This is a genomic window from Pseudomonas sp. FFPRI_1 (assembly GCF_055384485.1).
Map to the genome: position 1 here is coordinate 4,576,292 of NZ_AP029168.1, position 57,671 is coordinate 4,633,962.

Consider the following 57,671-nt stretch of genomic DNA (forward strand, 5'->3'; position numbering starts at 1 on the left):
GAGATCTGATGTGGCCCTCACTGAGCCATTTATTGCTGACTGGGTTGAAACAGATGCTTTTCCCTGGCCGGCGATCTTCAACCGTCAAGCCATGCTGAGCCGCGATCTCAAACACGCGCTGCACAAATTCATCTTCTGTCATCGCTCTCTCCCTGCCGACTCCGTGTCGGACCTAGGATCAGTAGCCTAATTCTACGAATCACGCCAGCCAGGCCACGACCATCGACTGCCCGGAGAAACCTCATGAGCACATTCGCAGTCTTCGGTATGACAGCCGGCGTAGCGCTGACTGAGGCCAGGAAGATCACCAAGACCACCAGACCAAGCGGAAAGGCTGTTGCCCCTCCTGAAGCTGACGCTCTCTAAATGGAATGAGACCGTGGAAAAACAGGCCGCGGCCATCTTCGAAAGCCAGAAGGTAAAGCAGCTCAGTCAGCTGTTTGATGCGCTGCAGTACGCTCAGCAGTTCGTAGAGCCGGCCAGGAAAGCCGGCCTGTGCCGAGATCTGCAGATCAGGGCAAAGGCCGTGCTTACGGCTGCCGAGGGTAAGCCAGTGATCAATCCCAAGACCAAGGCGCCAGTAGTTGGTTGGAGAGAGTATGCGTCCTGCTAGGAAAGCGCCTCAATATTACGCTTGAGTTCGTAGAGTCGAGAGTATTCTTCTAACGCTTCTATCACCTCAGTTCTAGCAGAACTGACACTCAACCCCGCATGACGTCTTAAAGTGGTTCCCTCTATGCCCGCAGCGTCTAAGGCGATGTGAGTCAGCTCAACGGGGCTAATTATCTCTCCCGGCGCAATCTTCTGATTTCTAAGGTGTATGACGTGAGTCTGGGCAGCCAACAACGTATCTAGACCTGTCAATATTTCGGGCTTGAGTTCAATTAAGCATTCATACTCCCTCGCCAGCTCGACAAGCCTACAAAATTCAGAGTTTCTTGGATCTATTGGGTGCTCGTTGGCAAAAGCTCCGGATACATTTAAGGCTAACTTAAGCAATGCACGATGGTTCTCAACTCTGGAGCGCTTGAGGCTTTCTATAGTTCTAATCGCCTCCGCTTTCACTTCCTTCAGCTTGACCACATTACCAGCAATGGATACCTCTTGAATCTCGGGAGCGAATCCAACTGCGACACATAAAACTGCGAAAGCGAACACAAAAGCGACGAACTCTGCGCCCGAAAGTTTTGAGTCATACAAAAGATACAACGCGAGCCCCACTGCTATGACAAACCCGGCGGTTGCTCCTGCAATTGAAAAACTTCGCTTTCCTGCGTTTTTCACTCTACCTGACTCCTATTCCATCCCGGAACTATAGCTTCGAGGTATCCCCATTCCCACAGAAACCCAACACCTGGAGCAGCAATTAGCTGCCCTTCAGTCAGATCTGAACAAAGCCGACCAGCGCGCCGACAACCTGACCTTCCAGCTCAAGGTGAGGGCTCAAGGCGCGACTGGTTCGAGCTGGCCCAGGTCGCAGAGAGGCGGGTCGATGTGCTGGAAGGGCTGCAACTTGACGTGTTGAATGGCAAGCACACCACACCAGGCTGGAATCAGCGCATAAAGTCCGCCCTATCCGCCGACGCTAAAGGGTGAGTGCTCGACAATGACGAAGCTGGTCATTACCGGCGTGCCAAACCTCGATCCGCTGCGCCCTGCCCAAGCAACTACAACTCTCAAGACAGGAGTAACGCCCTCAGTTGATCAGGAACCTCAATAACTTCTCTGGTAACCGGCGAGACGCAAACGTGCGTAAGACTAGAGGTAAATGCTATGACACCTGGTGCTACCTGCCCCTCGACTTCAAATGTGAACGAGTGAAGCCCAACACTGGAAACACTTACTTTCATCGAAAGCTCATCATCCCAAGTGACTGGACGAAGAAACTCGAGCGAAAAAGCCCTTGCTGGGGGCAGTAGATTAAAACCTAGCAGGGTTCTTAATCCGGGACCGGAAAGCCACACTGTAAGTGCATCATGAACAGCCTCAACAACGAAGTACGAGAACCTAGGTGTATAGACTATCCCCTCCGGATCACAGTCGCCGAACAATACCTTTCTCTTAATAATTACAGAGCTCGGCACTAGATTAATCCTTAATATTGAGTGATAGAGATCGCAAGACCACATCGCTGCTCCTGCGTGTTCGGGTCAGACGATACCTCCCTCCCTCTTCAAAGTCAGCCGCTATAGCGGCCGTTCTACGGCACAAAGTCACCCAGGCTTTTGCGGGCAGTTGGGACAGCGTACTCAAGCAGCTCTAAAGGAACATCCTGTTCGAACAGGGTCACTTCAAAGCGCAGCGTTTCGTCATTCCTGAATATCTCAAAGACCATATCTTCGCCGCGCCAGCACTCAAGCCCCAAGCCGTCATGCCCCTTTGTCACGTGCGAGGCGGTAAAAAATTTGTATTCAACTCCGTGTACGACCACATCGCACCTCCCTATCTGAAGTTGCAACAATACCTATCCCTTCTATGGGTTTGATAGCCGACCGAAGGCGGCATCTGAAATTCTCGATCTAGACGATGTAAGCCGGCTTCTCGGACACTCAAAACAGGAGACTGCGAAGAAGATTTACGTTCTCGTCGGCGCCATCGCGAACCCGACGAAATAGGAAAGTTTTGGTACTCAAGCACTTCAACGCAGGCAATAAAAAACCCCGTAGACGTTAATCTACGGGGTTTTCAAGGGTGGAGGCCGAGGTCGGAATCGAACCGGCGTAGGTGGATTTTTAATCCAGGTGAAATTTCATGATTTTCAGTTAGTTAGCGATAAATCCGTTCCGCAAGCGACATAACCTAGAGAGGCTGTAACCCACGGCCTACGCGGGTCGTTAATTTGATTGCGGAACTGATTTTGTAGACCTACCCCACTATTCAGAATCCAAAAACTGCTGCCCTCCACCGTCGCTAGGCTTGTGCGCTGATGGCTCAAAATCGGATTCAGCCCATAGCTGCCCTTGGCGAAGGGCAGCTAACGGCCATAAGCAGACATTCGTAAATGTCCGTTTTCGACCCATAGCTTCCGCTGGAAACAGAGGTTGAAATCGGCCGAAGCCGTCATTCAAGCACTACTAGAAAACTAGCTAAGCAAGTTAGCTATATGTTAGTTTGGCTTTCCTAAGCATGATCAGCCCTTGATTCTGGAAAGCTCCTACTCATGAAGTCGCCTTCGCCTCAACTATTTCCAGCCGAAGATCTGCGCAGCTTGAAAATTGCTGGCGATACCGTCGGACAGCAGTTGCAACAAATCGCCATCCTGACGCGCAGAGCTGCCAGCAATCTAGGTACGGCTCTGGGCATTAATCAGACCGACATGGCGGCGCTGGAGCACCTGATCACTGACGGGCCATTGCCACCGACCGAGCTTGCAGTGCGTCTTTCAGTGACGACTGCAGGTATTACACAAGTCATCGATCGCTTGGAGCGCGCCGGACATGTGGTACGTGAACGCCAGCTCAATGACAAGCGCCGGGTGTTGGTATCCCCTCAACCTGAATCAGTGGCGCAGGCTTATCGCCATATCGCACCGATGCTCCATGGTTTGAACACTGTGCTTGGTGCACTCGAAGGCCAGAATCGTTCCGTGGTCGAGGCGTTTCTTGGGCAGGTGATCGAGGTCTACAGAAGCACTTTGCCGGGCAGCACTGCCCCCACCCCTGAAAATCAGGACGCCTGATGAAAACACAAAAAGTGCTTGTGACTGGAGCAAGCATCGCCGGGCCAGCACTGGCTTATTGGCTGTCCCGGTTTGGCATGGAGGTCACCGTGGTCGAGAGGGCGCCTGCGTTTCGAGATGGCGGGCAGACGATTGACGTACGTGGCGCCGGTCGCGTTGTCGTTCAGCGTATGGGATTAGAGGATCGGGTTCGGGCCAACACCACCCATGAGCAGGGCATTGCCTTTGTTGACCAAGTCAACTGCACTAAGGCGTTTATTGCTGTTAACGCGTTCGACGGTGAAGGGCCGATCGCTGAGCTGGAAATTTTGCGTGGCGAACTGGCCAAGCTGTTGATCCAGCACAGCCAGGATAGGGTCAACTACAGATTCGGCGACAGCATTGAAACCATCGAGGACACTGGTGAGCAGGTGCATGTGCGCTTCGAGCGGGGTGATGAGCAGGTTTACGATCTCGTCATCGTGGCCGAGGGGATTGGTTCGACGACACGCAATCTGGTATTCGGCAACGAAGTCCAGCGTCGTCCTCTTGATCTATACACCGCCTATTTCACCGTACCTCGACAGCCAAGCGATGGCCAGATCATGCGCTGGCACAACATCCCCGGCGGCCGTTGTGTCTGTCTGCGCCCGGATAACCTCGGCACCACACGGGCCTTTTTGTCGTTTCAGCAAGCACCGAGCGGTTACGAGAAGCTCACACAAGCTGAGCAGAAATCGCTGCTCAAGCAGATGTTTGCCGACGCCGGCTGGGAGACACCACGCGTGCTAGCTGCTCTGGACGAGGCGACCGACCTTTATCTTGACGCGGTAGGTCAGGTCAAAATGCCTCGCTGGCACAAGGGCCGCATCGTGCTAGTGGGTGACGCGGCCTATTGCGCATCGCCTATCAGCGGCATGGGCACAAGTCTGGGGCTGTGCGGCGCTTATGTGTTGGCTGGCGAACTGAGCCGCCACGCCGACCACGTCCGCGCGTTTGCGGCCTACGAAAAACTGATGCGTCCCTACGTTGCTCAGGCGCAAAGCGTGCCCAAGTTCGCGCCTAGACTGGCATCGCCGCATTCGCGATTTGGTATCGCGCTCGGTCATGCAGTCATGCAGTGTTGAGGTTGGCCACCGCACCGGGATTAAAGACCTTATTCGGAAAAATCCTTTCTCCGAAGGCTGAAGCGATCGAGTTGCCGAATTACGAAGACCCGCAGGGGAAGTAGACACGAATGTCCACTTCTGGCCGAAAGCAGTCGTGTGAATCGCCCCGGATTTTGTAGACACCTCCATGCCTTAAACTGAGGCCAATCAGGAGGTGCCATGAGCAACCCACGTTATCCCGAAGAATTCAAAATCCAAGCAGTCAATCACGTGACCGAAAAGAAGCTACCCGTTGCTGAGGTAGCGGCCCGTCTCGGCGTGTCGACGCATAGCCTCTATGCCTGGATAAAGCGCTACAGCAAACCTCAAGAAGAACGGCAGCAGGACGATGATCAGCACGCTGAACTGCGTCGTCTGCGAGCAGAACTCAAGCGGGTCACTGAAGAGCGAGACATCTTAAAAAAGGCCGCCGCGTACTTTGCCAAGGAGTGCGGTTGAAGTACGCCTTCATCAAGCAGCGAGCCGGCGACTATTCCATTCGACGGCTATGCCTGACGCTGAAAATCCATCCCAGCGGTTATTACGCCTGGTTGTCTGAGCCGCAATCTGCACGCGCTAAAGACGACCAGCGACTGCTGGGTTTGATCAAGCATGCATGGTTGGAGAGCGGCGGCGTTTATGGCTATCGCAAAATCCATGACGATCTGCGCGAGGTCGGTGAAGATTGTGGTCGTCATCGTGTGGCAAGGCTGATGCGTCTTGAAGGGCTGCGCTCTCAGACAGGGTATCGACGCCGCCCTGGAAAGTATGGCGGCAAGCCAGCGGTCGCCTCACCTAATTTGCTGAAGCGCCAGTTCGATGTCGTGGAGCCCAACAAGGTTTGGGTCACCGACATCACCTACATTCGTACGTATGAAGGCTGGTTGTATTTGGCGGTGGTGCTGGATCTGTTTTCTCGTCAGGTCGTTGGCTGGTCAATGAAGTCGCAGATGACCAGTGATCTGGCTATTGATGCGTTGTTGATGGCGATTTGGAGGCGTAAGCCGAAGCAAGAGGTGATGGTTCATTCCGACCAAGGTAGCCAGTACAGCAGCTCCGATTGGCGCAGCTTTTTGAAGGCAAATAATTTGATTGCCAGCATGAGTCGCCGAGGCAACTGTCATGACAACGCCGTGGCCGAGAGCTTTTTCCAGCTTCTGAAACGGGAACGGATCAAGCGGAAAATCTACACCTCGCGGCAAGATGCTCGTAGTGATGTATTTGATTACATCGAGATGTTCTACAACGCGAAACGCCGCCATGGTTTCAACAATCAGCTGTCGCCGGTAGAGTTTGAAAAGCGTTACGCAATGAGCTTGCAAGGTGTCTAGAGAATCCGGGGCGATTCATCCCCCACGATTCTCTTTGAGCAGAAACACTTCAGGTGAAAGCATTTTCACTGCGGCAAGCAGCCCATCCAACTCTTCATGTCCTAACCTCATGAACAGAGACGAAGATGTCGAAATAATGATTGCTTGCAACCGACCTCGAAACGCTTCGAGCGACGATAGATCCTCAAGATCATAGGCAACATCGAACGAGAGCCGTGCATCTTTGGAGAATGCCTGAGCAAGTAAATCAATACTAAACCTGCCCGGAAAGACAACAACCTTTTGGTAAGCTTCTAACGAGGGTAAAGGATCTCGGAGTTTTATGCTTTTCGTCTCACGCATAAGGTCCTCGTAACCTTGATGCGCAACCTCCGTCACATCGCCAATGACAATGACATTAGGAGCTCCTACCACATCCCCAAGCCAAATGAACTCGTAGCACTCGAGCTGCGCAAGATAATCCGCGGCTTCGTCGACGAGATATTGAGGACAAAAAACAGCAACGGAGTATTCAACCCCAGCAGCCCAAAGCCCTCTTGCGGCATGCGCTACTCCCCCCAAACGAAGCTTACACATTGAACCCTGCTGGCCCAGCGTATAATCGACAACAAGCTCCCCGACTACCAAGACTCTATCTATAATATCCATAGTTATTGCGGCACAAAGTCAGCTTCGACGGTAGGAACGGGTGATGCAGCGGACGAAGTCACAACACCTACGTAACTAGCCCCCTCTTGCATGCATGCAACAAGATAATTATGTAACGTAGGAAGTGCACCAACCTTCAAACCATTTGCATCAATCGCAAAAACGCGCTGCCCGTCGAAAATTATTGCCAACTGAGTATTCGGAGACGGGACGGTCCGGGATTGTGAGTAAAACTGGCCATTTCCAACATCCTCCAACAGTACGTGAAAGGCCTGCCTGCACCTATCAACTCCGCTCGTACCGCCAGCAACCCCTTCACCGTCACCTGCTACTTCCTTGGCTTTCGTACCAGGATAATCTGAAAAACGCCCAGACCCAGAGCTCCCCATAACACCCTCCTTGTGATATCGATTTGCCTCAATAGAAGGCGTTTGTATCCTCTTCCATGGGGTAATGCAATCCAACCATCGGAAATTAACGAACCGAGATGAACCTTTTTGTTTGCAAAAAAAGCGGCAAAAGGCTGGCACAGTACTGGAGCCTGCGGACGCGATGAACTGCACTGAGATTCGCACCGACTAAGGCCCTCGTTAGCTCGTAAAAAAGGCGACTTGCGAAAGCGATCCAAAAATTTGCGGAAGTGATTACCCAAATCCCAGGCAATAAAAAACCCCGTAGACGTTAATCTACGGGGTTTTCAAGGGTGGAGGCCGAGGTCGGAATCGAACCGGCGTAGGCGGATTTGCAATCCGCTGCATAACCATTTTGCTACTCGGCCCCAAATGTCCAATGCCTGAACAACAACACTGCACACGTACAAACTGGAACGGCTAACGAGATCAACTTCACCTCGTAACTCTTTGATTTTTAAAGAGTTTTTCCGTTTCCTCGCTGAGGAATGGTCGCAATTATGGACGTGTTTTCCATTCCTGGCAACTCCTATTCGAGATTTTTTCTGTCGGGCTGTTTCTACAGGTTGCCAAAGCGACAGATTCGCCTCGAAGTCATCAGCGGGGGCTGGATGATTGCACAAACCACGGCCGATAGCTCCCCCTCGCCTCGCTTCACCCACCTACCCGATCGGGTTATGGCGTGTGTCCGGTCGCTCGCGGACAGTAACGCCAACGGCCCGACCGGGCTCCTCCCTCACGTTCAAGGTGGAATTGAAGTATGCGTACAGCGTTCCCAGCAGTGTTTGGCGTGGTTCTGGCGGCAGCAACGATGCTGGTGCAGGCCGGGGAGTCTGCGGACAAGACCCTGCGCTTGTACAACTGGTCGGACTATATCGGCGAGCACACCCTCGCCGGCTTCGAGCAGGCCACCGGCATCAAGGTGATCTACGACACCTTCGACTCCTACGAAACCGTGCAGGGCAAGTTGCTCCCCGGACGTTCCGGCTATGACCTGGTGGTGCTCAATGCGGCGCTGGTGCCGCCGCTGATCAAGGCGCGGGTGTTCCAGCCCCTGGACAAGCAACAGCTGCCCAGTTGGCACAACCTCGATCCCCAGGTGCTCAACAGCCTGGAGAGTTACGACCCGGGTGTGCAGTACTCGGCGCCCTATACCTGGGGCAGCAATGGCGTGACCTATAACGTCGAGAAGATCAGGGAGCGGATGCCAGACGCGCCCATCGGCTCCCTGGCCATGCTGTTCGATCCCAAGGTGGTGTCGCGCTTCGCCGATTGCGGAGTGACCCTGCAGGATTCGCCGACCGATATTCTGCCGCTGGTGCTGGCCTACCTCGGACGCAATCCCAACAGCGCCGCGCCCGAGGACCTCAAGGCCGCCCAGGACGCGCTGATGGCGATCCGCCCGTACATCCGCAAGTTCGACTCCACCAGCTACCTCAATGGGCTGGCCAACGGCGATCTGTGCCTGAGTGCCACCTGGTCCGGCGACTACGCCACGGCCCAGGCCCGGGCCAATGAAGCCGGGGCGCCGGTCAAGCTCGACTACTTCATTCCCAAGGAGGGGTCGCTGATCTGGTTCGATGATCTCTACATCCCCGCCGATGCGCCGAACCCGGCCAATGCCCATGCCTTTATCGAGTACCTGTTGCAGCCACAGGTCATGGCCGAGATCAGCGACTACATCCGCTACGCCAACGCCAACCTCAAGGCCACGGCGCTGCTCAGCCCCGAGGTGCGTGACAACCCGGCGATCTACCCCGATGCCCGGACCCGCGCGCGGCTGTTCACCCAGAAGATCCAGTCGCCTGCCGACACCCGGCTGATCACCCGCACCTGGAACATGGTGAAGATCGGCAAGTGATCCGCCAATCCGAACTCCACAGACTTACCACGCAGTGGTTCTACCCGAGGTCAAGCCCATGGCTATCCAACCCCCAGCCTTCTTCCAGCAGTTCGATGACCTGCAACTGGTGGCCGCCGACAAGGCGCATTACATGCACGGTTTCCACATGTTCGACGAGCACCGCGAACAGGGCTCGCTGAACATCGCCGCCGGTGACGGCGCCTACATCTATGACACCGCCGGCAATCGCTACCTGGATGCGGTCGGTGGCATGTGGTGCACCAACATCGGCCTGGGTCGCGAGGAAATGGCCGAGGCCATCGCCAATCAGGTGCGGCAACTGGCCTACTCCAATCCGTTTTGCGACATGGCCAACGTCAGCGCCATTCAACTTTGCGAGAAGCTCGCCAGCCTGGCCCCCGGCGACCTGAATCATGTGTTCCTCACCACCGGCGGTTCCACTGCGGTGGACACCGCCTACCGGCTGGTGCAGTTCTATCAAAACAGTCGCGGCAAGCATCAGAAAAAGCACGTGATCTCACGGCTCAATGCCTACCACGGCTCGACCTTCCTGACCATGTCCATCGGCAACAAGGCCGCCGACCGAGCGCCCGAGTTCGACTTCATGGGTGATCTGTTTCACCACATCTCCTGCCCCAACTACTACCGCGCCCCGGCCGGCATGAGCGAGCCCGAGTTCCTCGAGTTCCTGCTGGCGGAGTTCGAAGACAAGATCCTCACCCTCGGCCCGGACAAGGTGGCGGCCTTCTTCGCCGAACCCATCATGGGCTCCGGCGGGGTGATCATTCCGCCTGAGGGCTATCATCGGCGCATGTGGGAAATCTGCCAGCGCCACGATGTGCTGTATGTGGCCGACGAGGTAGTGACCTCGTTCGGGCGCCTGGGCAGCTTCTTCGCCTCGCAAGAGGTGTTCGACATGCAGCCGGACATCATCACCACCGCCAAGGGCCTGACCTCCGGCTACCTGCCCCTGGGCGCCTGCATCTTCTCCGAGCGCATCTGGCAGGTTATCGGTGAACCGGGCAAGGGCCGTTGCTTCACCCACGGTTTTACCTACAGCGGCCACCCGGTGAGTTGCGTCGCGGCGCTGAAGAACATCGAGATCATCGAGCGCGAGAACCTGCTGGCCCACGTCGAGGAGGTCGGTGTCTACCTGGAGCAGCGTCTGCAGACCCTGGCCGACCTGCCGCTGGTGGGCAACGTGCGCTGCAAACGATTGATGGCCTGTGTCGAGTTCGTCGCCGACAAGCACAGCAAGGCACTGCTGCCGGACGCCCTGAACATCGCCGAGCGCATCCACCTGCGGGCCCAGGCCAAGGGGTTGCTGGTGCGCCCCATCGGCCACTTGAATGTGATGTCGCCACCGCTGATCATCACCCGCCAGCAGATCGACGAGATCGTCGACACCCTGCGCGAGTGCATCCTCGAGGCGGCCGCCGAACTGCGTCGTGACGGGCAGTACCGGGACTGATGAACCTGTTTCAGGCGTCGCCCAGCGGGGTCTTACCTGGCCTGCGCCCGGCAGTTACACTGCCGGGCATGAGCCCACCGTCCACGCCCCTCACTCCCTCCCTCTCCCTCCAGGGCCTGCAGGCCTGGCATGCCGGCCTGTCCCAGGCGTTCAACAAGGTCGACGACGGCACGTTCCTCGGGCACCTGGCGGCCGCGCTGTCCGCCCTGACCCCCATCGAGTCGATGATGATCAGCCTGGAACGCAAGGGGTTGCCGCCACAGCTGCTGTTTGAGCAGGGCATCGTCGGCGCGTACCGCGACGAGATCATCAACCGCTACTTCTCCCGCGGCTACCTGCTCGATCCGTTCTGCCTGGCGGTGGAAAACGGCCTGGCCGAGGGTTTCTATCACCTCTCGGAAATCGCCCCGGACGACTTCTTCAGCAGCGAGTACTACAAGACCTATTACCTGAAGACCGGTGGCGCCGAAGACAGCTACTACATTGTCGACCTCGACCCGCAGAGCAAGATTTCCCTGTGCATGTTCCAGGGCCTGAGCGGCGAACGCTTCTCCCGTGAGCCGCTGGCGCTGCTGCGGGCCGTGGAGCCCCTGGTACGTGAACTGCTCCGGCGCTTCGGCACCGCCGGGGGCATGCAGCAACGGCTCCGGCAAGCCCCCGGAGACTCCTTGCCCGCCTTCGCTCCCGCCAACCTCAACCAGCAGATCGAGGCGGCTTTCATGAGTTTCGGCAATCCGCTGCTGACGGTCCGCGAGCGTGAGATCGCCCACCTGATCCTGCGCGGCCACTCGGTAAAATCCACCGCCAAGGTGCTGGAGATTTCCCCGGAAACCGTGCGCATGCACCGCAAGAATCTCTACACCAAGCTGACCATCAACTCCCAGGCCGAGCTGTTTTCCCTGTTCATCGACTGGCTGACCCACAGCCATCACCGCGCCGCTCCCTGAGCCGCCCCGCTTCAACTCGCGCCTGCTCCCCTCGGCACGCCAGCTCCTGTGCTCGACCTTCAGCGCCTGGCTGCGCCAGGGGATTGCGATGGGCAGCAGCGCGTCGAGGTGCAAGCAGCGAGCCGCCCGTGAATGCCGAGCACAAGAGAGGGGGCCGCAGCCCCCCCTTTCAACTGCCCTGCCACCCCTCCTTCAGCGGGCCGCCCAGGCATTGAAGCGCTGCTCCAGCTCCTCGCCATGATCGACCCAGAACGCGGCATCCACTGCCCGAGCGCCCTGCAAGTTGGCCTCGTAGGTCGGCAACTGCTGCTGCACGGCCGCCGGCAGCAGCGGCAATGCCTGGCGGTGCACCGGCCCGTAGGGAATGTTCTCTGAGAACACTTTCTGCGCCTGGGGCTGGCTGGCGAACAGGATGAAGTCCTCGGCCAGGGCCTTGTTCGGCGAGCCCTTGACCACCGCCCAGTACTCCGGGTCGTACAGGCTCTGGGGCCAAAGAATACTCAACTGCATGCCCTCCTTCTGGGCCATGGCGATGCGCCCGTTGTACGCCGCGCTCATCACCACATCCCCAGCCACCAGCCATTGCGCAGGCTGGGCCCCGGCCTCCCACCACTGGATGTAGGGTTTGATCTGGTCCAGCTTGGCGAAGGCCCGGCTCACGCCCTCGGGCGTACCCAGCACCTGATACAGCTGGGCCGGCGCGACACCATCCGCCAGCAAGGCGATTTCCAGGGTGTACTTGGCACTCTTGCGCAGGCCGCGCTTGCCCGGATAGTCCTTGAGGTTCCAGAAATCCGCCCAGGAACCCGGAGCCCTGGCCAGCTTCTGCGGGGCAAAGGCCATGACCATCGACCAGACATAAGTGGCCACCCCGCATTCGCTCAGCGTGCCTGGAACGAACTGCGCGGGGTCGCCAAAACGCGCCAGGTCCAGGGGTTCGAACAGGCCTTCCTCGCAACCACGCAACAGCTCCGGGCTCTCTACTTCGACCACGTCCCAGCTGGTCTTGCCGACATCGACCATGGCCTTGATCTTGGACAGTTCACCGTTGTACTCCCCAGCCACCACCCGGGCAGCCCCGCTTTGATTGAACGGCTGGAAGTAGGCTCTTTCCTGGGCCTGCTTGGTGGCTCCACCAAAGGAGATGACGGTCAGGTTCTGCGGTTGGGCCAGGGCCCCGGTGCACAGAAAGACCCACGACAACGCAACGCCGCAACGCAAGGTGTTGGACATGAAACCCATCCTCAAGAAAGCCGGCTCGCCCGCACGAACCTGCACAGCAAGAGCCTGGACGCGACCGTATCCACGGGCGGCACAGCATCAGGCACTACGAGTTCTGGTCAGCGGTACGCAAGGGCGTGGGGCACAGGCCGACAAGCCGGGGCGTGACCGTGGCGGGCTCTGCGGCCCCGTTCGTCTGGAGTGTTTGCGACCCGTCCGGGGTGATCCGGCAAGGCCATGCTCGAATGGCGGTTCATCGCTTGCTCCCTGTTGTTTTTGTAGGAAGAACAAATCGATCGGCAGTGCATCGCAAAAGCGCTCGTGGCAGACGGGCAGGCGAATGCAGGCGGTCATTGTTTCCATAACCCGGGGCATTGCGAAACGAGGATTTTGTGAGGTAAAGGCAAGGGAAAAGCTGCTTTGCCGACGGCCCGTCCAGGGGCGTGGCGAGCAATTCAGCCCTGTTGCCCGGGGCTCGGAAAAACCCCGCGCAGTGATCCTGTATGCCCGCGATTGAACAACGCTAGAATCAACCCACCTTCCCCACGCGACTCGACGAGACCCACTCATGAGCTTCGATTTCGATACCCTGCACCCGCGCCAAGGCACCGGCAGCACCAAATGGAGCCGCTACCCCGAAGATGTGCTGCCGATGTGGGTGGCAGACATGGATTTTGCCGTGGCCGACGACATCCTCCAGGCCCTGCACCAGCGCCTGGAGCATCCCTTGCTGGGCTATAGCGTGGCCCGGGATGAACTGCGCAACGCGGTGGTCGACGACCTCTGGGCCAAGTACACCTGGCGCGTGCAGCCTGACGAGCTGATCTTCCTGCCCGGGGTGGAGCCGGGGTTCAACATGGCCCTGCACGCCTTCGTCGAGCCGCAGCAGTCGGTGGTGGTGCAGACCCCCAACTATCGTCCGCTGCGCCTGGCCCCGGACAACTGGCGCCTGAAAAAGACCGAAGTGCCGTTCCAGCTCACCGAGCACGGCACCTATGTGACGCCCATGGATGCATTGCGCCAGGCGCTGCAAGGCGCCGGGGCGATGCTTCTGAGCAACCCGCACAACCCCCTGGGCAAGGTCTTCCCCCGGGACGAACTGCTGGCGGTGGCCACTGCCTGTCTGGACCAGGGCGCGCTGATCATTTCCGACGAGATCCATGCCGAGCTGTGCTTCGACGGCCGCCGGCATATTCCCACCGCCTCCCTGAGCCCGGAAATCGCCCGCCGCACCATCACCCTGATGTCGGCGAGCAAGGCCTACAACATCGCCGGGATGAAGACCTGCTTCGCCATCGTCCAGGACCCGGCCACCCGCCTGGCCTTCAACAATGCCCGCGCCGGCATGGTGGACAGTGTCAGCCCCCTGGGCCTGGAAGCCACCCTGGCCGCCCTGACCCACGGCGGCCCCTGGCTGCAGGCCCTGCTGGGCTACCTGCAGGCCAACCGCGACTACCTGCTGCACGCGGTGCAGACCCGTCTGCCGGGCATCCGCATGCACGCGCCCCAGGGCACCTACCTGGCCTGGCTCGACTGCAGCGCCCTGGGCCTTGAGGATCCCCACGCCTACTTCCTCAAGGAAGCCAAGGTCGGCCTCAGCGCCGGGCTGGAGTTCGGTGACGACTGCGGGCAGTTCGTGCGCCTGAACTTCGGTTGCCCGCGGGCCTTGCTGGAAGAAGGTATCCAGCGCCTGCAGGACAGCCTGCAACGGCGCTGATCCCCAGAACCCGCTCCTGCCCCAGCACCGCAGCCGCCAGATTCCTCTCCCTGGCGCTGCGGCCCTGCCCCCTTGCCTGAGCCCGCCGCCCCTTGCCCGGGGCTGGGCCTTGAAGCGCGGGTAATGGATCCATAAAAACCCACCACTGGATCCAAGCCGCTACTAACCGACCGATTATCGAACGGTAAATCAGCGTATTTGTTTGACACCTCCAGAGCGCCAACCATTTAATGGATCCATTAAATAAAAACAACAAACGCCTGGAGAGACGTCATGTACCCCAAGAATGCCTGGTACGTTGCCTGCACCCCCGATGAATTGCAGGGCAAGCCCCTGGGCCGGCAGATCTGCGGCGAACACATGGTGTTCTACCGCGCCCACGAAGGCCGGGTAGCCGCCGTCGAGGACTTCTGCCCCCATCGCGGCGCGCCGCTGTCCCTGGGGTATGTCGAAAACGGCAACCTGGTGTGCGGCTACCACGGCCTGGTGATGGGCTGCGACGGCAAGACCGTGGAAATGCCCGGCCAACGGGTGCGCGGCTTCCCCTGCAACAAGACCTTCGCCGCGATCGAGCGCTACGGCTTCATCTGGGTCTGGCCCGGTGACCAGGCCCTGGCCGACCCGGCACTGATCCATCACCTGGAATGGGCCGACAGCGAGCACTGGGCCTACGGCGGCGGGCTGTTTCATATCCACTGCGACTACCGCCTGATGATCGACAACCTGATGGACCTGACCCACGAAACCTACGTCCATGCCTCCAGCATCGGGCAGAAGGAAATCGACGAGGCACCGCCGGTGACCACGGTCGACGGCGACCAGGTGACCACCGCCCGGCACATGCACAACATCATGGCTCCGCCGTTCTGGCGCATGGCCCTGCGCGGCAACCAACTGGCCGATGACGTGCCGGTGGACCGCTGGCAGATCTGCCGCTTCAGCCCGCCCAGCCATGTGCTGATCGAAGTCGGCGTGGCCCATGCCGGCCTGGGCGGCCATGACGCCCCGGCCGAGGTCAAGGCAGCGAGCATCGTGGTGGATTTCATCACCCCCGAGAGCGACACCTCGATCTGGTACTTCTGGGGCATGGCGCGCAACTTCAACCCCCAGGACCAGGCGCTCACCGCCAGCATCCGCGAAGGCCAGGGGAAGATTTTCAGCGAGGACCTGGAGATGCTCGAACGCCAGCAGCAGAACCTGCTGCGCCACCCTCAGCGCAACCTGTTGAAGCTCAACATCGACGCTGGCGGCGTGCAGTCGCGACGGGTGCTGGAGCGCCTGATCGCCGAGGAGCAGGCACCTGGGAACAATCTGATCGCCAGCGCCCAGTAGCCCCACCCTGCCCAATAACCAGAAGTGACCACTGCGGTGGCAACACTCCGAGGACCGACTGATGATCGACGTGCGGGTGGTCTCGCGCCACAACGAAGCCCTGGATATCTGCAGCTACGAACTGGTGGCGGCCGACGACCGTCCCTTGCCGGCGTTCAGTGCTGGCGCCCATATCGACGTGCACCTGGCCGATGGCCTGGTGCGCCAGTATTCACTGTGCAATCACCCCGAGGAGCGTCATCGCTACCTGATCGGGGTGCTCAAGGACCCGGCCTCCCGGGGCGGATCCCGGCACCTGCATGAACAGATCGAAGTCGGCAGCCGGCTGCGCATCAGCGAGCCGCGCAACCTGTTCGCCCTGGAGCCGAGTGCCCGACGCAGCCTGCTGTTTGCCGGCGGGATCGGCATCACCCCGATCCTCTGCATGGCCGAGCGCCTGGCTCAGGGCGGCGCGGATTTCGAGCTGCACTATTGCGCCCGCTCGCAACAGCGTGCGGCCTTTGTCCAGCGCCTGCGCCACTCGACCTTCGCAGAACGGGTCTTCCTGCACTTCGATGAACAGCCCGAGAGTGCCCTCGACGCCTTGCAAGTGCTGGCCGCCCCACAGGATGACCTGCACCTGTACGTGTGCGGCCCCGCTGGCTTCATGCAGCACGTACTGGACAGCGCCAGGGCCCAGGGCTGGCGGGATGATTGCCTGCACCGCGAATACTTCAGCGCCGCGCCAATGGCTCACAGCGCCGACGGCAGCTTTACGATCAAGCTCGCCAGCAGTGGCCAGGTGTTGCAGGTTCCGGCGGATCGCAGCGTGGTCCAGGTGTTGCAGGAGCAAGGCATCGAGATCGCCACCTCCTGCGAACAAGGCATCTGCGGCACCTGCCTGACCCGGGTCCTGGAAGGCGTGCCGGAGCATCGCGACCTGTACCTCAGCGAAGACGAGCAAGCCAGCAACGATCAGTTCATCCCCTGCTGTTCGCGGGCGAAAACCCCGTTGCTGGTGCTGGACCTGTAAAGCCCTAAGAGGCCGGCAGGATCAGTTTCATCCGCTGGTCCGCCAGGGCCGCGCCGAAGATCTCGGCATAACGCAAGGTGGCGTTGGCATGCTCGCGCATCAAGGCCTCGGCTCGCGCGCCCTGGCCGTTGACCAGGGCATCGAACACCGAGTGATGCTGCATGTGGGCGTAGTTGAAGCGCCGGTATTCCCGGGCCATGTCCTGGCGATCCACCGCCAGGGCGGTCACCGAGGCGAACGGCAGGTGATCGTTGCGCGCCAGGGCATCGGCGATCGCCGGGTTGCCGCTGCCTGCGACGATCACTTGATGAAAACGCATGTTGAGGTCGTGATAGAGCTCAAGGTCCTCTTCGGTCACATAGCCCTTGTCGAACAGGCCATCGCCCTGCACCAGGCAGCGCTCGAGGATCGCCCGGCCCTCGACGGACAGGCCGCGCTCGGCAGTCTGGCGCGCCGCCAGGCCCTCAAGCACCCCGCGCACCTCCACGGCCCCGGCGATGTCCTCGGCACTGACCGAACGCACCTGGAAACCGCGTCCGCCAAAGCGCACCAGCAGGCCCTCCTGCTCCAGGGTACGAAAGGCCATGCGCACCGGCATGCGCGAAACGCCGAACAACTCGGCGGTGGGCACTTCCATCAGCCGCTCGCCTGCCGCCAGCTCGCCCGAGGCGATCATCTTGCGCAACGCGACCAGCACGGTTTGACCGGGTTTGCTCATCCAGGCTGCTTCCTGAAAACGTGGGCAGCCATAGTACCGCAAGGTCCGGGGCAAGGGAGCCGGGCATCGCTCCGCAAACTGCAGCCGAACGCCAACCGTGGCGAGGGAGCGGCTCCCGATCGATCGGGTTGACCACACGCCGCGAGGGCCAGGCATGGGGTTCAGGGACTGGCGCTTGCGACGCGGCGCCTGGCTTTGGGGCGCGCTGCGCACGCCAGCGCGAGCAAGCTCCCTCGCCACGAGGGGCTTGCGCTGCGGGGTGGTTTAGAAGGACAGCGGGTAGCTGACGATCAGGCGCGTCTGGTCGAAGTCGCTGTTGAAGCTGCGGCGGTTGGTGGCGTTGTTCAGCCGCAGGCTGAGGTTCTTCAGGCTGCCACTTTGCAGGGTGTAGCCAATCTCGGTGTCGCGCTCCCACTCGGTGCCGCCATTGCCCACCTTGGTGGTGGCCTGGTCGCCTCGGCCATAACGCACCATGGCCAGCAAGCCGGGCACCCCGGCGGCGGCAAAGTCATAGTCGTAGCGCAGTTGCCAGGAGCGCTCGCCGGCATTGCTGAAGTTGCCGTTGAACATGTCGTTGCCCAGGGTCCGGCCACTGCTGCCATAGACCGACATCCAGGGGCTGTCGCCGCTGACTTTCTGCAACCCCAGGTACAGGGTGTGGCCGGCCCGGGACGCGGAGAACAGGCCATAGGCGGTGTGGCTGTCGACCCGGCCAATGCGCGCGCTGCCATCGTCGCGGTCGATGAAGTACCCCAGGTTGGCCCCCAGCATCCACTCCCCCACGGGCTGCTTGTGCAGCAGGTTGAAGTAGCTCTGGCGGTAGATGTCCTGCAATTGCGAATGCCAGGCGCCGACCAGGGTGCGCTGCTGGTTGAAGCGGTACTCGGCACCGGCGTAGTTGAAGCCGTCGGATTTCACCCCCGGTGCGGCCCAGGCCGACAGGTCCTGCATGTCCGAGGAGTTGCGCAGGCTCACGGCCCGGTACTGCCCGGCCTGCAGCCCCAGCCCGGTGATCTCCCGGGACACCAGCAGCGCCCCGCGAAAGGTCTGGGGCAGCAGGCGCCCGTCGTCATAGCGCAGCACCGGGACATCCGGCAGCAGCTCGCCGACCTTCAGTTCAGTCTGCGACAGGCGCACCTTCACCGCCGCCCCGGCCCGTCCGTAGTTGTTTGCGGCACGCCCATCGTCATGCACCGGCAGCAGTTCGGAGCCGCTGACCCGCCCACTGCTGTCGAGCTTCAGGCCGAACAGGCCGATGGCATCCAGGCCGAACCCCACAGTGCCCGGGGTATAGCCGGAGCTGAACTTGAGGATGAAACCCTGGGCCCATTCCTCGATCTGGCCCTTGGGCGCATCGTGATCGCGAAAGTCTCGGTTGAAGTAGTAGTTGCGCAACAGCAGGTCGGTCTTGGCCCCTTCGAAGAAGCCGCTGTCTTCGGCCCAGGCCACCCCGCAGCCAAGCAGCGACAAGGAAGTGCCCAGCAGCGAGTGCGCAAGGAGGGAAGGACGGTTGCTCATTATTATTGTTCTCCGTTTCTTATGGGCGCAGCCGTCCCCCGACAGGCCATCTTGGCCCGCCTGGCTCCGGTTGCTCAGGGCCCCGGCCGGGATGGCCGGGGCAATTTCAGCGGGCTACATCAGAAGGGATACTGACGGGGCCGGTGCTGCAGGCTGATCCAGTGATCGCGGGTGAACTCGTCGATCGCCCAGTCGCCATTGAAGCGCCCCAGGCCGGAATTCTTCTCGCCACCGAACGGCGCGTTGGCCTCGTCGTTGACCGGTACATCGTTGATATGGGTCATGCCGGCGCGCACCTGGCGGGCAAAGTTCACCCCGCGCTCCAGGTTGCCACTGAACACCGCGCTGGACAGACCGAACTCGCTGTCATTGGCCAGTGCCAGGGCATGGGCTTCGTCCCGGGCGCGGATCAGCCCCACCAGCGGCCCGAAGATCTCGTTGCGCGCCAGGTCCATCTCGGCCTGCACTTCGCCATATACATGGGGCGCCAGCAGGTTGCCCTGCAGGCCGCCTTCGTACAGTGGCTCGGCCCCCTCCTTCCGGGCCAGGGCGATTTTTTCCTGCAGGCCCTGCAGTTGCCGGGCGTTGATCACCGGACCGATCACCGTGTCGATCGATTGCGGGTCGCCGACCTTGAGTTGCTTGACCCGGGCCACGAAGCGCTGGGCAAAGGCGTCATAGACCTTGGCATCGAGGATGATCCGGTTGATCGCCATGCAGATCTGCCCCTGGTGCAGGAACTTGCCGAACACCGCGGCATTCACCGCCTGCTCGATATCGGCGTCGTCCAGGACCACGAACGGGCTGTTGCCCCCCAGCTCCAGGGCCACGTGCTTGAGGTGCTGGCCGCCACTGGCCAGGCGGCCGATACCCTGCCCCACCGGGGTCGAACCGGTGAAGGTGATCAGTGACGGGATCGGGTGCTCGACAAAGGCGTCGCCGATCTCGCTGCCCGCCCCCACCACCACACTGAAGACCCCGGCCGGCAGCCCGGCTTCCTCGAAGATCCGCGCCAGCAGCAGGCCCCCGCAGACCGGGGTGTCGCTGGCCGGCTTGACCACCACCGCATTGCCCAGGGCCAAGGCCGGGGCAATGGAACGCTGGGTCAGGTGCAGCGGGAAGTTCCACGGGCTGATGACCCCGACCACCCCCAGGGCACTGCGGTAGACCCGGCTCTCCTTGCCCGGCACATCGGATTCGACAATCCGCCCGTGGACCCGAGCCGGGAACGACGCCGACTCCAGGGTGATCGCCCGGGCCGCGCCCCACTCCGCCAGGGCCTTGATCCGGGTACTGCCGGATTCGCGGATGATCCAGTCGACGATTTCATCCCGGCGCTGGTCGAAGATCGCCACCGCCTGATGCAGCACCTGGGCCCGAGCCGAAGGGCCCAAGGCCGCCCATTGCGGTTGCACCCGGGCGGCTTCGGCGTAGGCGGCATCCAGGTCGCTGCGGTTGGCCTGGGGCACTTCCAGCAACAGCGCACCGTCGTACGGGTTGCTCACCTTGAGCACTTTGCCGGCAGCGCCGGCACGCCACTGCCCGGCGATGGGTTGCAGGTGCAGATCGCTGTAGACCGCGTTGGAATCACTCATGACAACACTCCTTGAAAAAACTGGGTTCATAAACCATTCGTGCAACCATTGTGGCGAGGTCGCAGGCTTGGCCTCGGCGGCCCGCGTTTGGCGCGCAGCCAGCCCGAGCCTTGCCCACAAACACCAGGCCCCGCCCCGGCCATACCGGTTCAAGGTCCTGGCCAATGCACCTAAGCCGGCTCACCAGCCGCCCGCGCCTCGATCAGGCGCAGCAGTCCGAGCAGGGTTTCGGTGTGGGGCACGGCGATCCCTGCCTCCCGCGCCCTGGCCAGCACCTCGCCATTGATCGAGCCGATCTCCGTCGCCCGCCCCGCCAGCACATCCTGCAGCATCGACGGCTTGTGGGCCCGGTGATGGGCGATGGCGTAGAACACCGTGTCCAGGCAGCGCTGGGTATCCACGGCAATCCCCTGCGCCTGGGCCACGGCCAGCACCTCCAGGACAATCGCCTGAACCAGCGCCGGGCCTTCGGCGCGGGCGTCCAACTGCCCCACGGTGCAGCCCGTGGCGGCGCACAGGCTGTTCAGGGCGGCGTTGAAAGCGACCTTTTCCCAGATCGTGGTCCACATATTGGGGTCCAGCGTGCAGCGCAGGCCCGCCGCATCCAGCACCGCGGCGACCTCCAGCGCATCCGGGCGCTCGGTGCCGTCCAGCGCCAGGACACGCACCACTCCCAGGCCATGGGAGTGCACATGGCCGGGGCCGACCATGTCGCCGGGCCAGGTGGTCATGCCGATCATCACCTGCTCCGGGGCGACATGCCGGCACAGCGCCTCGGCGTTGCCCAGACCGTTTTGCAGGGTCAGCACCAGGGTGTGCCGGCCGATATGCGCGGCAATACTGCGCAGGGCCTGCTCGGTGTGCTGGGTCTTGGTCAGCACCAGCAACAGGTCGGGTTGGCCGCGGGCCTGCTCCGGGCGACAAGCGTGCAGGCCCTGGATCTGCCGACCGCCGCTGTCGGTCGCAAGGCGCAGCCCATGACTGCGGATGGCCTCAAGGTGGGCATCGTTGATGTCCAGCAGGGTCACCTGCTGGCCGCTCTCTGCCAGCAGGCCGCCAAACAGCGAGCCCATGGCGCCCGCTCCGAGAATACTGATGTTCATTGAGCCTCCTGGCCGGTTACGTGATTGAGGTGGTTCATGGACAGCTCCTGGGTCGTCAGCCAATTCATGCCTGCCCCGGCGCACGCCGGGGAATGTGCCGGCGCACCACCAGCAAGGCAACCAGGGCCAGCAGCATCACCGAGCCGAGCAGGGTCAGGTAGCCCTCGGCACCGCCCCGGGTGATCACCGTAGCGCCGGCGAAGGCACTGAGGATCGCCCCCAGACGGCCAAAGGCCAAGGCCGAAGCGGTGCCGGTGGCGCGCACCCCGGTGGGATAGATAAAGGCACACAGGGCATACAGGGTGGACTGCACCGCGTTGACAAACAGCCCATGCACGCCAAAGCCGAAGATCAGCAGGCTGGTGTTCTGATTGATGTCCACCGTCTGCAGGGCAAAGGCGCTGACCGCGCCCCCGGCACAGCAGATCAGCAGCGGCCAGAACGATCCCCAGCGGGTCATGGCCACGGCGCACACCAGGGCTCCGATCACCCCGCCCAGGTTGTAGGCGGTCAGGCCGGAACCGGCCACCGCCAGCGGCAAGCCCTCGGACTGGAGCATGGTTGGCAACCAGCTGAAAGCGCTGTAGACCGCGGTCAGGCACATGAAGAAGGCAACCCACACCGCGACGGTGTCACGCCCATACCCGCTGGCGAACAAGGCGCGGAAGCCGTCCTGTTTTTCACTCGCCTGCTCCAGGGCGTCGGTGTAGCGCACGCCCTCCGCCATCGGCCGCCCAAGGCGTGCAAGCAAGGCGCTCAACTCGCCCCAGCGCTGGGGCCGGCGCGCCAGAAAACGCGGCGACTCCGGCAAGGTCGCCAACAGCAGGAAGCCCAGGACGATGGGCATGGCCCCGCCGATGAAAAACAGCGTGCGCCAACCGTACAGCGGCAGCACATGGGAGGCGAAGAAGCCTGCCAGCATGCCACCCAGAGGTACACAGACAATGGTCGCCGTGACCGCCAGGGTACGTCGGCGCGCCGGGGTGAACTCGGCGGTCATGGTGGTGGCGCTGGGCAACGCCCCGCCGATGCCCAGCCCGGCGATAAACCGCAGGGCCGCCACCGTCGCCGCATCCGGCGCCAGGCCGATGGCACAAGTGGCGGTGCCGAACACCAACACACTGGCGATCACCGCCATGCGACGGCCGAAACGGTCGGCGAACAATCCGGCACAGGCACTGCCGATGCCCATGCCGATCAACCCGGCCGCCACCGCCGGAGCGAAGGCTTCACGGGTGATGCCCCACTCCTTGATCATCAGCGGAATGGCAAAGCCGATCAGTTGGCCGTCGAAACCGTCCATGACAATGGACAGCGCGGCCAGCAGCACCACGATCTTCTGCATCGTGGTGTAGGGGCCTTGATCGAGCAAAGTGCCGATATCGGCACTGGCGGGACCGGGCCGCGATGGAAGCGGCGCAGCATCCAGTGCTGCGCTGACGGAAGTCGTGTTCATAGCCACCTCTTTTTTATTCTTGTGGTGTGTCCGCAAGCCGCGGTCGGCAACACCGGGCCCACGGCCCGGCGATCTTCAAGGCTTCAGGGCTCGATGGTCAGGGTCGGCACCTCGATCAGTACCGGGCGCTGGCCCGCCAGGGCTTCGCTCAGGGCCTGGGCAAACTCCTCGCGGGTATTGGCCTGCACCGAGTGCACGCCATAGCCGCGGCCGATGGCGCAGAAATCCAGGCCCGGCACATCCAGCCCCGGCGCATCGCTGACCTGCAGCACATCGGCGAACCAGCGCAGGGCGCCGTAGGTGCCGTTCTTGAGGATGATGAACACCACCGGAATCTGGTACTGGGCGGCGGTCCACAGGGCGGTGATGCCGTAGTTGGCCGAACCGTCGCCAATGATGCCGATCACCCGGCGCTCGGGTTTCGCCAGTTGCACCCCCACCGCGGCCGGCAGGCCAAAGCCCAGGCCACCGGCCGCCGGAAAGAAATAGCTGCCGGGCTCGCGCATCTCCACCCGCTGCCAGAACGCGCCCACGGTGGAGGTGGACTCCTTGACGTAGATCGCGTCCGGCGGCGCCAGTTGGTCGATGACATCGAACACGGTTTCCGGGCGCAGCAGGCCGCCCTGCTCCTCCACCGGCTGGGCCCTTGGCAGGGCCTGGGGCATCGGGCGGTCGCTGTCCGGCAAGGCCCAGACCAGCGCCTGCAACGTCTCGGCAATGTCTGCCACCAGGGCATCGCCCATGGGCGCCCGGGCCGCCTCGCCAGGGTCGCAGGTGATGTGCAGCAGCTCGGTACCGGCCGGCAGGTAATCCCCCGGGGCGAACTGGTGATAACGGAACACCGGCGCGCCGACCACCAGGATCAGGTCGTGCTCGGCCAGGCAGCGGCTGATCCCGGCGATGGCCGCCGGCAGTACCCCGCGAAAGCTCGGGTGGCGAGTGGGGAACGGGCAGCGCGAGGCAGACGGCGCGACCCAGGCCGGCATGCGGCGTTTTTCCGCCAGCTGCACCGCCAGCGCGTTGCTCTGGCTGCCGTCCACATCCGGGCCCAGCACCAGCACCGGATTGCGCGCCGCTACCAGGCGTTGCACCAGGGAACGCAACTGCGCCGCCGCTGGCAGCCCGGCACTGGCCACCTGGCGCCGGGCCAGGTGCTCGACCCCGGCTGGCGCTTCGCGAGCCCAGTCGTCATAGGGGATCGACAGGTAGACCGGGCCTTTCGGCGCCTGGTTGGCCATGTGGATGGCCTGGCTCAGGGCCCGCGGCACGTCTTCGGCGCAGGCCGGCTCATGGCTCCACTTGACCAGGGGCTTGGGCAGTTGCGGCGCATCGACGTTGGCCAGCATCGCCTCGACGCCGATCATCGAGCGCACCTGCTGGCCGGCGGTGATCACCAGCGGGCTGTGGGAGTACCAGGCGTTGGTCAATGCGCCCATGCCGTTGCCGGTACCGGCCGCCGCGTGCAGGTTGACGAAGGCCGGCCGGCCGCTGGCCAGGGCGAAGCCGTCGGCCATGCCCACCACTGCCCCTTCGTGCAGGCCGAGGATGTACTGGAAGTCCTCGGGAAAGCCCTTGAGGAAAGGCAGCTCGTTGGAGCCCGGGTTGCCGAACACGGTGGTCAGACCCTGCTGGCGAAGAATGTCGTAGGAAGCGCTGTGGACGGTTTTCATAGGGACCTTTGCCGCTGTTTTTTAGAATTTGCAGTACTCTTGCAGCCGCCTTCAGATTGATCAAATCGATACTTTTTCTATCAAGAATAAAACCTGTCTATATCCGTGAGGCCCCATGAGCCACATCGACCTGAACCTGATCCGCACCTTCGTCACCCTCTACGACGCCCGCAGCGTGACCCTGGCCGCCGAGCGCCTGTTCGTCACCCAGCCCTCGGTCAGCTACGGCCTGGCACGCCTGCGCGAACTGCTGGACGACCCGCTGTTCAGCCGCACCCGCGACGGCATCCAGCCGACCCGCCTGGCCGACGAGTTGTACCTGACCTTCCGCGAATCACTGACGCGCATCGAGAACGCTGTGCACAGCACCCGCCATTTCGACCCGGCCAGCACTGAACGGCGGTTTCGCATCGCCCTTTCGGACCTCGGGGAAATGGGCTTCCTGCCGCTGATCCTGGCGCGCCTCAACCAGCAGGCCCCCGAGGCCGAAATCGAGGTCCTGCCGCTGCAGGTGGACCAGGCCAACGAATGGCTGGCCAGCGGCAAGGTCGACGCGGTGATCTGCCGCAAGACCCTCTCCGGCACCCGCAGCCAGGTGCTGATCCGCGAGCGCTATGTGTGCCTGCTCAGTGATCGTCATCCGCGCATCGAGCAACAGTTGAGCCTGGAGCAGTTTCTCGCCGAACGGCATGTCACGGTGACCCGCACCAGTGGCCACGGCAGCGTCGAGGACGTCCTCCAGCAGATGAATGTGCAACGGCGGATCAGCCTGCATGTGCCGCACTTCTCGGTCCTGCCCAAGGTCCTCCCCGGCACCGACCTGCTGGCGGTGCTGCCGGCGCAGATCGCCCGGTTGTTCACCCTCGAAGGCGGTCTCAGGCAACTCGAACTGCCGTTCCCGGTGGGCGAATTCGAGGTGTCCCTGCACTGGCATCCCAACAGCGACAGCTCCGCCGCCCTGCGCTGGTTCTGCAACACCGTGGCGCAGGCGATCATCGACGGTCAGCCTTGAGCCAAGGCCGGTTGCTGCTGCGCGGCCCTCGGTCGCAGCAGCATCAGGCCACCGGCGGCGAACACGAACACCAGGGCGAACACCCCGTACAGGTGCAACGGCTGCCAACCGCCGTCCAGCAGCACCCCGGCCACGGTCGGCGAGACGATCGCGCCGATGCGGCCGATGCCGATGCCCCACCCCACGCCCGTGGCCCGCACCGAAGCGTCGTAGACCACCGGGGACAAGGCGTACAGCCCGGCCACGCAACCGTTGGCGAACAGGCCGATCAGCAGCCCCAGGCCCAAGGCCGTGCCGATGGTCGAGCCGAAGCCGACAAACAGCACCAGCAGGCCGGCGGTGATCAGCATGAACAGCGCCAAGACCCGGGTCAGCGGCCAGCGCGAGGACAAGCCGCCGATCAGCGCCGCACCGAAGATCCCGCCGACGCTCAGCAGGACCCCGCCGGTGATGCCCTGCTGCGCCGACAGCTCGGCAGCCACCAGCAGCTTGGGGGTCCAGCTCATGACGAAGTAGAAACCGAACATCACCAGGAAGAACAACAGCCAGATCAGCAACGTGGTGTGACGCATCGCCGGACTCAACAGTTGGCCGAAGCCGCGGGGGGCATCGGGCTCGCGCAGGCTGGCCTCAGGCAAGCTGGCCAGCTCGGCGAGCCCCAGGTGCCGGGCCAGGCGGTTGATTCGAACCAACCCATTGGCCGGGCGCCGGGCCAGCAGGAAGTCCACCGACTCGGGCAACCACAGCAGCACCAGGGGAATCACCAGCAAGGTCACCACGCCGCCGAAGACAAACACCGAACGCCAGCCCCAATGGCTCAGCAGCCACACCGCCAGCAACCCGCCGAGGGTCGCCCCCAGGGCATAGCCGGTGGACTGCAGGCTTACCGCCAGACCGCGCCAGCGGCGGTTGGAATACTCGCTGGCGATCACGTTGCTGCTGGCCAGGATGCCGCCGATGCCCAACCCGGTGAAGCACCGCAGCAAAGCCAGTTGCAGGGGGCTCTGGCTGCTGGCGGAGAGCAGCATGCCAAGCCCCGACACCAGCAGGCAGAAGAGGATCAGCGGCCGACGACCAAAGCGATCGGCCCAGGGCGCGATAAACAACGAACCGGCGGCCATGCCGAACAACCCGGCGCTGAGCAGCAGGCCGATCTGCGCCCCGTTCAGCCCCCACTCCGCCGACACCGAGGCCGCAGTGAAGGCCATGACCAGCACGTCGAAGCCATCGATCATGTTCAGCACGATGCAAATCCCCACCGCCAGCCACTGGAAGGTATTCATCGCCCCCTGGTCCACCCGTTGCTGCAGGGACAGGCTCATGGGCGTTGCTCCCGGCCGCTCGCCGAGCGTCGCGCAGAATCGATAACAGCAGTGCACACAGACAGACGACACTCCGCACCCGGACGGGTGCAGGTCCTTGACAGGCCATTCATGACGAAACCCTTTTTGTAGTTTTTATCGGGGGATGATCGGGAGGGCTCCCGCCATCGCCAAGGCGCTAATCAACCAGCTAATGGATCCACAAACAAGAGAATGGAATCCTGCAAGGCCGCTCATGGCGTGGGAAATGGCGCTGAAAAAAACACTTTTCCGGGTTTATATTCGATTTATCAAAGAGTTAATAAACCCATGAATACCTGGCAATAGTGTTCGATTATCGAGCATTGATCGAGGTCAGGGATTGCCCCTGGCCGTATCTGCCTTGGCAAACGAAAGATCACGCCAATTGGATCCATTGAATGGTTCAATGCTCTCGCAGCCCGCGCGCCCGGCTGTCAAGCTTCGCCGGTTGGGCGATCGTGCCCGGGCTCTGCACGCCCTCCTTCTGAAAGCAATCACCGACCATCACCACCCGCTCCCTGGGCCTCTGTCTGCTGGCCCTGTGCATGCCGTGGCTGTTGAGCGCCTGCGGGCCCAAGGTGCGCCTGATGCACCCGGCCCCGGCGAAGCAATGACTGCTCGAACCTTGAGCAAGCGCAACGGCATTCACGCCTACGACCTCCACGGCAATGAACACAACAGCCAGCTACGCCTGCCCCCATGGCCCCGCCAGCCAGGAGCTGCGGTTCACCACACCGCGATATGGGAATCCGCCCGGGGCTCGGTGCCGCCGCACAGCACCCCGCTCAGAGGATCGCGCAGGATGATCTGGCCGCGGCCGTAGTGGATCAGGTCGCTGTCCAGCTGCACCTGATGGCCGCGCCGGGCCAGGGCGTTGGCCAGGTCCCGGGGGGCGTTGTGCTCGATGCCCACCTTCATCTCCCCCAGCCATTGCCAGCGCGGCGCATCCAGGGCCGCCTGGGGGTTGAGGCCGAAATCCACCAGGTTCATCACCATCTGCACGTGGCCCTGGGGCTGCATGTAGCCGCCCATCACGCCGAACGGCCCCAAGGGCTGGTCGCCCTGGCTGAGGAACCCGGGAATGATGGTGTGGAAGGTTTTCTTGCCCGGTGCCAGGCAGTTGGCGTGGGCCGGGTCGAGGCTGAATTCCTGGCCGCGGTTCTGCAGGGCAATGCCGCTGTCGGGCAGCACCACCCCGGAGCCGAAGCCGTGGTAGTTGCTCTGGATGAACGAGACCATGTTGCCCTCGGCATCGGCCGTGGCCAGGTACACCGTGCCGCTGGCATGGGGGTCGCCGGGCGCAGGCGGCTGTGCCTGCTCGCTGATCTGGGCGCGGCGCCGGCTGCTGTAGGCATCGCTGAGCAGGTCGGCCACCGCCACCTTCATGTGCAAAGGGTCGGTGATGTAGTGCAGGCCATCGCTGTAGGCCAGTTTCAGCGCCTCCAGCTGGCGGTGCCAGGTGTGCTGGCTGTCGCGCTGGTGGAAATCGAAGCCTTCGAGGATCTTCAGCGCCATCAGCGCCACCAGCCCCTGGCCGCTCGGCGGAATCTCCCAGACGTCATAGCCACGGTAGCTGGCCTTGATCGGCTCAACCCATTGCGCCCGATAGTCCTGCAGGTCGCTGGCCCGCAGGTAGCCACCGGTGGCCCGGGAATAGGCGTCCAGGCGCTGGGCCAGGGCGCCGCGGTAGAGGCTTTCGCAGCCTGTGGCCGCCAGCTCCTCAAGGGTCCGTGCCTGGGCCGGGTTGCGAAACACCTCGCCGGCCCGGGGGGCCCGGCCGTCGATGAGGAAGGTGTCGAACCAGGCATCGAGCACCGGTTCGCGATGGCGGGAAAACTCCTCCAGGGTCGCCTGCCATTGCCGGGCAACCACCGGTGACAGGGCAAAGCCGTCCCGGGCCAGCTCGATGGCCGGTTGCAGCAGCTCGGCAAAGGCCAGCTTGCCAAAACGCCGGGACAGCTCGGCCCAGGCCGAGGGGCAACCCGGCACCGTCACCGGGGTCCAGCCGTGCAGCGGCATCTGGCAATGCCCGGCAGCCTTCACCGCATCGATGTTCAGAGCGGCCGGGGCGTGGCCGTTGGCGCTCAGGCCGTGGAGCTGCCCCTGGCTCCAGACCAGGGCGAAGGCGTCGCCACCCAGGCCGCAGCCGGTGGGTTCGACCACGGTCAGCACCGCGGCGCAGGCGATGGCGGCATCAATGGCGTTGCCGCCGCGCCTCATGATCGCGATTCCGGCCTCGGCCGCCAGGGGCTGGGACGCGGCGACCATGCCACGCCGGGCGAACACGCTCTGGCGCTGCGAGGCATAGGGATATTCGTGGGCAGAAAAATTCAACATGGCAAAGGCTCCGGCAGGCGGGCTTACAGCACGCGGCTGAGAAAGGCTTGGGTGCGGGGGTGGCTGGGGCGGCTGAAGATCTGCTCCGGCGGCCCCTGTTCGATCAACTCACCCTGGTCGAGGACCACCACCCGATCGGCCACTTCCCGGGCAAAGCCCATCTCGTGGGTGACCACCACCATGGTCATGCCCTCCTCGGCCAGTTGCTTCATCACCTGCAGCACCTCGCCCACGGTTTCCGGATCCAGGGCACTGGTGGGTTCGTCGAAGAGCATGGCCTGGGGTTTCATCGCCAGGGCCCGGGCGATGGCCACCCGCTGCTGCTGGCCGCCGGACAGCATCGACGGGTAGTGCTCGGCCTTGTCCGCCAGGCCGACCCGGGCGAGCAAGGCCCGGGCCTGCTCCAGCGCGTCTTTGCGCGGCACGCCAAGGACCTGGATCGGCGCCTCGATGATGTTCTCCAGGGCGGTCATGTGGGGGAACAGGTTGAAGCGCTGGAACACCATGCCGATGTCCCGGCGCTGGCGGGCGATGTTGCGCTCCGAGTCGCGCACCAGGCTGCCGTCGGCGCGCTCGCGATAGCCCATGGCCCGGCCGTTGACCCGGATGCGCCCGGACTGGATCTCCTCCAGCAGGTTGAGACAGCGGATGAAGGTGGTCTTGCCCGAGCCCGAGGCACCGATCAGCACCACCACTTCACCGCGCCGCACCTGGAGGCAAATGCCCTTGAGGATCTGCAGCTCGCCAAAGGATTTGTGCAGATCCTCGGCCTCGATGATCAGCTCTTCGCTCTTGTGCGCCATGTTCAGCGTCCCCGCAGCAGTTTGAAGGTGTGGCGGCCGAACATCCGGCTGCCGGCCGCCGGCGGTGCGGGCCGGTCGGACTGGCCGAAGCGCTGTTCCAGCCAGCGCTGGAAGAAGCCCCAGAGGGTGGTCAGCAACAGGAAGTAGACCGCCACCACCAGGTACAGCTCGAACACCCGAAAGGTCGCCGAAGTCACCATCTGCGTGCTCAGCAACAGCTCCTGCACGCCGATCACGCTGACCAGGGTGGTGTTCTTGAGCATCACGTTGAACTCGTTGCCCAGGGGCGGGACTATCACCCGGAACGCCTGGGGCAGCACGATGCGCCGCATCAGCTTGGCAAAGCCCATGCCCAGGCAGCGCCCGGCCTCGTATTGGCCCTTGTCCACGGCACCGATGCCGGCGCGGATGATCTCCGCCATGTAGGCGCCTTCATTGAGGCCCAGGGCAATGATCGCCGCCTGGATGTTGCCCGGCACCACCAGCCCGAACAGTTGCACATCATCGAAACGAAAGATTCCGCCGGCCGCCAGGGCGGTGTACAGAAAGACGATCTGCACCAGCAGCGGCGTACCGCGCATCAGCCACACGTAGAAACGCACCGGCAATTGCAGCAAGGGGTTGCGGGACAGACGCAGCAGCGCCGCGGCCAGCCCCAGGACGCAGCCCAGGAGCATCGCCAGCACGCTGATCAGGCAGGTCAGCCAGAGCCCGGTGAGGTACACCCCGCTGGGTTGCAACAGGTATTTCCAGAACACATCCCAATTGAAATTCATGGTCGGAGCGCCTCAGTCGAGTGTGTCGCTGGTCACGTGCCATTGGCTCAGCAGCCGGCCGTAGCTGCCGTCGCCACGCATGTCGCTGATGATCTGCTGCACCGCCGCCGTCAGTTGCGGGTCATCCTTGCGCAGACCCAGGCCAGTGAGGATCCGGCTGAAGGCCGGCACCCCTTCCTCGAACAGCTCCGGGGCCATGGCGGCGTAGTAGCCGGCGGTTTCCACGGTGGTGCCGTAGGCGTCCACCTGATGGATGCGCAGGGCCTGGAAGGCATCGGTGTCGGTGTTGTAGACCACCAGCTTCATCGGCGCCTTGCCGGCCTGGCCCAGGCCCTGGTTATGGGCGTCCAGCAGGGTCTTGATGGTGGAGCCGTTGAGCACCGCGACCTTGTGTCCGGACAGGTCATCCAGGTTCTTGATGCCCTTGGGATTGCCCTTGGGCACCACCACCGACTGGCTGGAGTACATGTAGTTGACGATGTCGATCACTTCCCGGCGTTCGGGCTTGTCGAACAGCTGGTCGACGATCATGTCGCACTGCCTGGCCAGCAGCGCCGGCAGCAGTCCGGAAAACGGGATCACCCGCCACTGCACCTGCTTGTTCCCCAGGCGCCGGGCGATCTCCAGGCCCAAGTCGACCGTCAGGCCCTTGGGTTTCTGGGCCTCGTCAAAGGACACCAGGGGCGGCGAATCCATGCCCGAGCAATAGGTGAGTTTGTCGACCTTCAGCAGGCGCTCCGGCACCTGGGGCGCGGCAGCCGCCCACTGTGCACAGAGCCCAAGGGATACAGCCACCAGCAAGGCACGGTGTTTATGCATGACCAGACACTCCACTTCGTTGATTAACGGGGCAGGACTCAAAGTCAACACACAGGCGGGCTCAAGCCCGCTTCTATTGTTCGGTTTGCAGAAACTGGATCAGCGCCGGCACCGTGCCCTCGATGTGCTCGCGCACCACCGCTTCGGCACGTTCGGCGTCGCCGGCGCGGATCGCGTCGAGGATCACCGCGTGTTCCTCGCGGGCGCTGAGGGGTTTGTCGCCGTGTTGCAGCCACAGGCGCATGGGCGCTTCCACCAGGGAGTACAGGGCCGAGATCTGTTTCATCAGCCGCGGCCGGCCGCTGAGGCTGCACAGGTATTCATGGAAGGCCCGGTGGCGGCTGACCCACTCGGCGCTCTCGTCGCGGTAGTCGTCCATCTCGTCCAGCAAGCGCTCCAGGGCCGCCAGTTGGCGCTCGCCGATACGGCCCACGGCCACCCGTACCGCCAGGCCCTCGAGGGCGCTGCGCATCTCGAACACTTCGTGCAGTTCGTCGATGTCCAGGCCGCTGACCACCGCCCCGCGATTGGGCCGCAGGGTCACCAGGCCCTGGGCATCGAGGCGGCGAAAGGCTTCGCGCACCGGCATGCGGCTCATGCCGATCTCACTGGCGATGTCCTCGGCGATCAGCCGCTCGCCCTTGCGGTAACGGCCGCTGCAGATGGCTTCCAGCAGAAAGTTGTAGGCCTCCTCCTCGGCGGTCAGGGGCTGACGTTCAACGTAGGCGGGAGCGAATTGCATAGGAAAGGCACCTTTTGTTTTTTTGTATCCAATTATCCATGAATGCAAAAAAGCAGGATGCGTGCCAGCTCTCCGCGGGCTGTTTCAAGCCGCTGATTTGGCGAAGGAAAATCCCAAGGGCAGGAAGAAATGGCCGATCAAGGCCCGGAACAACGCGCCCTCCGTGCTACCGAATGAGTCACGGCGCGCCCTCGGAGAGCGAAAAAGTAGCGCGGTAACAGCCCGGGTTGAACCGAGCCGCCCCCTTGCAGGGCGGCCCGGAGGCGCAAGCCAGGAATGCCTGGCCGCAGAGGGCCGTGCAGCCCTTTAGAAGCTCAGGCAGATCTTGCCCAGGTGCGCCCCGCTGGCTTCATGGGCGAAGGCCTTGGCGATCTCGCTCAAGGGGAAGGTGCTGTCGATGATCGGCTTGATGGCGGTGGCCTCCAGCGCCCGGATCATCTCCTTCTGTTGCTGGCGGCTGCCGACGATCAGGCCCTGCAGGCGTTGCTGCTTGGCCATCAGCGCGGCGGTGGGCACCGGCCCGGCCCAACCGGTGAGCACACCGATCAGGGCGATATGCCCGCCGATCCGGCAGGCGTTGATGGATTGCGCCAAGGTGCCCGGGCCACCGACTTCCACCACATGGTCGACCCCGCGTCCGCCGGTGAGCTTGAGCACTTCATTGCCCCACTCCGGCTGCTGGCGGTAGTTGATGGTGTGGTCGGCGCCCAGGGAACGGACTCGCGCCAGCTTGGCGTCCGAGGACGACGTGGCGATCACCGTGGCGCCCATGGCCTTGGCGATCTGCAGGGCGAAGATCGACACCCCGCCGGTCCCCAGCACCAGCACCGTGTCGCCGGCCTTGAGCCCGCCGTCCACCACCAGCGCCCGCCAGGCGGTGAGCCCGGCGGTGGTCAGGGTTGCCGCCTCGACATGGCTGTAGCCCTGGGGCGCATGGGTGAACCAGTGGCTGGGCTGGATCACCACTTCCCGGGCGTAACCGTCGACGCCATCGCCAGGGGTGGTGCTGAAATCGGCAATCGCCGGGCCGCCGTCGTGCCAGTGGGGAAAGAAGCAGGACACCACTGCATCGCCGACCTTGAACTCGCTGACGCCTTCACCGACCGCTTCCACCACCCCGGCGCCATCGGCCATGGGAATGCGCCCGTCGGCGGTGGGCAGCGCGCCCGTTACCACAGCGTAGTCGTGGAAGTTCAACGAGCAGGCATGCAGTCGCACGCGGATCTGCCCGTTGCCAGGCTGGCCCGGATCGGGCAGCTCCACGCACTTCAGGTTGTCCAGAGATGCCGGCAGGCTGAGCTTGATGGCTTGCATGGGATGCTCCTCCACAAATCGATAGTCTTCCAGGGGCCTCACCCTAACACCGATGGCGGCGATCTGTAGCCACGGCCCCTGGCTGCAAACGCCCAGCAGAGGCGCCAACCCACCCATCGCCAGCCTCGAATCAACGCCCTGCCACCCCGGCTCGCACATAACACTGCTCGATCACCGTCGCGCCCCACTGCTCGCCCACCTGTTCCTGCACCCGCACAAACCCCTGTTCCTCATACAACGCGCGCGCCGCATCCAGGCCCTTGAAGGTCCACAGGCGGGTGGCGACAAAGCCCCACTGGTCGCAGAAGCCCAGGGCCTCGGCCAACAGCCGCCGGCCCAGCCCCTGGCCGCGGGCAGCCGCATCGAGAATGAAGCAGCGCAGAATCGCCTCACCGCCTGCGCCTTCCCCATCAATGGCGATGGAACCAACGATGCGTTCACCCTGCAGTGCCACCCAGACCTGGTTGCGCGGGTTGTCCAGGCGCCCCATCAGCTCGGCTATGTCCGCCGCCACGCGGCTTTCGAATGGCTGGCCGAAACCGGCACGGGTGGCGTAGTAGCTGGCGTGCATTTCGGCAATTCGGCCAATCACCCCCGGCCGATAACCGCAAGCGATGGACCCGCACTCGGGCTGCTCGGGGATCTGGCCCAGGCGCACCGCACGCAGTGCCCGGGCATAGTCGGCGATCCCCGCAGAGGCGTTGCACTGCTGCGCCGGGCTCAAGTGCCCGAGCGCCGCAGCCACCTGGGACTGGGCGAAACGGTCGATGCCCTGCAGGGTCTGGCGTCCCCGGGCAGTGAGTTGCAACTGCTTCGAGCGGGCGTCCTGCTCATGGGCCAGCTCGCTGAGTTCGCCGGCCTCCACCAGTTTGCGCACCAGGCGGCTGACACTGGATTTCTCCAGGCCGAGCAAGGTCACCAGGTCACTTGCGGTCAAGGCATTGCCCTGGCCGATCTCCAGCAGCGCATGCACCGCCGAGGGCGGGTAGTCAGTGGCGGCCAGGGTGGCCTGCATGAAGCCCAGCTCACGGACCATCTCCCGGGACGCCTGGCGCAACCGAGGGATGAGGGAAGCGGATTGGCTCGACATGGGAGAAACCTCGCAGTGGATTAATTAGTTGTACCTTACAACTAATTAACCGACAACCCGGATTTTCTTCCCGCGGTGGCAACAAGCCCCATCAGCCGTGATAAAAATTCAAGCACTCACTAATGAGAAGCATTACCATAAACGCCCATTCCGCCCGCCTCGACCTCGGAACCCCTATCGATGGTGCCCAACCCTTCGCTACAGCACGCCGTGGGCGAGCTCTACGCCCAGCATCACAACTGGGTGGTGCAACTGTTGCGACGCAAGCTCGGCAACCAGGACCAGGCCATGGACCTGGCACAGGACACCTTTGTGCGCCTTCTGCGCAGCGAGCAACTGCCCGTGCTGCGCGAACCCCGGGCCTACCTCAACACCGTGGCCAGCCGCCTGTGCGGGCAGTATTTCCGGCGCCAGGCCCTGGAGCGCGCGTACCTGGAATCCTTGGCGCAGCTGGAGCCGCAGCACCAGCCCTCGCCGGAAACCCGGCTGCTAGTGCTCGAAGCCCTGGACGCCGTGGGCCAGGTGCTGGACGGCCTGGGCCCCCGGGTACGCGAAGTATTTCTGCTGTCCCAGCTCGAAGGCCTGACTTACCCGCAGATTGCCGAGCGCCTGCTGCTCTCGATCAACGTGGTGCAAAAAGCCATGCTCAAGGCCTACCGCCATTGTTATGCAGCGGTGTACCCGCAATGAACGCCTTCCAGCCCGTGGACGATCAGGGCGCGGTGGAACAGCGGGTGCTGGACCAGGCCCTGGAATGGCTGGTGCTGTTGCAGTCGGGCCTCTGCCGCCCCGAGCAGCAGGCCGCCTGCCTGGCCTGGCGCCAGGCCGACCCGCAGCATGAACGAGCCTGGCAGCGCCTGGCCGGCATCGGCCAGGGCCTGCGTGACAGCACCCGCAGCCTGCCCGCCCCCCACGCCCGGCAACTGCTGCAGGCCCGCAGCCACCCCGGACGGCGTACCCTGCTCAAGGGCATGGTCGGCCTGGGCCTGGTGGCCGCCAGCAGTTGGGGCGTGCGTGAACGGCTCCTGTTGCCGCAGCTGTTCAGCGACTACCACACCGCCACGGGCGAGCGTCGCCAGTTGCAACTGGCCACGGGCGCCAACCTGCAACTGGACACCCGCACCAGCCTCGACCAGCAGCACAGCTCCCAGGGCCTGCAACTGCGGCTCAACAGCGGCCGCCTGCTGCTGACCCTGGGCAACGCCGCGCCCTTGCCCATCGCCACCGCCGATGGGCGCATCCACCTGGCCCCAGGCTCGCAACTGATCCTCAGCGTCGGCTTGCCGGGCATCAACGGCACCCGGGTGCAACTGCTGGCCGGCAACAGTTCGCTCAGTACCGCCCATGCTCCCCTGCGCGACCTGGGCCCGGGCCAGCAAGTGGATATCGTTCACCAACGGATCGGCGCCCTGGCCCCCGTGCCCGCCTCGGCCAGCGCCTGGACCCAAGGCCTGCTGATTGCCGACCGCAAGCCCTTGGGCGAAGTGCTCGCCGAGCTCGACCGCTATCGCCCAGGCCTGCTGCGCTGCGCCGCCGAGGTCGCCGGGTGGCAGGTTTCCGGCTCGTTTTCCCTGGATCAACCGGAGGCCAGCCTCGACCTGCTGGCCAAGGCCTTGCCGATTCGTATCCGGCGGGTGATGGGGTACTGGGTCTCTGTGGAAGCCGCCTGAATCTTTTTTTCAAACCGGCGGCAGTTTTTTCAATCTCGTGCATCAAGACCAGGGAAGAAGCTGGAAAACAGCTCAGCGCCAACCCTTCTCAACCCACGGATTTTCCTTATGCACATTCGCCTTACGCCCCTTGCCGCGGCCTTGCGCCCGGTCATCATCGGCCTGTCCATCGCCAGCGCCAGCCTGCCGCTGCTGGCCGCCGAACCCGGCGCCGCAGCCACTGACAGCCAGCCGCACGACTACACCATCGCCCCAGGCAACCTGGACCAGGTGCTGGGGGCCTTCGGCCAGCAATCCGGGGCCATGGTCGTGGTCGACGCCAGCCTCAGCGCCGGCAAGCGCAGCACTGGCCTGAACGGCCGCTTTGCCGTTGGCGAAGGCCTGCGCCGCCTGCTGGCGCCCCTGGGCCTGCAAGCGGTGGCCGAAGGCGCGGGGTATCGGGTGGTCCAGGCCAGCGGCGGCGAACGGGTCGAGTTGGGGGCAACCACGGTCACCACCAACCAGCTGGGCACCGTCACCGAAGGCAGCGGCTCCTACACTCCGGGCACCATCGCCACCGCCACCCGGCTGGTGCTGACACCGCGGGAAACCCCGCAGTCGATCTCGGTGGTAACCCGCCAGGCCATGGACGATTTCGGCCTCAATTCCATCGACGAGGTGATGCGCCATACTCCCGGCATCACCGTGGCCACCTACGACAGCGACCGCACCAGCTACTTCTCCCGCGGCTTTGCGATTCAGAACTTCCAGTACGACGGGATTCCGATCCTCCAGGACGCGCAGTACTCCTCGGGCCATACCCTCACCGACACGGTGATCTATGACCGGGTGGAAATCCTCAAGGGCGCCACCGGCCTGCTCACCGGTGCCGGCGGCCCCGGCGGCACCATCAACATGGTGCGCAAGAAACCCACCGCCGAATTCGCCGGGCATATCGACCTCGGCGCCGGCTCCTGGGACAACTACCGCTCGCAGGTCGATGTCAGTGGGCCGCTCACCGACAGCGGCAATGTCCGCGGGCGGATGGTCGCCGCCTATCAGGACAAGAAATCCTTCCTTGACCACTACCAGCGCCAGACCAGCGTCTATTACGGCATCCTCGAGTTCGACCTGTCGCCGGACACCCTGCTGACCGTCGGCGCCGACTATCAGGACAACGACCCCAAGGGCTCCAGCTGGTCGGGTAGCAGTTCGCTGTACGACTCCAAGGGCAACGCCATCAGCACCTCGCGCTCCTATAACAACGGCGCCAACTGGAGCCGCTGGTCGCAATACACCCGCACGGTGTTCAGCACCCTGGAGCACAGCTTCGCCAACGGCTGGGTGGCCAAGGCCCAGTACAACCACCAGATCAATGGCTACAACGCGCCCCTGGGTTCGCTGATGTCGCCGAATGCCGAGACCGGCATCGCCTCGCTGCTGACCCGCAAGTACACCGGCGAAACCGTCAGCGACAGCGGCGACCTCTACGCCACGGGCCCCTTCGACCTGCTGGGGCGCGAGCATCAGCTGGTGGTCGGGGCATCGATCTCCAACTCGCACTGGAAAGGCCGGGACTTCACCAGCGCCACCAATCACAACAACTTCTACGACTACTTCAATTGGGACGGGCACAGCCCCAAGCCCGATTGGGGCAGCATGACCAAGAAGAACGACGAGACCACCCGCCAGAGCGCCGGCTACATGACTGCGCGCTTCAGCCTCAACGACGACCTTTCGTTGCTGCTGGGCAGCCGGGTCAACAACTACGAGGTCAGCGGCACCAGCCAGACCAAGGACACCGGCAAAATCATTCCCTACGCCGGGGTGGTCTACGACCTCAACCAGAACTTCTCCGTCTATGCCAGCTACACCGAGATCTACCTGCCCCAGGACGACTACCGCGACCGCAACGACAAGGTGCTCAAGCCCGACGAAGGCACCAACTACGAGGTGGGCCTCAAGGGCGAGTTCTTCGACGGCCGCCTGAATTCCAGCCTGGCCTATTTCGAAGTGCATGAAGAAAACCGCCCGGTGGATGACCTGGCCTACAACGCCAACCCCACCACCCCCGGCCTGGACTATGCGTCCAAGGGCATCAAGTCCAAGGCCAAGGGGTATGAAGCGGAAATCTCCGGCGAGCTCGCTCCCGGCTGGCAGTTGCAGGCCGGCTACACCCACAAGATCATTCGCGACCAGAGCGGGGCCAAGGTCTCCACCTGGGAACCGGAAGACCAGGTCAACCTCTACACCAGCTACAAGCTGACCGGCAGCCTCGACAAGCTGACCCTGGGCAGCGGCGTGCGCTGGCAGGGCACTGGCTGGAAGATCCTCAGCAACTACGGCAAGGGCACCGAGGAAAAATTCGCCCAGGACCCGTACTGGCTGGTGGACCTGATGGCCCGCTACCAGATCACCGAGAACGTCTCGGCCACCCTCAACGTCAACAACCTGTTCGACAAGAAGTACTTCACCAACATCGGCTTCTACAACTCGTCGTACTACGGTGACCCGCGGAACGTCATGCTCAGCACCCGCTGGAGCTTCTAAAGCCTCACCCGCGTCGTGGCCCACTCCGTTAGCGGGTGGCCACGGCGCTTGCCGCCCTCCCCTGTAGCATTTGCTAACCCTTGCCGCCGACCGTTGCGCCGAAATTCCTGCAGCCGTCGCGGCACATCTGTTAAAACGCGCTTTCGACTGTTGTGTGGTGAAACCTTCCATGTCCCCAACCCTGCTCCCGCGCCTGCGCCGTCGCTGGTTTTCCCTGCTGTGCATGGCCGCGCTGGTGGTCGGCCTGCCGGTGAGCTGCGCGGTGCTCGAACACCAGGAACGCCAACTGGTGTTTCGCATCGAGCCCGGCACCGCCGGCTGGTACCGCGGCCTGCCGAGCACGGTGCAGGAGTTCGAACTCAAGCCGAAAAGCTTCAAGGCCGGGCAGAACATCCACGCCTGGTGGTGGCCGGCGCAACGCGCCGATGCCCCGGCGATCCTCTACCTGCACGGAGTGCGCTGGAACCTTACCGGCCAGCTGTTTCGCATCGAGCAACTGCACGCCCTGGGTTACTCGGTACTGGCCATCGACTACCGCGGCTTTGGCCAGAGCCACGGCGACCTGCCCTCGGAAAGCAGCGTATACGCAGACGCGCGCATCGCCTGGGAACGGTTCAAGGAACTGCAACCCGACGCCAGCAAGCGCCTGATCTACGGCCACTCCCTGGGCGGCGCGGTGGCCATCGACCTGGCGGCCGAACTGGGTCGCCAGGCCGCCAGCGAGCACACACCGATTGCCGCCCGCGGGCTGATCGTCGAATCCACCTTCACCACCCTGGCCGATGCCGCTGCGGCGGTGACCAAGACCTCCCTGCCGGTGCGCTGGCTGATGTCGCAGAAGTTCGACTCCATCGACAAGATCGGCGAGATCGGCATGCCGCTGCTGGTGGTCCATGGCCTGAAGGACGACTACGTACCGGCGCGCCTGAGCAAGGAGTTGTTCAAGGTGGCGCAAGAGCCGAAGAAACTGCTGCTGGTGCCCGGCGGCACCCATAACAACAGCATGAGCCTGGCGGGCAAGGGTTACGGCCAGGCCATCAACGCCCTGCTGCGGGCCAAGCCCGGCCATACCCTCGCCGGCCCGCCACCCAGCGCCATCCCCACCAGCTGAAGCGGACCTGTGTAGGCGCTGGCTTGCCAGCGAAGCGGCCCGCAAGAACACCGCACTCCCTCGCCATGAAGCGCACCCACCGGCCGCTGCGCGATTCGCCGGCAAAGACGACGCCGCTATCGCGCCAGCCGTAGGAGCTGGCTTGCCAGCGAAGAGGCCCGCAAGAGCACCGCATTCCTTCGCCTTGAACCGCACTCACTGGCCGCTGCGCGGTTCGCCGGCAAGGACGACGCCGCTATCGCGCCAGCCGTAGGAGCTGGCTTGCCAGCGAAGAGGCCCGCAAGAACACCCCATTCCCTCGCCATGAACCGCACCCACCGGCCGGCCGGCAAAGACGACGCCGCTATCGCGCCAGCCGTAGGAGCTGGCTTGCCAGCGAAGGGGCCCGCAAGAACACCGCATTCCTTCGCCATGAACCGCACTCACCGGCCGCTGCGCGGTTCGCCGGCAAGCCGGCTCCTACAGGGTGCACATTTGCTCAGCCGTAGGAGCTGGCTTGCCAGCGAAGGGGCCCGCAAGAGCACCGCATTCCCTCGCCATGAACCGCACTCACCGGCCGCTGCGCGGTTCGCCGGCAAGCCGGCTCCTACAAATCGAATCGGCCAATTCCAGGGCCGCCGCCTTGACCGCTGGCACCGCTTCGCGCAAGGCACGGACCATCTCCAGGCGCGCGGGCTCGCTGTTGAGCACCCGGGTGAAAAGGATCTGCGCCCACCTCGGGCTGTTTTCCTGCAAGCCGGGCAGCGCCGCCAGCAACGCCGGCACATACACCGGAAGATCGAAATGCTCAGCGGCGTGAATCAGCGAAAACATCACCTCGTCATATTCCGCCTCATCGTCGAGCAACGACAACAGCGGGCCAATGCTGGCCGGGTCGGCCAACCGGGCCACCTCGGCGATGCAGGCGTCGATGCGCCGCAGAGGATTCTCACCAGGATCGTTGAAGGCGTTTTCGAGCCTTAGCAGGGTGTTGATCAACACGTCGGATTTCATCGCTGCTCGCCAGAGTGGTCGAATCAAGGGAGGCGCAAAGATACGACCACACCGGCGTTTTTTCCAATGCCAGGGGCCGCGCCCGAAACCGCCCCCTGTAGCCGTTGCCGCAGGCTGCGCAAGGCACCGAAGGGGCCTCGGTGCCTTCAACATCGCCGCGAGCCTGCGGCAGCGGCTACAAGGCGCCCTGTCCGCCGCTCGCGGCCACGCTCGGCGCGGCTGCTGGCGGGCGCAAAGCTTCGCCAATGGTGCGTAACTTCAGGCAGGTTTCCTGGTATTCGCTCTGCGGGTCCGACTCGCCGACGATGCCGCAGCCGGCAAACAGGTGCGCCTGGTTGCCACGAATCAGCGCCGAGCGCAGGGCCACGGCGAACTCGCCGTCGCCCTCGGCATTCAGCCAGCCCACCGGGGCGGCGTACCAACCGCGATCCAGTTGCTCGTGCTCACGGATGTAGTCCAGGGCCTTGGCTCGTGGCAGGCCGCCCACCGCCGGGGTCGGGTGCAGGGCATCGACCACTTGCAGCAGGTCGACCTGGGGCCGCAGGCGCCCGAGCACCGGGGTCAGCAGGTGCTGGACGTGGGCCAGGCGGTGCAACTGCGGCTGCGGGGGAATCTCCAGCATGGCGCAGTACGGCTGCAGGGCCTCGCGCAGGGTCTGCACCACCAGGGCGTGTTCGTGGCGGTCCTTGGCGCTGTCCATCAAGGCCTGGCCCAGTTCCACGTCCTGCTGTTCATGCAGGCCGCGAGCACAGGTGCCGGCCAGGGCCACGGTGTTGAGAGTGCCCCGGGCCACCCGGACCAAGCGCTCCGGCGTGGCACCGAGGAAGCAGCTGTCGCCGCGGCTGAAGGCGAACAGGAACGCCTGGGGATAGGCCACCTGGAGATTCTCCAGCAAGGGCCCGCAGGGAATGCTGCGACTCGCCCGCAGGCAGACTTCCCGGGCCAGCACCACTTTGCTCAACTCGCCACCCTGGATCCGTGCAATCGCTTGGGCAACACAGTCCTGCCAGCGCCCGGCGGCCTGCGGATCGTCCTCGGCCCTGGCCTCGGCGGGCAGCTGCGCCGCCGGGGCGTGGCTGTAGCGCGCGTGCAACAGCGTCCATTCCGCTTCCAGGGTGCCGGCACTCTGGGCTACATCGGCGCCAGGCTCGACCCACAGGCTGAACAGCCAATGCTGCTGCTCGCCTTCGCGCAGCAACAGGATCCGTGGCAGCACCAGGGAAGTGGCGGCAAACGACTGCCACTGGGCACTGCCGGGGCCCTGGGGGTCGAAAGCAAAACCGCCACACAGGTACGCCCGCTTCGGCCCCACCTGGTGGGCCTGTTCCAACAACTGGCGCCAGGCCTGGGTGCTGGCGGCGAAACGCTCGGCGGCCGGCGGGCTGATTTCTTCGGTGCAGCCGAACCCGGCCAGGGCCAGGGCGCCCTGGTCACTGGACCAGAACAGGCTCTGGCCTAGCACCTGGCGGTTGGCGGCAAACAACCGCAACGGGTCCAGGCGCTCGGCGGCCAGGCTGTACACCACCAGCACCGCCCGGCCCCGGCGCCGGGCCAGGGATTCGCCCTTGCGCAGGGCCCGGGTCAGCCCGGACAGGCAGGATTCACTCATCTTGAGCTCCTTGCTCCAGCCCGTGCTGGCGCCGCCAGTGGCGCACTTGCTGGGCAATGTTCCAGTGGATGATCTGGGCGAACAGCGGCACCACGAACAGCGGGTCCAGCCCCGCCTGTTCGGCCCATTGCTGACGCAGTGGCAGCATGGCGGCGACCCGTTCCGGGGCGGCGATGCTCTGCTCTGTGGGTTTGAACTGCGCCGCGGCCTTGACGTAGGCCAGGCGCCGGCCCAGGGCCTGGATGATCTGCTCATCCATGGCGTCGATACCGCAGCGGATGTCGTGCAGGTCGCTGCATTGCTCGGGTGTTTTCATGTCGATGTCTGCCAAAGTGGAAATTCAGGGAGTCGAAGGCCAGGCCTGCCACGCCGGCTCGCCGTGGCCGGCCAGCAGGCGGGTCAGGTGCCTGAGCAGTTCGGCCTGCTGGTCGCGCAGGTAGAAGTGGCCACCGGGAAAGGACTGGAAATCCGTGACCTGGGCGCTGGTCTCGGCCCAGGCATAGGCTTCGTCCGGGTCGACCTCAGGGTCACGCGCCCCCAGGCACACGCTCAGGGGCAGGTCCAGGGCACGGCTGATATCACCGCGGTAGGACTCGATCAGCCGATAGTCGTTACGCAGCGCCGGCAGGTACAGCTCGCGCAAGGCGGGGTCGTCCAGGGGTGACGGCGCACCGTCGGACAAGCGCCGCACGTCCTCCAGCAGCCCGGCATCCGGCCCCAGGTGCAGCGCACTGTGACGCTGGCGATGGGGCGCCGGGTGCGCCGACACGATCAGCCGCTGGGGCGCCGAGCCCTGCTGCTGCAGGCGCGCGGCCACCTCGAAGGCCAGGGCCGCACCCAGGCTGTGGCCGAACAGCACCAGCGGCCGGTCCACCAGGTCGGACAGGGCCCGGGTGATGGTGCCGGCCATCCACTCCAGGCTGCCGGGCCAGGTTTCGTCGAGGCGTTCTTCACGCCCCGGGTACTGCACGCTGATCAGCTCGATGTCCGCCGGTAACAGGCCGCGCCAGTCATTGAAGAAGCCGGCGCTGCCCCCGGCATGGGGAAAACACACCAGCCGGCAACGGGGCGGTTGCGGTTGCAGGTATCGGCGCAACCAGGCACTGGGAGCCTTTCTCACAACACTCCCTCCTCAACATCGGCCGGGTACGCAGGCGCTGCCAGGGGCAGGCTGATCCGGGTGTCCGGCAACCAGCGACGCAGTTGCGCAAGGCAGGCCGCGGCATCCAGCACCTGGGCGGCGTAATGCAGGCCCTCGGGCAGGTGCGCCCAGTGCAAGGCGCAGTAGGCCGCGACGCTGCCGGTCAGGCGCGAGCCGTCGCTGGCCCGCAGCCAGGCGCTGGCGTGCTGTTCGCGCCCATCGCGCAGGCCTTCGATATCCACCGCCAGCACCTGGTACGGGGTGCGCCCGGCCACATCCAGGGCACTGGCCTGGACTAGCGCGGCAATGTTCTGCGGGCTGTGCCGGGTCTGCGGATCGGAGCCCTGGATACGTTGCAGGGCCGCCGCCAACTGGCCGCCTTCGAACAGGTTGAAGCCCTGCCCGCTGGCGACCTGAAGGCCCGCGAACAGCCGCTGCTGCTCGGTGCTCAGGTAGGGCACCGCCTGCACCGCGGCGCCGGGCAGCCAGTCACGCTGCAGAGGTTGCGCGGCACTGCTGGCCAACCGCTGCGGACGCCCCGCGGACCAGCCGAACTGGGCCTGGCCAAAGCCGTTGTCCAGGCTCAGCAGAAAATCCTCGGCCGCGGTCGCCGACAGCCGTCCCAGGCCGCCGGCGTAGCAATGCATCCGCCGCACTTCCTGGAAGCCGCTCGCCAGCACCTGGGGAAACAGCCCCGACAGCCCCGGCAGCATGCCCGCCGACAGCAGCACCCGGCGCCCGGCCGGGACCTTGCCCTGCAAGCGCTCATGCAGCGGATCGTCGCCCCCCACATCCAGGTAGTCGGCGCCAGCCGCCAGCGCGGCCTGGGCCACCCGGTCGAGAATCCGATAGCTGGGCCCGGCGCAATTGATGACCAACTGGCAACCGTCGCAGAACGCCGCGAGGCTCTGCTCGTCCCACAGGTCCACGGCGCGCACCTGCGCCCGGCCCTGAAGCTGCTGATTGAGCTGCTCGGCCTGCCGGGCATCGCGCCCCCCCAGGCGCAGGCGGCCGCTGTCGGCCAGCAGCAAGGCCACCTGCCGGCCGACACTGCCGTAGGCTCCGAGCAAGCCGATCATCGCGCCCTTCATGCCGCCACCTCGGCGGGGGCATCGAAGGCCCGGGCCACGGCTTCCACCTGGGGACTCTGCATGCAACTGAAGTGGTCCCCCGGCACATCCACCACCCGCAGCTCGCCCAGGCACAGGGCCTGCCAATAGGCACTCATGTCGCGGTGCATGCCCGGCAGCACCTGGACCTCGCCGCTCTGGCGGATGAACAGCATGTCGCCCTGGTAGGGGGTAGCCTCATGCAGCGCCACCGCCGCCAGGCTATGGCGCAATACCTGCAACTGTTCCTGCAGCCAGGCCGGGTCGCTGAGCTGCGAGCCCGCGTGCCGCATGGCCTCGGCCACCGCCTGCAGACGCTGCTCCGGGGTCTTGGCCGCCAGGCGCCGCAGGCTGGCCAGGGCCGGCGCGCACTGCGGGTCGTCGCTCAAGGCCAGCAAGGAACCCTGGGGCACCCGCCCCGGCGTCTGGGCCAATACCCGGGCAATGCAGCGTTCCATGGCCTGCTCGTCCGCGGGGTAACCCAGGGTCAGCGGGTCGGCCTGCATCACCCGGGCGAACACGTACTCGGCCAGCAGGTCGTCCTCGATCATGAACGGCACCCGGTAGCTGCTGATCACGCTCAACTGCAGCACCTCGATGCACCGCGCCGCCAGGCACGCCGCCAGTTCAGTGGCCAGCAGCCCGCCCAGGCAGTAGCCGACGATGCTCACCTGGCGCCGGCCTTCGGCCTGCAGGGTGTCGGCATAACGCTCGGCCAATTGGCGAATCGCGGTGGCCGGTTCCAGGGCCAGGTAGCCCGAGACATCATTGAGCACCAGGCCTTCCAGGGGCGCCTCTTCGCCCAGGGCGGCGAACAGCGCCCGGTACGGCGCCAGGGTGCCACTGCCGTCATGGACGAAGATCCGCGTCGGCCCCTGGGCCTTGTCGCTGATCCGCACCAGCGGCGAATCGGCTTGCACCCCTTGGCCCCGCAGGTAGTCGGCCAGGGCCGCCACGGTCGGCTGGTTGATCAACTGGCGCAGCAGGTCGCTCCAGGGCAAATCACGGGCCTGGGGCAAGGCCTCGCGCAGGCGGCCCACCACTTGCGCCACCAGCAGCGAGTCGCCGCCCAGCTCGAAGAAGCTCTGCTCGCGGCCTACCGTCGGCACCCGCAACAGGCTCTGCCAGACCTGGGCGATGCTGCGCTCCAGATCATCCCGCGGCGCGGCGCCGCTGCTCACCTGCTGCTCGGGCCCGGCACTGCCGATATGCGCCAGGGCCTGGCGATCGACCTTGCCGTTGGCGGTCAGGGGCATTTCGTCGAGGATCTGCCAGTCCGCCGGGATCATGTAGTCCGGCAGGCGCTGCGCCAGGTGTGCGCGCAGGGCATCGGGCGCCAGGGTCTGGCGCTCGCTCTTGAAGCGAGTGATGAACAGGTGCTGGCCGATCTCCGACATCGCATCGTCGGCCTTGGGCAGGCACAGCGGCGTCTCGCCCCCGGCTTCCAGCAGCAACTGCTGCCACTGCTCGCGGCGGATGAAGGTGGTGTCCAGCTCGGCGCGAAAGTCCTCGAAGGTGTTCAGGCCCTCCTTGAACTCCATGGAGGCCATGATCTGGTAGGTGTCGCGGGTGGCCTCGATGAAGATCAACCAGCCTCCCGGGGCGAGCATTTCCCGCAGCCGCGCCAGCACCCGGCTGGCATGCCGGGAGTTGTGCAGCACGTTGGCGCAGAGGATCACGTCCAGGGAGTTGGCGGCCACGCCCTGGGCCCAATGGTCCTGGTTGAGGTCGAACAGGCCGTAGCTGACCCAGGGATAAGCGGCGAAATGCTCCCGGGCTTCATTGAGGAAGAACTGCGACAGGTCGGTGAACTGGTAGTCCACCGCCAGCCCGTCCAGGGCCGGGATCAGGTCGGCACTGGTGCCGCCGACCCCGGCGCCGATTTCCAGCAAGCGCAGGCGCTGGCCGGCCGGGCGCTGGCGGATGATCTCCTGCACCGCGGCGCACACCGCCTGGTTCAGGTACTGGCTGATGAGGTTCTTGCGGTACGCGCCCTCGGCCGTGTCCGTGCGCCCCTGGGGGAACAGCAGGTGCAGCGGATCGAGTTGATCGCTCATCAGCGCCGGCAGTTGCTCCTGGCTTTCGCGCAGGTAACGCAGCACCTCGGCGCCCCAGCCGACGCTGGCTTCCAGGGTGTCGATGCGCTGCCACAACTGCTGGTATTGCTCGCGCTCGACCCGCAGGTCCGAATAGCCGCCGCTGTCCCGATCGTGCTGCACCAGCCCCTCCCGGGCCAGAGCCTGCAGCCAGCGGCGAATCAGCCGCTGGTTGCGCGGGGCAACTGCACACAGCTCCAGGATCTGCTCCAGCCCATGGGCCTGCCTCGGCTGCTCGAACAGCCCCGGACGCTGCAGGGCCAGGCCCATGGACAGCAAGGCGGCACGCTCGACGCAGGCCGACATCTCGCTCACCTGCGCGTCGCTCAAATCCCCGCGTACCGCCTGCGCCGCGGCTTGGGTCAGGCTCTCCAACTGCGCCGGCCAAGGCAGCGGCAGCTCCCGCAGGCTGGCCCGCAGGCAAGCTTGCAGACGCCGGTCGAAGGCGCCCTCGCCTGCCGCCACCACCACCGCGGATTCCACCAGGGGGTGGCTGAGCAGCGCGCTTTCCACTTCCGCCAGTTCAATCCGGTGACCGCGCACCTTGACCTGGAAATCCTCGCGACCGAGGAACTCGATCAGACCGTCCTCCAGGTAGCGACCCAGGTCACCGGTGCGGTACAGGCGCTCGCCACTGCGTGGGTGATCGACGAAACGCTCGGCGGTTTTCTCCTCATCCCCCAGGTACCCCAGGGCCAGGCCATCCCCGGCGATGTACAGCTCGCCGGCCACCCCTTGCGGGCGGTCGCGGCCCTGCTCGTCGAGGACCATGAAGCGCTGGTTGGCCAAGGGCCTGCCGTAGGGAATGCTGCGCCACGTGGGGTTGACCTGCTGGATCGGGTAGTAGATCGACCAGATCGCCGCTTCCGTGGCACCGCCCAAGCTGACCAGGCGCAGGCCCGGCAGGCAGCGCGCGGCTTCGGCCGGCAGGTTCAGGGCAATCCAGTCCCCCGACAGCAGCGCCAGGCGCAACGAGGTCGGGGCCGCCGCGGGCACCGCCTGCAGGTAGTGGGTGAGCATCTGCAACTGCGCCGGCACCGAGTTCCACAGGGTCACCCCGTGTTCGCGGGCGCACTCGGCCCAGTGCGACGGGTCGGCGCGGCGTTGCGGGTCGGGCAGCACCAGGGCACCGCCCACCGCCAGCAGGCCGAAAATGTCGTACACCGACAGGTCGAAGCCCAGGCTCGCCAGGGCCAGCACTCGGTCATCGGCCCCGATGGCAAAACGCTGGTTGATGTCGACGATGGTGTTGAGCGCCGCCTGGTGGCTGATCATCACGCCCTTGGGAATGCCGGTGGAGCCCGAGGTGTAGATCACGTAGGCCAGTTGCTGTGGGTCGATGTCCAGCTCTGGCAGTCGACGCTGGGGCGCAGCTGGCCCCTGGTCGAGGGCAATCACTTGAGTGACCCGCGCCGGCCAGCTCAGGCGGTCGCTGAGCCAGGACTGGCTGAGTACCCGGCCGACCTCGGCGTTGTCGAGGATCAGCTCGCGCCGGACCTCGGGCTGGTTGGTGTCCAGGGGCAGGTAGGCGGCGCCGGCCCGCAGGATGCCGAGCACCGCGATCACCTGTTCCAGGCCTTTGTCCATGCACACCGCAACCCGTTCACCGGGCTGGCAGCCGGCGTCCAGCAGGGCTTCGGCCACGGCTTCGGCACGCCCGGCCAACTCGCCGTAGCTCAGTTGCCCGGCGCCCTGGATCAACGCCACGCGCTCTGGCGTGGCGGCGGCCTGCTGCCAGAACGGCTGGTGCAGCAATCCGCTGGGCAGGGGTTGCGCGGTCTGGTTCACCAGTTCGCGCTGCAAGCGCTGGGCCGCCGGCAACTCCAGGCAGTCGTCCAGGGTCCAGGCCGAGGGCTCGCGGGACAGGCGCTTGAGCAGGCGCTCGAAGGTGTCGAACAGGTCGTCGAGCAACGCCTCGCTGAACACCCCTTCGCGAATGTCCCAGTTGATCGCCAGGCCGTTGTCCCGTTCGCTGACCTGGCAGTCGATCAGTACCTGGGGCGTCTGGCTGATGCCGAACACCAGTTCGGCGCCGGGCATGAAGGCCCCGCCGCCGCTTTCGCCACCGGCCCCCAGGGTGCTGGTGAAGGCATAGGGCATCAGCGCCGCGTCCTGGCCCTTGCGCCGCGCCAGTTCGCGCAGCACTTCGATGCCCGAGCACAGCCGGTGGTCCATGTCCTGCCACAGTTGCTCCTGCAGCTGTTGGCTGCGCTGGCCGAAACTGCCACCTTGCAGGGTCTGCACTTCCAGCAGTTCCACCGAGCTGAAGTCGCCCACCAGGCGGTCCACCTGGGGGTGCAGGGACAGGCGATTGAGCAGGGTCAGGCTCAGGCAGAAATGCCCGCGCCGGCTCCAGCGTCCCAGGGTCTCGGCATAAGCCGAAAGGATCGCCGCCGACACCCCGACCCCGGCCGCCGCCGCGTTCAGGCGCAGGGCGTTGCAATCCCGGGCTTCCAGGCTCATGGCCCGGCGCTGGAAGCGCGGCCCGCTGGGCGCCCCCAGCAGCGGCAGTTCCGGCGCCCCCGGCAGGCTATCGACCCGCTCCCACCAATACTGCCGGTCACGCTGGTAGCGCGGCTGCTCGCGCAGGCGGCGCTCCCCCAGCACGTAATCGCGGAAGCTGATCTGCGCCGGCGCCGGCAGCGCTTCGCCGCGGTACAGCTGCTGCAACTCGGCCAGCAACATGCGCACGCTCTGGTAGTCGCACACCAGCAGGTCCACCGACAGGTGCAGGCGCGACTGCTCGCGTCCCTGGCTGACCCGCAGTTCGATCAACGGCCATTGCTGCGGCGTGGCACGGCGCAGTTCCATGCGCTCGCGCAGGGCCTGCAAGGCGCTGCCGTCATCGTCGCGCAGGTCATGGCAAGGGATCGCATAGTGCGGGACCTGGGGCAGGATGCGCTGGTAGCCCTCCTCCAGCACCACCGCGCGCAGCATTTCGTGGCGCGCGATCAACTGGTTCCAGGCGCGCTCCAGGCGCGCCGGGTCGAGGTCCTGCTGGGCGAACTCGAGGTAGCCGTGGCAGGCCACGCCGCCGTAGCTGAAGGCGGTGGTACGCCCCAGTAGGTAGGCGGCCTGCACATCGGTCAGCGGGAAGGGTTCTTCCAGGGCCGACAGGTCGGCTTCCAGGGTCGGCATCTGCACCACCTGCAGGGCCTGCAGCAATGCGTCCTTGTGTTCGCGCAATCGCGCCAGGCGCGCCTCGTCCATGACCCCGGCCGGGGCCCGATAGCGCAGGCGGCCCTGTTCTTCCCAGAGTTCCACGCCCTGTTGTTGCAGGTCCTGTTGCAGTTGTTGCAGCGTCATAGCACGCCCTCCACCATTGCGTTCTGATTGACGGGCCGCTGCTCCCGGCGCGAGGCAAGCAACTGCCCCTGCAGGGCCACGGTGGCCGCGTTGAAAAAATCCTTGAGTGACAGTTCCAGCTGGAACTGCCGGGCGATGCGTTCGATCAGCCGGGCCGCCAGCAGGCTATTGCCGCCCAGGGCGAAGAAGCCCTGGTGACGCCCTACCCGGGGTACCTCCAGCAGTTCTTCCCAGAGCGCGGCCACGGCCTCTTCCCAGGGGCCTTGCGGGGGTTGTTCGCTGTGGGGCTGGATGCCCCGGCGCTGTTCCTGCAGCAGCCACACCAGCGCCGCGCGGTCGACCTTGCCGTTGGCGCTCAGGGGCAGCTCCGGCAGGGCCAGCCAACTGTCCGGCAGCATGTGTTCGGGCAGTTGCTGGGCCAGCCATTGGCGCAGGCTGCTGGCGTCGGGCAGGGTCTCGTGGCCCACCAGCGCCACTGCCAGCTGGCTTTCAGAGCCCGGCAGGATCAGGCTCACGGCGCGGCTCACCGCTGGGTGGCGCTCCAGGGCCAGGTCGATTTCCGCCAGCTCGATGCGAAAGCCGCGGACCTTGACCTGATGGTCCAGGCGCCCGAGAAACTCCAGGGTGCCATCGGCCCAGTAGCGGCCCTGGTCGCCGGTGCGGTACCAGCGCCCGCCGTCGTACTGGACAAAGCGCTGGGCGCTGAGGACCGGCAGGCCGCGATAGCCGGCGGCCACTCCGGCGCCGCCGATCCACAGTTCACCGGGCACCCAGTCCGGGCAGTCGCGGCCCTGGCTGTCCACCACCCGGAAGCACTGGTTCTCCAGAGGCCGGCCATAGGGCACCGAACGCCAGTGCCCGGGCACCTCCTCGACCTCCTGGAGGTTCGACCAGATGGCCGCCTCGGTGGCCCCACCCAGGGCCACGAATGTCAGCGAGCGGCCACCGGCCTGGCGCAGGCGCCGCGGCAGATCGAGCCCGACCCAGTCGCCGGAAACCATGGCCAGGCGCAATGCCCCGAGCCCGGCGTCATCGCGTACTTGCAGGGTCAGCATGTCCAGCAGCGCCGGCACCGAATTCCACAGGGTCACCCGCTGTTCGCGGATCAGCCGCAGCCATTCCTGGGGCTCCTTGCGGCATTCATCGGCGGGCAGCACCAGAGCGCCGCCGACGCTCAAGAGGCCGAACAGGTCATACACCGAAAGGTCGAAATCCAGGGCCGAGACGGCCAGCACCCGGTCCTCGGCGCCGACCCGATAGCGCCGGTTGATCGCCTCGACGGTGTTCATCGCGGCGCCGTGGCAGAGCTCCACGCCCTTGGGCTCGCCGGTGGTGCCAGAGGTGAAGATCACATAGGCCAGGGCACTCGGCGCCACCGCCAGCGGCTGGCTCAGGGCAGTCGCGGCCCGGGCATGGGCCAGGGTCACCACCTGCAATTCGGCCAGCCACACCCCGCCGTCGCGGCGGGCCGCGTCGGTGATCACCAGCCGGGCGCCGGCTCGTTGATAGATCAGGTCGCGACGCGCAGGCGGCTGTTCCACCCCGACCGGCACATAGACCGCACCGGCGGCGAGAATCCCCAGCACCGCGATCACCTGCTCGCGGCCCTTGGGCAGGGTGATCGCCACGGCGTCACCGGCTTGCACGCCCCAGTCCAGCAGGGCCCCGGCCAGTTGCAGGGCTTCGCGGGCCAGCTCGGCGTAACTCAGGTTGCCCTGGTCGCAGATCAGCGCCAGCCGCTCGGGCTGCTGCCGGGCCTGCTGGAAAAAGCCCTGGTGCAACAGCGCCGCGCTTGAGGCATGGGCGGTGTGGTTGACCGCCTGGCGCACCTGCTGCTGGCTCGCGGGCAAGGGCAGTGGCGCCGGCTGCTGCCAGTCGTTGGCGCACAGCCACAGCAGCAGTTGGCGATAGGCGTCGAACATCGACTCCAGAAGGCCCGCGGGGAACAGTGCATCCACTGCATCCCAGTTCAACAGCAGGCCATCGGCCATTGGATAGCTCTGGTGATCCAGCCACACCTGGGGGGTTTGCGACAGGGCCCAGCCCGGTTCGCCCAACTGCTGGCGGCAGGTCTCGTCGACGAACGCCGGGCCCAGGTTGCAGGCGAACACCACCGGCGCGCCCTGGCCCGTGCCCTGATGCAGGCGCGCCCGCTCGCGCAGCACCTCGACCCCGGGCCAGGCACTGTGGGCGATGTCCTGGTGCAGGCGGGCCTGCAGAGCCAGGGCTTGCTGGCAGAAGTCCGCCGGCTGGCGCAGGTCCACTTCCAGCAGCACCAGGTTGGAAAAATCCGCCAGCAGGTGGGGCACGCAGGGGTGCAGTTCCTGACGATTGAACAACGGCACGTTGAGCAGGAAATGCTGACTGGCGCTCCAGCGCCCAAGCACCTGGGCATAGGCGCAAGCCAGCACGCTGGCCAGGGTCAGGCCGTGGCCCCGGGCGCGGTCTTCCAGGGCCTGCAGCTGGCCCCGGTCAAGGCGCATGGCCAGGCGCCGGAACCGCGGGGTGCCAAGGCTTTGCGGGTCCTCTGCGAGAGGCAGTTGCGGGCCGTCCGGCAAGGCCTCCAGGCGTGGCAGCCAGTAGTCCTTGGCCGCCGCCAGCTGCGGTGCACGCAGCGCCTGCTCAGCCTGCAGGTAATGGGCGAAATCCCAGTCCAGAGCGGGCAACTGCTGTTCCTGGCCGGCGTGGATCAGCGCCAGGTCGCGCAGCAGGATGCCGATGCTGAGGACGTCGGCCACCAGCAGGTCGATGTTCAAGTGCAGACGCGTGCGGCCTTCGGGCAGCAGGCTCAATTGCACGTCGAAGACTTCCCCGCGGGTCACCTCCAGGCAGCGCTGGGACAGCCGCTCGCGGATCACGTCCAGGGCCTCGGCGGTGGCCACGCAGGAGGCCTGGCGCAGGTCATGCACGGTCAGCCCGGGCCACGGGCTCTGGGGCAGGATGCGCTGGCAGGTGTCGCTGATGAAGCAGGCCCGCAGCATCGGGTGGCGCTGGCACAGGCGACGCAGGGCCTGTTCCAGGTGCAGGGGATCCAGATCCTGGCCGTCCAGTTCCTGGTACAGGTGGCAGCCGACACCGCCCAGGGGCATGCCCGGGTCACGGCCGAACCAGTAGGCCTGCTGCAGCGGCGTCAGGCCGAAGTCGGCGCTCGGGGCGGGGCCGGCCACGGCCTGCAGGCGCGGGGCTGAGCTGGCGCGCCGGGCCTCTATCAGCGCCCACCAGGCCTGCAGGGTTGGCTGTCGGATCAGTTCGGCAAAACCCAGGGTCACGCCTTCGGCGGCGAGCAGGGCCGGCAGGCGCATGATGCTCACCGAATCGAGGCCCTGCTCGATCAGCGAGGTCTCGGCTTCCAGGTCCTCGGCGGCATAGCCGAGCAGGCGTGCAATGCCTTCGCAAAGTCCTTGGGGGGAATGACTCAGGCCGGCGTGCGCGGGATGAGCGCGTGCCAGTGCTGGGTGATCAGTCATGGTGGACGGTCCTTTCGGATAGGGAATAGGGAGGTACAGAAGAAGGAGCAACGGCTGAGGGTTGGCGCAAGCGCCAGCGATTGATCGCCTCACGCTCGTGGAACAGCTCGCGGTAGCGACCCGGGGTCGCCATCAGTTGTGCATGGTTGCCGCATTGGGCCAGGCGTCCCTGGTCCAGCAGGAGGATCTGCCCGGCGCTCGGGGCCAGGGTCGGCTTGTGGGTCACCAGCAGCACCGTGTGCTTGCGCGCCAGGGCCAGCAGGCTGCGGTTGACCCGGGCCTCGCTGATGGCATCGAGGGCCGCGGTGGGTTCGTCCAGCAGCACCAGCGTGGCGTCCTTGAGCAGCACTCGGGCCAGGGCCAGGCACTGGCGCTCACCACCGGACAGGCTGACACCGCCCTCGCCCACCCGGGTTTGCCAGCCCTGGGGCAGGCGCTCGGCCAGACGGTCGAGGCCGGTGGCGCGGGCGGCCTCCATCAACTGCGCGTCGCTGGCTTCAGGAAGCCCCAGCCGCAGGTTGTCCAGCAGGCTGGCGGCCAGTGGCGGGCAGTCCTGGAACATCAGGGCAATGGCGGCATCCCGGCATTCGCTAGACAACTGGCGCAGGTCGACACCGCCCAGCAGGATGGAGCCATGGTCGGGATCGCTGAAGCGCGCAAGCAAGCGCAGCAGGCTCGACTTGCCGGAGCCCGAGGGCCCCACCAGCAGGTTCAGCGAGCCCGGTTCCAGGGTGAAGTTGATGCCCTGCAGAACCGCCTGGCCCTGGCGGACCAGGCCCAGGTCGCGGACTTCAAGTCGATGCCCTTCAGGCTCCTGGGGCTGGTTCGGCTCCGCCAGCGCTGGCAGTTGCAGCAACTGGCGCAGGCGGTTGAGGCCGTGGTGGGTCTGGCGCAAGGTGGTGCCCAGGTTGACCAGCGCACCCATGGGTTCCACCAGGCAGGTGGCAAGTACCGCCAGGGCCAGGTACTGCACGGCGCCGAGACTGCCGCCAAGCACCGCGTACAGGCCGCACAGGAGCACGGCGGTGTAGCTGGCCTGGAGCACCACCGCCAGCCCCAGGGCCGCCGGAAAGGTCCGCCAGTGGGCCCGACGCTGAGCCTGGCGCTGTTGCTGCAAGGCCTCGGTGAGCAGGCTGAAACCTTCACCGTTGCGGCCGCTGGCACGCAGCAGTGGCTGCTGACGCAGGAACTCCAGGACCCGCGCCGCCGCCTCGTTGGCCGCAGCCTCGCTCAAGCGCTCGGCCTGGCCGCCCCAGCGCACGCCCCAGTGATACAACAGCCACAGCAACGGCACGCTGGCCAATGCCGCCAGGGCCATGGAGCGATCATAGAAAAACAGTGCCAGCAGCAACGCCAGGGGCGTCAGCAAGGCATTGGCCATGGGCTGCAGCAGGTGCGCCGGGGCGCTCATGATCTGCAGCACGGTGTGGGTCACCAGACGGTTGAGTTCGGCACTGCGCCGCTCGACAAACCACTCCAGTGGCAGGCGCACCAACTGCTGGCCGATGCGCAGGTTGAGTGATTGCGCAGCGGCGGCGCCGGCCCGGTAGCCGGCCAGTTGGGCGTAGCGACGCAGCCCCAGGCACAGCGCCGCCAGGGCGGCAAAGGTCGCGGCCCAACGCCAGGAGGCACTGCCCGAGGCCGCCTCGAATAGCGCGGCAAAGGCCATGGGCAACAGCGCCAGCGCGGCGCCCTGGACCAGGGCGCTCAAGGCCGTGGCCGCCAGGGCTCGGCGCAGCAGGCCGGCTTCCCGCGGCTGCAGGCTGCTCAACAGGGCGCGGATCATGAGTCAGCCCTCGTCAGCCCGGTGGCGCTGAACTGCTCCGCCGCCCATAGCCCGGCATACACCCCCTTCTGTGCCAGCAGGGCCTGGTGCCGGCCGCACTCCACCAGTTGCCCGCCCTGCAACACGGCGATCTGTTCGGCGTCCTGGATACTGCTCAAGCGGTGGGCGATCACCAGCACCGTGCGCCCTGCCGCCAGGCGCGACAGCGCCTGCTGGATCGCCGCTTCAGAATGGGGATCGCTGGCGACCGTGGCTTCATCGAGCACCAGGATCGGCGCCTGACTGAGCATCGCCCGGGCAATGCCCAGGCGCTGCACTTCCCCACCGGACAGCTGCAGCCCGGCGCCCAACAGGCTGTGATAACCCTCGGGCAAGGCGCTGATGCGCTCATGGATCTGCGCCGCCCGGGCCGCCTCCTCGACCTCGGCGAGGCTGGCCTCAGGCCGACCCAGGCGCAGGTTGTCGAGGACGCTGCTGCGCAGCAGGCGCACCTCCTGGAAGACAAAGGCCACCTGGCGATACAGGGTCGCGCTGTCCATGTCCCGCAGGTCGACGCCGCCGATACGGATGGCCCCGCCGCTGACATCGGCAAAGCGCGCCAGCAGGGTGGCCAGGGTCGATTTGCCGGCCCCCGAATCCCCCACCAGGGCGGTCAGGGTGCCGGGTTGCAACTGCAGGTCGATGCCCCGCAGCACCTGGGTGCCATCGGGGTAGCTGAAATCCACGGCATCGAAGGTCACTTGATGGCCTTCGGGCTGCCGGGAGAAGGACGGCTGCGCCAGCAGCTCGGTGTCCAGCACCTGGCGGATCCGCTGCGCCGCCATCCGCCCCTGCACCAGGGAATCGGCGCCGTGCCCCAGGGCCGCCACCGGCGCCGCCAGGGCCGGGCCCAGCAAGGCGAATGGCAGCAGCTGCGCCGGCTGCAGCCCGCCCCAGGCCAGCAACGGCACTCCGGCCACCAGCACCAGGGCCAGCACCAGCAGGGGCGACAGCAGCACCTCGACGCTGGCGCCCAGGCCGGCCCAGCGCTCGACCCACTGCGAGAAGAACCGCCCGAAGCCTTGCACCGCGCCGAAAAAATCGTTCTGCACCCGCTCCACCCGGCCGAAGGACTTGACCATGGCGATGCTCTGGACAAAGTTCAGGGTGGCCGTGGACAGCTCGCCCAGGGCAGCGCCCAGGCGCTGGCGTTCGCCACGGTAGGCCGCCGTGCGCATGACCCGCAAGCGCCACAGGGCCACCAGCGGCGGCACCAGCACCACCAGGGTCATGGGCACATTCACCGTCAGCAGGTAGACCAGGCTGGCCAGGGGCACCACCAGCGCGGCCACCAGGTTGTTGGGCAAGTGGGCCACCAGTTGGTGCAAGGCAGCGACATCGTCGAGCAGTACCCGCTCGGCGGTTTCCCGCTGCTGGCCGAACCAGGCCAGGGGCACCCGCGCCAGGTGCTCGGCAATGCGCTGGCGCAGTTGGCGCTGCAGGTCGCTGTCCGCCAGGTGGGTGATCTGCAACGCCGCCGCCAGCCCCAGCAGGCGCAGGAGCAAGGCCGCGGCGCCGGCCAGCAGCCAGAACCGCGCGCCCCTTGAATCCAGCTCGCCGGCCAGCAGCAGCGGCGCCAGTTCCGCCACGGCAATGAACGGCAGCAAGCCCACCAGGGCCGCCAGGGCCTGGAGCAGCATCGCCGCCAGCAGGCGCCCGCGCACCGGGTGCAAGAGGCTGGAGAGTCCTTGTCGTTCAGCCACGGGCAGCATTCCCCTCCAGCGAGTCGGCCTGGGCCCCGAAGTAGCGGGCCTGGATCG

General features: G+C 65.0%; 45 protein-coding genes and 1 tRNA gene (2 of these 46 running past the window's edge). 15 read left to right on the plus strand and 31 right to left on the minus strand.

Going from position 1 to position 57,671, the window contains the following annotated elements; translation table 11 throughout:
• Positions 1–142 carry the start of a hypothetical protein gene (locus ACZ5BO_RS20330; RefSeq protein WP_464696288.1) on the minus strand. 158 nt of this gene lie to the left of the window's left edge, so 142 of the gene's 300 nt are visible here — the first part of the coding sequence; the start codon lies at positions 140–142; the stop codon falls past the left edge of the window.
• A gap of 195 nt (positions 143–337) precedes the next feature.
• Here ACZ5BO_RS20330 and ACZ5BO_RS20335 point away from each other — a divergent pair, with 195 nt between their 5' ends.
• Positions 338–613, plus strand: coding sequence for a hypothetical protein (locus ACZ5BO_RS20335; protein WP_464696289.1), 276 nt, complete (start codon positions 338–340; stop codon positions 611–613).
• On the opposite strand, the gene ACZ5BO_RS20340 is transcribed toward ACZ5BO_RS20335, so the two are convergent.
• The 3 genes from ACZ5BO_RS20340 to ACZ5BO_RS20350 all read right to left on the minus strand — a co-directional run bounded on the left by ACZ5BO_RS20340 (position 610) and on the right by ACZ5BO_RS20350 (position 2,431).
• A complete protein-coding gene (locus tag ACZ5BO_RS20340; RefSeq protein ID WP_464696290.1) occupies positions 610–1,284 on the minus strand; it encodes a hypothetical protein in 675 nt (224 codons plus the stop codon). The two genes, ACZ5BO_RS20335 and ACZ5BO_RS20340, sit on opposite strands and share 4 nt — an antisense overlap.
• 392 nt (positions 1,285–1,676) lie before the next feature.
• Complete coding sequence (locus ACZ5BO_RS20345) at positions 1,677–2,084, minus strand: acyl-CoA thioesterase (RefSeq protein ID WP_464696291.1); 408 nt, start codon at positions 2,082–2,084, stop codon at positions 1,677–1,679.
• A 116-nt stretch (positions 2,085–2,200) separates the two neighbouring features.
• The gene (locus ACZ5BO_RS20350; RefSeq protein ID WP_464696292.1) at positions 2,201–2,431 is read right to left on the minus strand and encodes a hypothetical protein; all 231 of its coding nucleotides are present in this window, start codon (positions 2,429–2,431) and stop codon (positions 2,201–2,203) included.
• Between the two features lie 729 nt (positions 2,432–3,160).
• Between ACZ5BO_RS20350 and ACZ5BO_RS20355 the strand changes: the two genes are divergently transcribed.
• The 3 genes from ACZ5BO_RS20355 to ACZ5BO_RS20365 all read left to right on the plus strand — a co-directional run bounded on the left by ACZ5BO_RS20355 (position 3,161) and on the right by ACZ5BO_RS20365 (position 6,137).
• Positions 3,161–3,679, plus strand: coding sequence for a MarR family winged helix-turn-helix transcriptional regulator (locus tag ACZ5BO_RS20355; protein ID WP_464696293.1), 519 nt, complete (start codon positions 3,161–3,163; stop codon positions 3,677–3,679).
• Positions 3,679–4,785: an FAD-dependent monooxygenase gene (locus ACZ5BO_RS20360; RefSeq protein WP_464696294.1), complete on the plus strand. Its 1,107-nt coding sequence runs from the start codon at positions 3,679–3,681 to the stop codon at positions 4,783–4,785. The genes ACZ5BO_RS20355 and ACZ5BO_RS20360 overlap by 1 nt, the downstream gene beginning before the upstream one ends.
• A gap of 201 nt (positions 4,786–4,986) precedes the next feature.
• Positions 4,987–6,137 (plus strand): IS3 family transposase gene (locus tag ACZ5BO_RS20365; protein WP_464695795.1). Its coding sequence is split into 2 segments (ribosomal slippage): positions 4,987–5,230 and positions 5,230–6,137, totalling 1,152 coding nucleotides; the frame shifts between segments, so codons are not numbered across the junction.
• Between the two features lie 15 nt (positions 6,138–6,152).
• Here the strand turns inward: ACZ5BO_RS20365 and ACZ5BO_RS20370 are convergent.
• Both ACZ5BO_RS20370 and ACZ5BO_RS20375 read right to left on the minus strand, forming a co-directional pair.
• Complete coding sequence (locus ACZ5BO_RS20370) at positions 6,153–6,785, minus strand: hypothetical protein (RefSeq protein WP_464696295.1); 633 nt, start codon at positions 6,783–6,785, stop codon at positions 6,153–6,155.
• A gap of 704 nt (positions 6,786–7,489) precedes the next feature.
• A tRNA-Cys gene (locus ACZ5BO_RS20375) sits at positions 7,490–7,563 on the minus strand.
• Between the two features lie 392 nt (positions 7,564–7,955).
• Here ACZ5BO_RS20375 and ACZ5BO_RS20380 point away from each other — a divergent pair.
• The 3 genes from ACZ5BO_RS20380 to ACZ5BO_RS20390 all read left to right on the plus strand — a co-directional run bounded on the left by ACZ5BO_RS20380 (position 7,956) and on the right by ACZ5BO_RS20390 (position 11,477).
• A complete protein-coding gene (locus tag ACZ5BO_RS20380; protein ID WP_025129916.1) occupies positions 7,956–9,056 on the plus strand; it encodes a polyamine ABC transporter substrate-binding protein in 1,101 nt (366 codons plus the stop codon).
• A 58-nt stretch (positions 9,057–9,114) separates the two neighbouring features.
• Positions 9,115–10,530, plus strand: coding sequence for an aminotransferase (locus tag ACZ5BO_RS20385; RefSeq protein ID WP_025129915.1), 1,416 nt, complete (start codon positions 9,115–9,117; stop codon positions 10,528–10,530).
• A gap of 68 nt (positions 10,531–10,598) precedes the next feature.
• Positions 10,599–11,477: a helix-turn-helix transcriptional regulator gene (locus ACZ5BO_RS20390; RefSeq protein ID WP_464696296.1), complete on the plus strand. Its 879-nt coding sequence runs from the start codon at positions 10,599–10,601 to the stop codon at positions 11,475–11,477.
• 192 nt (positions 11,478–11,669) lie between these two features.
• Here the strand turns inward: ACZ5BO_RS20390 and ACZ5BO_RS20395 are convergent, their stop codons facing one another.
• On the minus strand, positions 11,670–12,710 hold the full coding sequence (locus ACZ5BO_RS20395) for an ABC transporter substrate-binding protein (RefSeq protein ID WP_025129913.1): 1,041 nt from the start codon (positions 12,708–12,710) through the stop codon (positions 11,670–11,672).
• Between the two features lie 556 nt (positions 12,711–13,266).
• Between ACZ5BO_RS20395 and ACZ5BO_RS20400 the strand changes: the two genes are divergently transcribed.
• The 3 genes from ACZ5BO_RS20400 (at position 13,267) to ACZ5BO_RS20410 (ending at position 16,759) form a co-directional block, all read left to right on the plus strand.
• Positions 13,267–14,415, plus strand: a complete 1,149-nt coding sequence (locus tag ACZ5BO_RS20400; RefSeq protein ID WP_464696297.1) for a MalY/PatB family protein — start codon at positions 13,267–13,269, stop codon at positions 14,413–14,415.
• A gap of 273 nt (positions 14,416–14,688) precedes the next feature.
• Entirely contained in the window at positions 14,689–15,747 is a 1,059-nt protein-coding gene (locus ACZ5BO_RS20405; protein WP_025129911.1) for an aromatic ring-hydroxylating oxygenase subunit alpha, read from the plus strand.
• A 61-nt stretch (positions 15,748–15,808) separates the two neighbouring features.
• Positions 15,809–16,759: a PDR/VanB family oxidoreductase gene (locus ACZ5BO_RS20410; RefSeq protein WP_464696298.1), complete on the plus strand. Its 951-nt coding sequence runs from the start codon at positions 15,809–15,811 to the stop codon at positions 16,757–16,759.
• 4 nt (positions 16,760–16,763) lie between these two features.
• Here the strand turns inward: ACZ5BO_RS20410 and ACZ5BO_RS20415 are convergent, their stop codons facing one another.
• The 6 genes from ACZ5BO_RS20415 to mdlC all read right to left on the minus strand — a co-directional run bounded on the left by ACZ5BO_RS20415 (position 16,764) and on the right by mdlC (position 24,819).
• Positions 16,764–17,477, minus strand: a complete 714-nt coding sequence (locus ACZ5BO_RS20415) for a GntR family transcriptional regulator (RefSeq protein ID WP_025129909.1) — start codon at positions 17,475–17,477, stop codon at positions 16,764–16,766.
• Positions 17,478–17,741: 264 nt separating this feature from the next.
• Positions 17,742–18,995: an OprD family porin gene (locus tag ACZ5BO_RS20420; RefSeq protein WP_464696300.1), complete on the minus strand. Its 1,254-nt coding sequence runs from the start codon at positions 18,993–18,995 to the stop codon at positions 17,742–17,744.
• Between the two features lie 119 nt (positions 18,996–19,114).
• Positions 19,115–20,590, minus strand: coding sequence for an aldehyde dehydrogenase family protein (locus ACZ5BO_RS20425; RefSeq protein ID WP_464696301.1), 1,476 nt, complete (start codon positions 20,588–20,590; stop codon positions 19,115–19,117).
• 170 nt (positions 20,591–20,760) lie between these two features.
• Positions 20,761–21,693: a ketopantoate reductase family protein gene (locus ACZ5BO_RS20430; protein ID WP_464696302.1), complete on the minus strand. Its 933-nt coding sequence runs from the start codon at positions 21,691–21,693 to the stop codon at positions 20,761–20,763.
• A 64-nt stretch (positions 21,694–21,757) separates the two neighbouring features.
• Positions 21,758–23,149, minus strand: a complete 1,392-nt coding sequence (locus tag ACZ5BO_RS20435; protein WP_464696303.1) for an MFS transporter — start codon at positions 23,147–23,149, stop codon at positions 21,758–21,760.
• A gap of 83 nt (positions 23,150–23,232) precedes the next feature.
• Positions 23,233–24,819 (minus strand): benzoylformate decarboxylase, encoded by a 1,587-nt coding sequence (mdlC, locus tag ACZ5BO_RS20440; RefSeq protein WP_464696304.1) that lies wholly within the window; start codon positions 24,817–24,819, stop codon positions 23,233–23,235.
• A gap of 115 nt (positions 24,820–24,934) precedes the next feature.
• Here mdlC and ACZ5BO_RS20445 point away from each other — a divergent pair, with 115 nt between their 5' ends.
• Entirely contained in the window at positions 24,935–25,831 is an 897-nt protein-coding gene (locus ACZ5BO_RS20445) for a LysR family transcriptional regulator (RefSeq protein WP_025129903.1), read from the plus strand.
• Here the strand turns inward: ACZ5BO_RS20445 and ACZ5BO_RS20450 are convergent.
• The 8 genes from ACZ5BO_RS20450 to ACZ5BO_RS20485 all read right to left on the minus strand — a co-directional run bounded on the left by ACZ5BO_RS20450 (position 25,822) and on the right by ACZ5BO_RS20485 (position 35,055).
• A complete protein-coding gene (locus tag ACZ5BO_RS20450; RefSeq protein ID WP_464696305.1) occupies positions 25,822–27,153 on the minus strand; it encodes an MFS transporter in 1,332 nt (443 codons plus the stop codon). The two genes, ACZ5BO_RS20445 and ACZ5BO_RS20450, sit on opposite strands and share 10 nt — an antisense overlap.
• Before the next feature lie 747 nt (positions 27,154–27,900).
• The gene (locus ACZ5BO_RS20455) at positions 27,901–29,511 is read right to left on the minus strand and encodes a gamma-glutamyltransferase family protein (RefSeq protein WP_464696306.1); all 1,611 of its coding nucleotides are present in this window, start codon (positions 29,509–29,511) and stop codon (positions 27,901–27,903) included.
• Positions 29,512–29,534: 23 nt separating this feature from the next.
• The gene (locus ACZ5BO_RS20460) at positions 29,535–30,314 is read right to left on the minus strand and encodes an amino acid ABC transporter ATP-binding protein (RefSeq protein ID WP_464696308.1); all 780 of its coding nucleotides are present in this window, start codon (positions 30,312–30,314) and stop codon (positions 29,535–29,537) included.
• A 2-nt stretch (positions 30,315–30,316) separates the two neighbouring features.
• Positions 30,317–31,090 carry an amino acid ABC transporter permease gene (locus ACZ5BO_RS20465; protein WP_464696309.1) on the minus strand — a complete coding sequence of 258 codons (774 nt, stop codon included), beginning with the start codon at positions 31,088–31,090 and terminating at the stop codon, positions 30,317–30,319.
• Between the two features lie 12 nt (positions 31,091–31,102).
• Positions 31,103–31,909 (minus strand): ABC transporter substrate-binding protein, encoded by an 807-nt coding sequence (locus ACZ5BO_RS20470; RefSeq protein WP_464696311.1) that lies wholly within the window; start codon positions 31,907–31,909, stop codon positions 31,103–31,105.
• Between the two features lie 73 nt (positions 31,910–31,982).
• Positions 31,983–32,651: a GntR family transcriptional regulator gene (locus ACZ5BO_RS20475; protein WP_464696312.1), complete on the minus strand. Its 669-nt coding sequence runs from the start codon at positions 32,649–32,651 to the stop codon at positions 31,983–31,985.
• A gap of 306 nt (positions 32,652–32,957) precedes the next feature.
• Positions 32,958–33,965: a zinc-dependent alcohol dehydrogenase family protein gene (locus tag ACZ5BO_RS20480; protein ID WP_025129895.1), complete on the minus strand. Its 1,008-nt coding sequence runs from the start codon at positions 33,963–33,965 to the stop codon at positions 32,958–32,960.
• A 130-nt stretch (positions 33,966–34,095) separates the two neighbouring features.
• Positions 34,096–35,055, minus strand: a complete 960-nt coding sequence (locus tag ACZ5BO_RS20485) for a bifunctional helix-turn-helix transcriptional regulator/GNAT family N-acetyltransferase (protein ID WP_464696313.1) — start codon at positions 35,053–35,055, stop codon at positions 34,096–34,098.
• 180 nt (positions 35,056–35,235) lie between these two features.
• Between ACZ5BO_RS20485 and ACZ5BO_RS20490 the strand changes: the two genes are divergently transcribed.
• The 4 genes from ACZ5BO_RS20490 (at position 35,236) to ACZ5BO_RS20505 (ending at position 40,365) form a co-directional block, all read left to right on the plus strand.
• Complete coding sequence (locus ACZ5BO_RS20490; protein WP_025129893.1) at positions 35,236–35,745, plus strand: sigma-70 family RNA polymerase sigma factor; 510 nt, start codon at positions 35,236–35,238, stop codon at positions 35,743–35,745.
• Complete coding sequence (locus tag ACZ5BO_RS20495; RefSeq protein ID WP_464696314.1) at positions 35,742–36,725, plus strand: DUF4880 domain-containing protein; 984 nt, start codon at positions 35,742–35,744, stop codon at positions 36,723–36,725. Before ACZ5BO_RS20490 ends, ACZ5BO_RS20495 begins: the two co-directional genes overlap by 4 nt.
• A gap of 108 nt (positions 36,726–36,833) precedes the next feature.
• On the plus strand, positions 36,834–39,254 hold the full coding sequence (locus ACZ5BO_RS20500; protein WP_464696315.1) for a TonB-dependent siderophore receptor: 2,421 nt from the start codon (positions 36,834–36,836) through the stop codon (positions 39,252–39,254).
• Between the two features lie 169 nt (positions 39,255–39,423).
• Positions 39,424–40,365 carry an alpha/beta hydrolase gene (locus tag ACZ5BO_RS20505; protein ID WP_464696316.1) on the plus strand — a complete coding sequence of 314 codons (942 nt, stop codon included), beginning with the start codon at positions 39,424–39,426 and terminating at the stop codon, positions 40,363–40,365.
• Positions 40,366–40,914: 549 nt separating this feature from the next.
• On the opposite strand, the gene ACZ5BO_RS20510 is transcribed toward ACZ5BO_RS20505, so the two are convergent.
• From ACZ5BO_RS20510 to ACZ5BO_RS20555, 10 genes are all read right to left on the minus strand, one after another.
• Positions 40,915–41,358 (minus strand): Imm30 family immunity protein, encoded by a 444-nt coding sequence (locus tag ACZ5BO_RS20510; protein WP_025129889.1) that lies wholly within the window; start codon positions 41,356–41,358, stop codon positions 40,915–40,917.
• Between the two features lie 175 nt (positions 41,359–41,533).
• Complete coding sequence (locus tag ACZ5BO_RS20515; RefSeq protein WP_464696317.1) at positions 41,534–42,967, minus strand: isochorismate synthase; 1,434 nt, start codon at positions 42,965–42,967, stop codon at positions 41,534–41,536.
• Complete coding sequence (locus ACZ5BO_RS20520) at positions 42,960–43,283, minus strand: isochorismate lyase (protein ID WP_025129887.1); 324 nt, start codon at positions 43,281–43,283, stop codon at positions 42,960–42,962. The genes ACZ5BO_RS20515 and ACZ5BO_RS20520 overlap by 8 nt, the downstream gene beginning before the upstream one ends.
• A 24-nt stretch (positions 43,284–43,307) precedes the next feature.
• Entirely contained in the window at positions 43,308–44,087 is a 780-nt protein-coding gene (locus ACZ5BO_RS20525; RefSeq protein ID WP_025129886.1) for a thioesterase II family protein, read from the minus strand.
• A complete protein-coding gene (locus ACZ5BO_RS20530) occupies positions 44,084–45,199 on the minus strand; it encodes a saccharopine dehydrogenase NADP-binding domain-containing protein (RefSeq protein ID WP_464696318.1) in 1,116 nt (371 codons plus the stop codon). Before ACZ5BO_RS20530 ends, ACZ5BO_RS20525 begins: the two co-directional genes overlap by 4 nt.
• Positions 45,196–50,619, minus strand: a complete 5,424-nt coding sequence (locus ACZ5BO_RS20535) for an amino acid adenylation domain-containing protein (RefSeq protein ID WP_464696320.1) — start codon at positions 50,617–50,619, stop codon at positions 45,196–45,198. Before ACZ5BO_RS20535 ends, ACZ5BO_RS20530 begins: the two co-directional genes overlap by 4 nt.
• Entirely contained in the window at positions 50,616–54,086 is a 3,471-nt protein-coding gene (locus ACZ5BO_RS20540; protein WP_464696321.1) for a non-ribosomal peptide synthetase, read from the minus strand. The genes ACZ5BO_RS20535 and ACZ5BO_RS20540 overlap by 4 nt, the downstream gene beginning before the upstream one ends.
• A complete protein-coding gene (locus ACZ5BO_RS20545) occupies positions 54,079–55,872 on the minus strand; it encodes an ABC transporter ATP-binding protein (protein WP_464696322.1) in 1,794 nt (597 codons plus the stop codon). Before ACZ5BO_RS20545 ends, ACZ5BO_RS20540 begins: the two co-directional genes overlap by 8 nt.
• Entirely contained in the window at positions 55,869–57,623 is a 1,755-nt protein-coding gene (locus ACZ5BO_RS20550; protein ID WP_464696323.1) for an ABC transporter ATP-binding protein, read from the minus strand. The genes ACZ5BO_RS20545 and ACZ5BO_RS20550 overlap by 4 nt, the downstream gene beginning before the upstream one ends.
• Positions 57,607–57,671, minus strand: partial view of a (2,3-dihydroxybenzoyl)adenylate synthase gene (locus tag ACZ5BO_RS20555; RefSeq protein ID WP_464696324.1) — the 3' portion only. It continues 1,603 nt past the right edge of the window; the window shows 65 of its 1,668 coding nt (coding positions 1,604–1,668); its start codon lies off the right edge, out of view; its stop codon occupies positions 57,607–57,609. The genes ACZ5BO_RS20550 and ACZ5BO_RS20555 overlap by 17 nt, the downstream gene beginning before the upstream one ends.

Coding starts and splice junctions, on each gene's coding strand:
- ACZ5BO_RS20355 (WP_464696293.1), top strand. CDS start 3,161: ATGAAGTCGCCTTCGCCTCAACTATTTCCAGCCGAAGATCTGCGCAGC.
- ACZ5BO_RS20360 (WP_464696294.1), top strand. CDS start 3,679: ATGAAAACACAAAAAGTGCTTGTGACTGGAGCAAGCATCGCCGGGCCA.
- ACZ5BO_RS20370 (WP_464696295.1), bottom strand. CDS start 6,785: ATGGATATTATAGATAGAGTCTTGGTAGTCGGGGAGCTTGTTGTCGAT.
- ACZ5BO_RS20380 (WP_025129916.1), top strand. CDS start 7,956: ATGCGTACAGCGTTCCCAGCAGTGTTTGGCGTGGTTCTGGCGGCAGCA.
- ACZ5BO_RS20385 (WP_025129915.1), top strand. CDS start 9,115: ATGGCTATCCAACCCCCAGCCTTCTTCCAGCAGTTCGATGACCTGCAA.
- ACZ5BO_RS20390 (WP_464696296.1), top strand. CDS start 10,599: ATGAGCCCACCGTCCACGCCCCTCACTCCCTCCCTCTCCCTCCAGGGC.
- ACZ5BO_RS20395 (WP_025129913.1), bottom strand. CDS start 12,710: ATGTCCAACACCTTGCGTTGCGGCGTTGCGTTGTCGTGGGTCTTTCTG.
- ACZ5BO_RS20400 (WP_464696297.1), top strand. CDS start 13,267: ATGAGCTTCGATTTCGATACCCTGCACCCGCGCCAAGGCACCGGCAGC.
- ACZ5BO_RS20405 (WP_025129911.1), top strand. CDS start 14,689: ATGTACCCCAAGAATGCCTGGTACGTTGCCTGCACCCCCGATGAATTG.
- ACZ5BO_RS20410 (WP_464696298.1), top strand. CDS start 15,809: ATGATCGACGTGCGGGTGGTCTCGCGCCACAACGAAGCCCTGGATATC.
- ACZ5BO_RS20415 (WP_025129909.1), bottom strand. CDS start 17,477: ATGAGCAAACCCGGTCAAACCGTGCTGGTCGCGTTGCGCAAGATGATC.
- ACZ5BO_RS20420 (WP_464696300.1), bottom strand. CDS start 18,995: ATGAGCAACCGTCCTTCCCTCCTTGCGCACTCGCTGCTGGGCACTTCC.
- ACZ5BO_RS20425 (WP_464696301.1), bottom strand. CDS start 20,590: ATGAGTGATTCCAACGCGGTCTACAGCGATCTGCACCTGCAACCCATC.
- ACZ5BO_RS20430 (WP_464696302.1), bottom strand. CDS start 21,693: ATGAACATCAGTATTCTCGGAGCGGGCGCCATGGGCTCGCTGTTTGGC.
- ACZ5BO_RS20435 (WP_464696303.1), bottom strand. CDS start 23,149: ATGAACACGACTTCCGTCAGCGCAGCACTGGATGCTGCGCCGCTTCCA.
- mdlC (WP_464696304.1), bottom strand. CDS start 24,819: ATGAAAACCGTCCACAGCGCTTCCTACGACATTCTTCGCCAGCAGGGT.
- ACZ5BO_RS20445 (WP_025129903.1), top strand. CDS start 24,935: ATGAGCCACATCGACCTGAACCTGATCCGCACCTTCGTCACCCTCTAC.
- ACZ5BO_RS20450 (WP_464696305.1), bottom strand. CDS start 27,153: ATGAGCCTGTCCCTGCAGCAACGGGTGGACCAGGGGGCGATGAATACC.
- ACZ5BO_RS20455 (WP_464696306.1), bottom strand. CDS start 29,511: ATGTTGAATTTTTCTGCCCACGAATATCCCTATGCCTCGCAGCGCCAG.
- ACZ5BO_RS20460 (WP_464696308.1), bottom strand. CDS start 30,314: ATGGCGCACAAGAGCGAAGAGCTGATCATCGAGGCCGAGGATCTGCAC.
- ACZ5BO_RS20465 (WP_464696309.1), bottom strand. CDS start 31,090: ATGAATTTCAATTGGGATGTGTTCTGGAAATACCTGTTGCAACCCAGC.
- ACZ5BO_RS20470 (WP_464696311.1), bottom strand. CDS start 31,909: ATGCATAAACACCGTGCCTTGCTGGTGGCTGTATCCCTTGGGCTCTGT.
- ACZ5BO_RS20475 (WP_464696312.1), bottom strand. CDS start 32,651: ATGCAATTCGCTCCCGCCTACGTTGAACGTCAGCCCCTGACCGCCGAG.
- ACZ5BO_RS20480 (WP_025129895.1), bottom strand. CDS start 33,965: ATGCAAGCCATCAAGCTCAGCCTGCCGGCATCTCTGGACAACCTGAAG.
- ACZ5BO_RS20485 (WP_464696313.1), bottom strand. CDS start 35,055: ATGTCGAGCCAATCCGCTTCCCTCATCCCTCGGTTGCGCCAGGCGTCC.
- ACZ5BO_RS20490 (WP_025129893.1), top strand. CDS start 35,236: ATGGTGCCCAACCCTTCGCTACAGCACGCCGTGGGCGAGCTCTACGCC.
- ACZ5BO_RS20495 (WP_464696314.1), top strand. CDS start 35,742: ATGAACGCCTTCCAGCCCGTGGACGATCAGGGCGCGGTGGAACAGCGG.
- ACZ5BO_RS20500 (WP_464696315.1), top strand. CDS start 36,834: ATGCACATTCGCCTTACGCCCCTTGCCGCGGCCTTGCGCCCGGTCATC.
- ACZ5BO_RS20505 (WP_464696316.1), top strand. CDS start 39,424: ATGTCCCCAACCCTGCTCCCGCGCCTGCGCCGTCGCTGGTTTTCCCTG.
- ACZ5BO_RS20510 (WP_025129889.1), bottom strand. CDS start 41,358: ATGAAATCCGACGTGTTGATCAACACCCTGCTAAGGCTCGAAAACGCC.
- ACZ5BO_RS20515 (WP_464696317.1), bottom strand. CDS start 42,967: ATGAGTGAATCCTGCCTGTCCGGGCTGACCCGGGCCCTGCGCAAGGGC.
- ACZ5BO_RS20520 (WP_025129887.1), bottom strand. CDS start 43,283: ATGAAAACACCCGAGCAATGCAGCGACCTGCACGACATCCGCTGCGGT.
- ACZ5BO_RS20530 (WP_464696318.1), bottom strand. CDS start 45,199: ATGAAGGGCGCGATGATCGGCTTGCTCGGAGCCTACGGCAGTGTCGGC.
- ACZ5BO_RS20535 (WP_464696320.1), bottom strand. CDS start 50,619: ATGACGCTGCAACAACTGCAACAGGACCTGCAACAACAGGGCGTGGAA.
- ACZ5BO_RS20540 (WP_464696321.1), bottom strand. CDS start 54,086: ATGACTGATCACCCAGCACTGGCACGCGCTCATCCCGCGCACGCCGGC.
- ACZ5BO_RS20545 (WP_464696322.1), bottom strand. CDS start 55,872: ATGATCCGCGCCCTGTTGAGCAGCCTGCAGCCGCGGGAAGCCGGCCTG.
- ACZ5BO_RS20550 (WP_464696323.1), bottom strand. CDS start 57,623: ATGCTGCCCGTGGCTGAACGACAAGGACTCTCCAGCCTCTTGCACCCG.